The 57,671-nt window shown below is 72.8% G+C and carries 50 protein-coding genes (2 of these 50 running past the window's edge); 12 read left to right on the plus strand and 38 right to left on the minus strand.

Translation table 11 applies throughout. From position 1 onward, the window contains the following. From BJ982_RS37230 to cutA, 11 genes are all read right to left on the minus strand, one after another. On the minus strand, positions 1-474 hold the 5' portion of the coding sequence (locus BJ982_RS37230; RefSeq protein WP_184887974.1) for a hypothetical protein. The gene continues 201 nt to the left of window position 1, outside the view; only the first 474 of its 675 coding nucleotides appear in the window; it begins with the start codon at positions 472-474; its stop codon lies off the left edge, out of view. Between the two features lie 169 nt (positions 475-643). Beyond that, the gene (locus BJ982_RS37235) at positions 644-3,667 is read right to left on the minus strand and encodes a bacterial transcriptional activator domain-containing protein (RefSeq protein WP_184887976.1); all 3,024 of its coding nucleotides are present in this window, start codon (positions 3,665-3,667) and stop codon (positions 644-646) included. A 67-nt stretch (positions 3,668-3,734) separates the two neighbouring features. Next, the gene (locus tag BJ982_RS37240; protein WP_239122684.1) at positions 3,735-4,172 is read right to left on the minus strand and encodes a pilus assembly protein TadG-related protein; all 438 of its coding nucleotides are present in this window, start codon (positions 4,170-4,172) and stop codon (positions 3,735-3,737) included. After that, positions 4,169-4,534: a TadE/TadG family type IV pilus assembly protein gene (locus BJ982_RS37245; RefSeq protein WP_184887978.1), complete on the minus strand. Its 366-nt coding sequence runs from the start codon at positions 4,532-4,534 to the stop codon at positions 4,169-4,171. Before BJ982_RS37245 ends, BJ982_RS37240 begins: the two co-directional genes overlap by 4 nt. Before the next feature lie 47 nt (positions 4,535-4,581). After that, the gene (locus BJ982_RS37250) at positions 4,582-4,809 is read right to left on the minus strand and encodes a Flp family type IVb pilin (protein WP_184887980.1); all 228 of its coding nucleotides are present in this window, start codon (positions 4,807-4,809) and stop codon (positions 4,582-4,584) included. Further along, positions 4,810-5,733 carry a type II secretion system F family protein gene (locus BJ982_RS37255; protein WP_184887982.1) on the minus strand — a complete coding sequence of 308 codons (924 nt, stop codon included), beginning with the start codon at positions 5,731-5,733 and terminating at the stop codon, positions 4,810-4,812. Next, a complete protein-coding gene (locus BJ982_RS37260; protein WP_239122683.1) occupies positions 5,726-6,628 on the minus strand; it encodes a type II secretion system F family protein in 903 nt (300 codons plus the stop codon). Before BJ982_RS37260 ends, BJ982_RS37255 begins: the two co-directional genes overlap by 8 nt. Continuing rightward, positions 6,628-7,935 (minus strand): TadA family conjugal transfer-associated ATPase, encoded by a 1,308-nt coding sequence (locus BJ982_RS37265; RefSeq protein ID WP_239122682.1) that lies wholly within the window; start codon positions 7,933-7,935, stop codon positions 6,628-6,630. Before BJ982_RS37265 ends, BJ982_RS37260 begins: the two co-directional genes overlap by 1 nt. A gap of 31 nt (positions 7,936-7,966) precedes the next feature. Continuing rightward, on the minus strand, positions 7,967-8,785 hold the full coding sequence (locus BJ982_RS37270) for a CpaE/TadZ family protein (RefSeq protein ID WP_184887984.1): 819 nt from the start codon (positions 8,783-8,785) through the stop codon (positions 7,967-7,969). Position 8,786: 1 nt separating this feature from the next. Further along, on the minus strand, positions 8,787-9,488 hold the full coding sequence (locus BJ982_RS37275) for a hypothetical protein (RefSeq protein ID WP_184887986.1): 702 nt from the start codon (positions 9,486-9,488) through the stop codon (positions 8,787-8,789). A 376-nt stretch (positions 9,489-9,864) separates the two neighbouring features. Next, entirely contained in the window at positions 9,865-10,218 is a 354-nt protein-coding gene (cutA, locus tag BJ982_RS37280) for a divalent-cation tolerance protein CutA (protein WP_184887987.1), read from the minus strand. Between the two features lie 471 nt (positions 10,219-10,689). Between cutA and BJ982_RS37285 the strand changes: the two genes are divergently transcribed. Beyond that, positions 10,690-11,316: a COG4315 family predicted lipoprotein gene (locus tag BJ982_RS37285; RefSeq protein WP_184887989.1), complete on the plus strand. Its 627-nt coding sequence runs from the start codon at positions 10,690-10,692 to the stop codon at positions 11,314-11,316. Positions 11,317-11,418: 102 nt separating this feature from the next. Further along, the gene (locus BJ982_RS37290) at positions 11,419-16,053 is read left to right on the plus strand and encodes an FtsK/SpoIIIE domain-containing protein (protein WP_184887991.1); all 4,635 of its coding nucleotides are present in this window, start codon (positions 11,419-11,421) and stop codon (positions 16,051-16,053) included. A gap of 9 nt (positions 16,054-16,062) precedes the next feature. Here BJ982_RS37290 and BJ982_RS37295 read toward each other — a convergent pair whose 3' ends face one another. Both BJ982_RS37295 and BJ982_RS37300 read right to left on the minus strand, forming a co-directional pair. Beyond that, the gene (locus BJ982_RS37295) at positions 16,063-16,584 is read right to left on the minus strand and encodes a TadE/TadG family type IV pilus assembly protein (RefSeq protein WP_239122681.1); all 522 of its coding nucleotides are present in this window, start codon (positions 16,582-16,584) and stop codon (positions 16,063-16,065) included. Positions 16,585-16,594: 10 nt separating this feature from the next. Then, positions 16,595-16,867 carry a WXG100 family type VII secretion target gene (locus BJ982_RS37300; protein WP_184608074.1) on the minus strand — a complete coding sequence of 91 codons (273 nt, stop codon included), beginning with the start codon at positions 16,865-16,867 and terminating at the stop codon, positions 16,595-16,597. Positions 16,868-17,134: 267 nt separating this feature from the next. Here BJ982_RS37300 and BJ982_RS37305 point away from each other — a divergent pair, with 267 nt between their 5' ends. From BJ982_RS37305 to BJ982_RS37315, 3 genes are all read left to right on the plus strand, one after another. Next, entirely contained in the window at positions 17,135-18,877 is a 1,743-nt protein-coding gene (locus BJ982_RS37305) for an acetyl/propionyl/methylcrotonyl-CoA carboxylase subunit alpha (protein WP_184887993.1), read from the plus strand. Between the two features lie 104 nt (positions 18,878-18,981). Beyond that, a complete protein-coding gene (locus BJ982_RS37310; protein WP_184887995.1) occupies positions 18,982-20,373 on the plus strand; it encodes a hypothetical protein in 1,392 nt (463 codons plus the stop codon). Between the two features lie 310 nt (positions 20,374-20,683). Then, positions 20,684-21,919: a pentapeptide repeat-containing protein gene (locus BJ982_RS37315; protein WP_184887996.1), complete on the plus strand. Its 1,236-nt coding sequence runs from the start codon at positions 20,684-20,686 to the stop codon at positions 21,917-21,919. 15 nt (positions 21,920-21,934) lie between these two features. Here the strand turns inward: BJ982_RS37315 and BJ982_RS37320 are convergent, their stop codons facing one another. Beyond that, entirely contained in the window at positions 21,935-23,329 is a 1,395-nt protein-coding gene (locus BJ982_RS37320) for an NAD(P)H-quinone dehydrogenase (RefSeq protein ID WP_184887998.1), read from the minus strand. 220 nt (positions 23,330-23,549) lie between these two features. On the opposite strand from BJ982_RS37320, the gene BJ982_RS37325 reads away from it, so the two are divergent. Then, positions 23,550-24,002: a gamma-glutamylcyclotransferase family protein gene (locus BJ982_RS37325; RefSeq protein WP_184608078.1), complete on the plus strand. Its 453-nt coding sequence runs from the start codon at positions 23,550-23,552 to the stop codon at positions 24,000-24,002. A 79-nt stretch (positions 24,003-24,081) separates the two neighbouring features. Here BJ982_RS37325 and kynU read toward each other — a convergent pair whose 3' ends face one another. The 8 genes from kynU to BJ982_RS41070 form a co-directional block, all read right to left on the minus strand. Beyond that, positions 24,082-25,266 carry a kynureninase gene (kynU, locus tag BJ982_RS37330; protein WP_184888000.1) on the minus strand — a complete coding sequence of 395 codons (1,185 nt, stop codon included), beginning with the start codon at positions 25,264-25,266 and terminating at the stop codon, positions 24,082-24,084. A 116-nt stretch (positions 25,267-25,382) separates the two neighbouring features. Then, a complete protein-coding gene (locus BJ982_RS37335; protein WP_184888002.1) occupies positions 25,383-25,907 on the minus strand; it encodes an RDD family protein in 525 nt (174 codons plus the stop codon). A gap of 75 nt (positions 25,908-25,982) precedes the next feature. Further along, positions 25,983-27,134, minus strand: a complete 1,152-nt coding sequence (locus BJ982_RS37340; RefSeq protein WP_184888004.1) for an LLM class flavin-dependent oxidoreductase — start codon at positions 27,132-27,134, stop codon at positions 25,983-25,985. Between the two features lie 55 nt (positions 27,135-27,189). Beyond that, complete coding sequence (locus BJ982_RS37345) at positions 27,190-28,398, minus strand: SfnB family sulfur acquisition oxidoreductase (protein WP_203958846.1); 1,209 nt, start codon at positions 28,396-28,398, stop codon at positions 27,190-27,192. 75 nt (positions 28,399-28,473) lie between these two features. Next, positions 28,474-29,028, minus strand: coding sequence for an NADPH-dependent FMN reductase (gene ssuE, locus BJ982_RS37350; protein ID WP_184888006.1), 555 nt, complete (start codon positions 29,026-29,028; stop codon positions 28,474-28,476). 330 nt (positions 29,029-29,358) lie between these two features. Beyond that, positions 29,359-30,576 carry an acyl-CoA dehydrogenase family protein gene (locus BJ982_RS37355; protein WP_184888008.1) on the minus strand — a complete coding sequence of 406 codons (1,218 nt, stop codon included), beginning with the start codon at positions 30,574-30,576 and terminating at the stop codon, positions 29,359-29,361. Between the two features lie 50 nt (positions 30,577-30,626). Further along, positions 30,627-31,757 carry a dimethylsulfone monooxygenase SfnG gene (sfnG, locus tag BJ982_RS37360; protein WP_184888010.1) on the minus strand — a complete coding sequence of 377 codons (1,131 nt, stop codon included), beginning with the start codon at positions 31,755-31,757 and terminating at the stop codon, positions 30,627-30,629. A gap of 148 nt (positions 31,758-31,905) precedes the next feature. Continuing rightward, on the minus strand, positions 31,906-32,025 hold the full coding sequence (locus BJ982_RS41070; RefSeq protein WP_373869591.1) for a putative leader peptide: 120 nt from the start codon (positions 32,023-32,025) through the stop codon (positions 31,906-31,908). A gap of 195 nt (positions 32,026-32,220) precedes the next feature. Between BJ982_RS41070 and BJ982_RS37365 the strand changes: the two genes are divergently transcribed. From BJ982_RS37365 to BJ982_RS37375, 3 genes are all read left to right on the plus strand, one after another. Beyond that, entirely contained in the window at positions 32,221-33,138 is a 918-nt protein-coding gene (locus tag BJ982_RS37365) for a LysR family transcriptional regulator (RefSeq protein ID WP_184888012.1), read from the plus strand. A gap of 53 nt (positions 33,139-33,191) precedes the next feature. Then, on the plus strand, positions 33,192-33,995 hold the full coding sequence (locus tag BJ982_RS37370; RefSeq protein ID WP_184888014.1) for a purine-nucleoside phosphorylase: 804 nt from the start codon (positions 33,192-33,194) through the stop codon (positions 33,993-33,995). A gap of 77 nt (positions 33,996-34,072) precedes the next feature. Next, positions 34,073-35,704, plus strand: coding sequence for a phospho-sugar mutase (locus BJ982_RS37375; RefSeq protein ID WP_184888016.1), 1,632 nt, complete (start codon positions 34,073-34,075; stop codon positions 35,702-35,704). 25 nt (positions 35,705-35,729) lie between these two features. Here BJ982_RS37375 and BJ982_RS37380 read toward each other — a convergent pair whose 3' ends face one another. From BJ982_RS37380 to BJ982_RS37400, 5 genes are all read right to left on the minus strand, one after another. Further along, complete coding sequence (locus tag BJ982_RS37380; RefSeq protein ID WP_184888018.1) at positions 35,730-36,350, minus strand: PH domain-containing protein; 621 nt, start codon at positions 36,348-36,350, stop codon at positions 35,730-35,732. Between the two features lie 76 nt (positions 36,351-36,426). Further along, positions 36,427-37,506: an adenosine deaminase gene (locus BJ982_RS37385; protein ID WP_184888020.1), complete on the minus strand. Its 1,080-nt coding sequence runs from the start codon at positions 37,504-37,506 to the stop codon at positions 36,427-36,429. A gap of 96 nt (positions 37,507-37,602) precedes the next feature. Continuing rightward, entirely contained in the window at positions 37,603-37,956 is a 354-nt protein-coding gene (locus tag BJ982_RS37390; protein WP_184888022.1) for an AraC family ligand binding domain-containing protein, read from the minus strand. A gap of 41 nt (positions 37,957-37,997) precedes the next feature. Continuing rightward, positions 37,998-38,642: an AMIN-like domain-containing (lipo)protein gene (locus BJ982_RS37395; protein ID WP_184888024.1), complete on the minus strand. Its 645-nt coding sequence runs from the start codon at positions 38,640-38,642 to the stop codon at positions 37,998-38,000. A gap of 298 nt (positions 38,643-38,940) precedes the next feature. Then, complete coding sequence (locus BJ982_RS37400; protein WP_239122680.1) at positions 38,941-40,386, minus strand: MFS transporter; 1,446 nt, start codon at positions 40,384-40,386, stop codon at positions 38,941-38,943. An 86-nt stretch (positions 40,387-40,472) separates the two neighbouring features. On the opposite strand from BJ982_RS37400, the gene BJ982_RS37405 reads away from it, so the two are divergent. Further along, positions 40,473-40,859, plus strand: a complete 387-nt coding sequence (locus BJ982_RS37405) for a MarR family transcriptional regulator (protein ID WP_184888028.1) — start codon at positions 40,473-40,475, stop codon at positions 40,857-40,859. Positions 40,860-40,961: 102 nt separating this feature from the next. On the opposite strand, the gene BJ982_RS37410 is transcribed toward BJ982_RS37405, so the two are convergent. Both BJ982_RS37410 and rpoB read right to left on the minus strand, forming a co-directional pair. Next, positions 40,962-41,393 (minus strand): PPOX class F420-dependent oxidoreductase, encoded by a 432-nt coding sequence (locus BJ982_RS37410; protein ID WP_184608094.1) that lies wholly within the window; start codon positions 41,391-41,393, stop codon positions 40,962-40,964. Between the two features lie 118 nt (positions 41,394-41,511). Beyond that, a complete protein-coding gene (gene rpoB / locus BJ982_RS37415) occupies positions 41,512-44,988 on the minus strand; it encodes a DNA-directed RNA polymerase subunit beta (protein ID WP_221482443.1) in 3,477 nt (1,158 codons plus the stop codon). 403 nt (positions 44,989-45,391) lie between these two features. On the opposite strand from rpoB, the gene BJ982_RS37420 reads away from it, so the two are divergent. After that, entirely contained in the window at positions 45,392-46,744 is a 1,353-nt protein-coding gene (locus BJ982_RS37420; RefSeq protein WP_239123621.1) for an FAD-binding oxidoreductase, read from the plus strand. Between the two features lie 13 nt (positions 46,745-46,757). On the opposite strand, the gene BJ982_RS37425 is transcribed toward BJ982_RS37420, so the two are convergent. The 9 genes from BJ982_RS37425 to BJ982_RS37465 all read right to left on the minus strand — a co-directional run bounded on the left by BJ982_RS37425 (position 46,758) and on the right by BJ982_RS37465 (position 56,753). Then, entirely contained in the window at positions 46,758-48,035 is a 1,278-nt protein-coding gene (locus BJ982_RS37425) for a thymidine phosphorylase (RefSeq protein ID WP_184888032.1), read from the minus strand. Between the two features lie 50 nt (positions 48,036-48,085). Continuing rightward, complete coding sequence (locus tag BJ982_RS37430) at positions 48,086-48,490, minus strand: cytidine deaminase (RefSeq protein WP_275411768.1); 405 nt, start codon at positions 48,488-48,490, stop codon at positions 48,086-48,088. 43 nt (positions 48,491-48,533) lie between these two features. Next, positions 48,534-49,805 (minus strand): ABC transporter permease, encoded by a 1,272-nt coding sequence (locus tag BJ982_RS37435; protein ID WP_239123620.1) that lies wholly within the window; start codon positions 49,803-49,805, stop codon positions 48,534-48,536. Next, positions 49,802-50,929, minus strand: coding sequence for an ABC transporter permease (locus tag BJ982_RS37440; RefSeq protein WP_184888034.1), 1,128 nt, complete (start codon positions 50,927-50,929; stop codon positions 49,802-49,804). The genes BJ982_RS37435 and BJ982_RS37440 overlap by 4 nt, the downstream gene beginning before the upstream one ends. Then, entirely contained in the window at positions 50,926-52,578 is a 1,653-nt protein-coding gene (locus BJ982_RS37445; protein WP_221482444.1) for an ABC transporter ATP-binding protein, read from the minus strand. Before BJ982_RS37445 ends, BJ982_RS37440 begins: the two co-directional genes overlap by 4 nt. A 75-nt stretch (positions 52,579-52,653) precedes the next feature. After that, complete coding sequence (locus BJ982_RS37450) at positions 52,654-53,730, minus strand: BMP family lipoprotein (protein WP_203959414.1); 1,077 nt, start codon at positions 53,728-53,730, stop codon at positions 52,654-52,656. A gap of 215 nt (positions 53,731-53,945) precedes the next feature. Next, the gene (locus tag BJ982_RS37455) at positions 53,946-55,184 is read right to left on the minus strand and encodes an amidohydrolase (protein ID WP_184888036.1); all 1,239 of its coding nucleotides are present in this window, start codon (positions 55,182-55,184) and stop codon (positions 53,946-53,948) included. Then, positions 55,171-56,352 (minus strand): glutamate--cysteine ligase, encoded by a 1,182-nt coding sequence (locus tag BJ982_RS37460; protein ID WP_184888038.1) that lies wholly within the window; start codon positions 56,350-56,352, stop codon positions 55,171-55,173. The genes BJ982_RS37455 and BJ982_RS37460 overlap by 14 nt, the downstream gene beginning before the upstream one ends. 188 nt (positions 56,353-56,540) lie before the next feature. Beyond that, a complete protein-coding gene (locus BJ982_RS37465; RefSeq protein WP_239123617.1) occupies positions 56,541-56,753 on the minus strand; it encodes an SCO4848 family membrane protein in 213 nt (70 codons plus the stop codon). 111 nt (positions 56,754-56,864) lie between these two features. Between BJ982_RS37465 and BJ982_RS37470 the strand changes: the two genes are divergently transcribed. Further along, positions 56,865-57,671: the 5' portion of a D-alanyl-D-alanine carboxypeptidase family protein gene (locus BJ982_RS37470; RefSeq protein WP_184888042.1), read on the plus strand. It continues 336 nt past the right edge of the window; only the first 807 of its 1,143 coding nucleotides appear in the window; its start codon is at positions 56,865-56,867; its stop codon lies off the right edge, out of view.

Genomic DNA, 57,671 nt, shown 5'->3' on the forward strand with positions numbered 1-57,671 from the left:
GGCGTCAACCTCCGCGCCGCGGCCGACCACCGCGGGCACCCGCAGCGCGTACACCTTGGCCGTGCCCGTGACGGACTCGCGGCGCTCGCGGAACCCGCGCACCCAGGTGTAGGAGTCCCGAGCCGCCTGCTCCTCGACGCTGCCGAGATAGGCGGTGTCCTCGCCGCCGGCGACGGCCTTCCACGTGCCGACGTAGGCGTCGGTGAACGCCTTGACCACGCCCCGCTGCCCGGCGTCGAGCCCCGCGGGCCACTCGATCGACACGGTGAGGCCGGGGGCGGCCTCGACGGACTCGACCGACCCGGCGGACAGCGGCCGGGCCGCCCCGGGGGACGTGCCGTCCGGGCCCGCCGGAGAGGAGACGGCGCCGGGAGAGGACGCGGCGTCGCCGGCCGGGGTGAACGGGCGTTCCTCGGAGGCCGCGCAGCCCGTGACCAGCAGCGCGGCGGCGGCGAGCGCGGCCGGCATCCGCATGCCGACGAGGCTAGTCACGGTCCGGGCGGACCGACCACCGTTTCGCGTGGATCGGTATGGTTCGCCGGGAAACGCCGGTCCGGGGGCCACCGCCGCCATCACACCTGTCCGTCCGTTCGGTCTCGGGTCACGCGTCTCTGCCATACGTCCCGGGCACACCTCTCCGTGCTCACGCCGACGGCATGGAGTGCAACCGCCAGGACGGGAGCAGCTCGTCGATGAGCGCCTCGGTCTCCGGGGCCATCCCGCCGCCATAGGGATGCGAGGCCGCCCTGCGGTGCAGGCCGTCCACCACCGCGCGCAGCTTGAGAGGGTCATTGGTGGCGTGCGCGGCCCTGAGCAGGTCGCGCCAGAGCCCTTCGTCGTCGGCGGCCAGCAGCAGGCCCGCCCGCACCGCCGCCACCGCGCCCTCGGCGTCCCCGTGGGCCAGGCGCACCTCGCACAGCCGGTGCGCGGCGTCCGCCACGCTCGCGGTGACCTCGTACTCCAGCTCGTCGGCGGCCAGCCAGGCGTAGCGCCCGCGCGGCCTGCCGTTGAGCAGCGGCCCGCGCACCAGGCCGAGCGCCCGTTCCAGCAGCATGGCCCGCGCGCCGGGGTCGTTGTGGGAACGGCGCACCAGCTCGCGGAAGAGCTGCCAGTCCGTCCGCACCTCGGCCCCGAGCCTGAGCCTGCCGGTGTCGTCGGTCCTGAGGTTGGGCCTGCCCTGGGCGTCGGTGCCGAGCCAGTCGGCGACCCGGGCGATCGTGGCGTCCCTGACGACGGCCTGCACGCCGCGCGGCCACAGGATGCCGCCGAGCACCACCGGGTGGACGCCCTGCGGGTGGGCGGCGAGGTAGACGACCATCTCGGTGGCCAGCTCGGCCCTGCCCTCCTCCAGCGGCGGCACCGGGCCGATCTCGACGGGCCCGAGGATGCGGACGTTCACCGAGGGCGGGGTGGTGAGCTCCTGGGCCTCCTCCTCGCGCACCGGCTCGCCGTCGCGGCGCCCGGCCGTGCGGAACAGGTCGATCACCGCGTCGTAGTGGCGCCGGGGCAGGAGCTGCGCCGCCACCGTCACACCGAGCGCGTCGATCTTCGCCTTGCCGTCCTCGGTGATCTCCCATGTCCAGGTGGGGTGCGGGACGTCGCCCGCGATGACGTACCCGGCGGCCATGCGGGCGCCCGCGCGGCCGAGCCTGGCCAGGCGCTCGGCCTCGCCCGGGTCGGGGGCGATCGCCGACAGCAGGAAGTGGGGCGGCCAGACGGGGTCGGCGGCGCGGCCGTGCACCCGTCCGGTCAGCACCTCGCCGCCGGACGCGGTCGCCTCCTCGGCCCGGGACTCCAGGTCCGGGAGCGCCTCGGCCAGGCTGCCCACCGCGCGCACCCGGTCGGGGGCGATCATGGTGAGGTCGGCGCCGAAGCCGACGAGCGTGACGCGCATGCCGTCGGACCAGCGGTTGGTGGCCAGCTCGACGGCCAGCGCCGCGAGCGCGTCGCGGACGCGGTGCCCGGTGACGGCGATCACGCCGTGCGCGGCCTCCAGGTCGACCAGGACGCGGCCGGACTCGGTGACGCCGAGCGAGACCAGCCCCGGGTAGGGGGCCGGGACGTCGGCCAGGGCGTGCTCGTCGATCCCCCTGCCCTCGTGGGCGGGCAGCCGCCAGGTGCGCCCGCCGTCGTGGGACTCCCACGGCTCGGGCGCGTCCGGCTCCGGCGGGTGAATCCACAGGTCCAGGCCCCGGGCGGACAGGTGGACGGCGTAGATGGTGGGCGGGACGCGGCCCTGCTCGGCCAGCAGCTTGCCCAGCAGGCGCAGGCCGTTGTCCAGCATGCGGCTGCCCGGCGCGTCGGACCCGAGGCGCAGCGCGACCTCGGCGCTCGCGGCGTCCCCGCGCGGCCGGGGGAGGCGGTACCCGAAGGCGCGGTTCCAGAGCTGCTCGCGGCGGCGGCGCCCGAGCGCGGCCAGCAGCCCGGCGGCGGCCAGCGAGCCCCCCGCCAGGTAGTCGATCAGGTCCAGGCCCCCGCCGGTGTCCTGCGCCTCGGTCCGGTGCGGCCGGTCGGCCTGCGCCGGCCGGTCGGGGTTCTTGACGGACGGCACGGCCGTCTCCTTGGCCGCGGGCAGGTGGTAGGCCCGGTTGGGGGCCGGCACGGGCAGCCCCGTGACCTTCCTGCCCTGCTCGGCGGCGTCGCCCGTGCCCGGCCGTTCCGGCGAATCCTCGCGCCCGGCCGTACCGGTGTCGCGGCCCGTCGTGCCGGTGTCATGACCCGTCGTGCCGGTGTCGCGGCCGTCGTGCGCGCCGGTCGCGCCGGTCGCGCCGACCTGGTGGCGGCCCGCGTCCTGGACGATGAACTGCGTGCGGCCGTCGGCCTCCACCGGCTCGCCCGCGTTCCGCCTCAGCGTGGCCTCGCGGCTCTCGTCCGCCGGGACGACGTGGACGCCGCGCGCGTCGTCGGGCATGTCGAGCACCCAGCCGGGCCTGATCAGGTCGGCCATCTGCAACCGCGCGCCGTCCGGCTGCGTCGCGTGCTGGTTGAGCCGGTAGATCTCCGGGTAGCGCCGCCCGTCCCCCAGGCACTTGTCGGCGATCTCCCACAGGCTCTCGTGGTGGCGGCCGTGCGGGGGCTGCACGACGTACACCTTCTTCACCTGGCGCACCACGTCGAGCGTGGCCGTGGACGCCTCGGTGCTCTGGGAGCCTTCCGCCGCGGCGGTGGCGGGCGCGGCCAGGGCGGCGGCGACCACCGCGGGCCTGGCGGGCGGCGGGGCGTTGCCGAAGGCGGCGATGGGGACCGCGGCGGCCGACACCGTGAAGAGCATCAGCGCGGCCGAGACGAGCCGGTTGGCCAGCGCCTGCGGCCCGCCGGAGAACGGCACCCGGGCGGGCATGCCGATCCTGCGGATGCCCGCGTACACCTCCACGATCACGCAGACGACGAGCTGGACCCAGGTGAGCCAGACCAGCAGCACCAGGATCGCGATGGCCGTCCCCATGCCGATCTGCCGGGTGAGCAGGTCGCCGTTGAGCAGCTCGGGCGGCAGGGGCGGCCCGGCGAAGCGCAGGAGCGCGTACGGGACGCCGCCCATGAGCGCGGCCAGGGCGACGAGGGCCGCGAGCCCGGCGATGACGTCGCCGGGGGTCCTGCGCGGCCGGATGCGCGTGATCTGCGCCTGAGGTGTCCCTCTGGCCGGCGTGCGCGTGCGCGACGCGGTCATCCCAGTTCCCTCCTTCGTCTCCCCGAGCCTGCCTGCGCGCGGTGCGCGGATCCCGCCCGCGCGGCGGTCACGGCGGCTGGTCGCCGGCGTCGGGGCCCGCCGCCGCGGCGCCGGACATCTCGGACCCGGGGAACCCGAACGCGCCGAGGAACACCGCGCTCCAGCGGACGCCGACCGTGACGGCGACCTCGGCCTGCCCCGCGCCCATGGCGCACCGGGTGAGCCGGACGGCGGCGTCCCGGTGGGCGGCGACGAGCTCGCGGGCCTTCCCGCACACGACCCGTTCGTCGGCGAGCAGGCGCACGTTCCCGGTGGCCCGCAGGTGTTCGACGTCGATCTGGTCGGCGGCGGCGCGCGCCGCCTGCTCGGCGATGTCGGACGCCCGCAGGCGCGCGTTGATCGCGGCCCCGCCGTCGACCAGCAGCCCGGCCAGCAGGAACACGGTCACCGAGAAGATGACCGTGAACACCGACATCGAGCCCGTGTCGTCCGGCGGGACGGTCATCGCACCCTCCGGAAGAGTTCGAGCGGCACCACGGAGTCGCCGGTGGTGCGCTTGATCGCGCCGAACCCGAGGACGTCCAGCCGCAGCTCGCAGGCGACCTGCGCGCGGACGCTGCCGCCCTCGCGCCAGTCGCTGCCGGCGAGGCTGACGTCGGGACGGCACTGCCCGCGCAGCGCCGAGACCGCCGCCTCTCGCGCCGCGCGCTCCGCCGCGGGGAGCGTGCGCTGCACGGACGCGGCGCGCGCCGCGTCCCGCGCGGCCCCGTTGACCTCGCCCTGGGCCTCGACCACCCGCCCCGCCCCGACCAGGAAGGTCAGGAAGATCAGGAACAGGGGCGCGAGCATGACGGCCTCGACCGCCATCGATCCCCGATCGCGCGGGCGGCCCCGGATGAGACGGCGCCGCGCGGTCACGGCTTGCCGTCGCCTCCGCCGCCGAAGTTGGTCTGGATCTCGCTCTGCTTCTGGGTGACCAGGGTCTTGATCAGCGTGGCGAGGCCGAGGGCCACGCCCGCGATGATCGCCGTGATGATCACCCACTCGACCGCGGAGGCTCCGCGCGAGGGGGCGGTCCGCGCGCGGTGGATCCGCACGTGGAGCACGGCGACCAGGTATTCGAGCCATGGTGGTGTGAACATCTAGGACCCCAACATCTTCATCGCTGCCGGAAAGCTGAGAAAGATCACGAATCCCGCGCAGAGCAGGAGCTGGGCGACCAGCATCGACTGGGAGCGCTCGCCGGCCTGGCCCTCGACCTCGGCCAGCTCGCGCCGCCGCATCGTGGCCGCGCGGGCGGTGAGCGAGGCCCGGACCTTGGCGCCGTCGTCCGCCACGAGCCCGAGCGCCGCCGACAGGTCGCGCAGCTCGTCGACGTTGATCTCGTCGCCGAGCCGGCCGAGCGCCTGCCAGGGGGTGATGCCGACGATCCTGGCGTTGGCGAGCGCCTCGCGGATGCGGGCCATCGCCCAGTTGGACGAGCCGCCGTCGCCGACCGAGACGGCCATCAGCAGGGCCTCGGGCACTCCCCTGCCTCCGGCGAGGTTCATCGCCACCAGGTCGAGGAAGGCGCCGACGGCGTGCCGGAAGTCGCGCCTGCGCGCGGCGGCGTCCCGGCGGATCTGCAGGTCGGGCAGGAAGAAGAAGACGACCGCGATGATCAGCGCCGCCCACATCGGCACCTGGAGCGACACGCCCCACCCCATCAGGACGAGCCAGCCCAGCAGCACAGGGAAGGCGAGCAGCCCCGACACCGCGAGCAGCACCTTGGTCGCGAGGTAGCCCTCGAAGGACTTGCCCAGCAGGGTCAGGTCGGCGCGGACGGAGCGGACCTCCCAGCCGCGGGAGGCGTAGAAGCGGGCGAGCCGCACGCCGAGCTCGCGGCGGAAGGCGCTGACGTCCTCGTCGGGACTGATGAGCTGCAGCCGGAACGCGTCGCCGTCCTCGCGGACCGAGTCGAGCGCGAGCAGCCGGGCGACCAGGCCGGGGCGGGGCGGGAACAGGGCTCTGAACAGCAGGAACAGGCCCAGCCCCACCGCGCCGCCCGCGAGGACGTTCTCAAGCATGGACGCCTCCCGCGACGGTCTCGCGCTCCACGGGGGCGACGGTGCCGAGCAGGCGCGCGGGCTTGTCGAAGCGGGCCAGACGCCGCATCCAGGCGAAACCGGCGCCGAACAGCGCGGCCACGACGACCAGCACGGCCTGGCCGAGCAGCGAGTCGTACTCTTCGACGTAGGAGCGGTTGAAGATCACCAGCAGCGCGGCGAAGGCCAGCGCCGTGCCGACCACGATCTGCACGCTGCGGCGGGTGGACCTGCGCTCGGCCTCGACGCGGCGGCGCATGTCCAGCTCCTCGCGCGCCGAGACCGCGAGCGCGCCCAGCACCTCGCGCAGGCCGGGGCCGCGCAGTTTGGCGTTGAGGATCAGGGCGGCGACCACGAGGTCCGCCGAGGGGTCGTCCAGTTCGTCGGCGAACAGGCGCAGCGCGTCGGGCAAGGGCATGCGGGTGTGGAGGCGGTCGACCAGCGAGCGCAGGTGGGGCCGCAGGGTCGGGGCCGCCGCCCGGATCGAGGACGGGATCGCCTGCTCCAGGCCCGCGGCCCCCGCGATGGTGTCCCGCAGCGACTCGGTCCAGGCGGCCAGGGCCTCCAGCCGGGCCATGGCCGCGCGTTCCTCCGACGCGCCGCCGGTCAGGCCGCGCCAGGCCAGGACGAGCAGGACGGCGCCCGCCGCCATGACGGGCCAGCCGCTGACGACCAGCACCAGGCCGCCGGTGATGGTGGCGACCGCCGACCGCGTGGAGAGCCTGCGCAGCAGCTCGCGGCGGCGCGCGCCCCGGTCGGGGGTGGCGGGCTTCGGCCGCACGCCGTACAGGGCCAGGCCGAGCAGGAACAGGCCGCCGCCGGTCGCGGCCCCCGCCAGCAGGGCGAGCCAGTCGAGCAGGCCGGTGGGCATGGGCATCACGACCAGGCCCCCCTCGCCGGGTCGTAGCCGTGCGGGACGAGGTCCTCCAGGCAGGCGATCGGCGCGAGCGGCACGGCGGGGCCGTCCGGGCCCGGCGCGAAGACCTCGGAGGACAGCACCCGGCCGTCCACGCCCGCGACCTCGCGGACGCTGGCGACGTACCGGCGCAGGCGCCCGCCCTGGTGGTAGTCGTTGCGCTTCTCGATGAAGACGACGAAGTCGATGGCGCCCGCGATGAGCATGTGGGTGGCCTCGATGGGGAGGCGCTCCTCGGCCTGCAGAGCGTAGGTGGCGATGCGGTTGAAGACCTCCATGGAGGAGTTGGCGTGGATGGTCGACAGCGACCCGTCGTTGCCCTGGGTCATGGCGTTGAGCATCGTGACGATCTCGTCGCCCAGCACCTCGCCGACGATCACGCGGCTGGGGTTCATGCGCAGCGACCGGCGGACCAGCTCGGCCATGGTGATCTCGCCCTGCCCCTCGGAGTTGGGCAGGCGGTGCTCGAAGGCCACGACGTTCGGGTGCAGCTCGGGGAACTGGTCGAGGCCCAGTTCGAGGGCGCGCTCCACGGTGATCAGCCGCTCGTGGGGCGGGATCTCGTTGGCCAGCGCCCGCAGCAGGGTGGTCTTCCCCGCGTTCGTGGACCCGGCGATCATGATGTTCTTGCGCGCGGCCACGGCGGCGGACAGGAAGCGGCCCAGCTCGGGGGTGAGGGTGCCGTTGCCCACCAGGTCGCTGAGGAAGACCTTGCCGAGGCGGGCGCGGCGGATCGACACCGCGGGCCGCACGGTGACGTCCATGACGGCCGACAGGCGCGAGCCGTCGGGCAGCCGCAGGTCGAGCTGGGGGTTGGCGGTGTCGAAGGCGCGGCTGGACAGGCCGCTGTAGGCGGCGAGGATCTGGATCAGCTCGATCAGCTCCTCGTCGGAGTCGGCCACGGGGTCGTGCATGACCTCCTGGCCGTCGGCGTATCCGACGAAGACGCGGTCGCAGCCGTTGACGTCGATGTTCTCGACCTCGGGGTCGTCCAGCAGGGGCTGGAGCCTGCCGACGCCGAACAGGGCGGCGTGGATGCCCGCCGCGAGGGCCTCTTCCTCCTCGGCGGTCGGCGGGGTGCGCCCCGAGCCGATCTCGTTGCGGGCGTGCTCTTCGAGGACCTGCGAGATCAGGGCGCGGGCGAACTGGCGCTCGTCCTCGCCGGACATGGGGACGAGGCCGCTCGCCTGGTCCAGGCGGCGCTGGTGGGCGAGGCGGTCGCCGACCTCCTGACGGAACCGTTTCACCAGCGTGTGGTCGATGCTCACCCGCGCCTCCCCTTCGCCACTCCCGCGCCGCTCATCTCGACAGACCCCCCGAGCGGGGACGCGGCGGCTCGGCCGACACGCCGCGCGAGCGGGGCGGCTCGGCGGCGGGCGCGCGGCCCGGCGCGACGCGGGCGGCCAGGCGGCCGGCCAGCTCGCGGGCGGTGCGGATGAGCAGGGAGCGGTCCAGGCGTCCGCCCCACTGGCCGCGCAGCAGCTCGGCGCCCTTGGGGTCGTAGGCCAGGCCCGCGACGAAGGCGGCGTCGACGCCGGTGGCGGCGACGATGCGCCGCACCTCTTCGATGGAGGACCGGTACGAGCGGGGCTCGGCGATCACCACGACGCCGATCTCGCCGGTCATGAGCGCGAGCCGCTCGCGAAGGTGGGCCACGTGGTCGAGGCTGGGCCGGGTGAACAGCAGCGTCAGCTCGGCCTCGGCGATCAGCTCGTTGATCTGCGGGTGGGCGCCGAGCCTGCCGAGGTCGGCGAGGACGTCGGCCTGGGGCAGGGCGGCCAGGGCGCGGCCGAGCGGGCCCCACAGCCAGGTCAGGCCCGCGGCCTGCTCGCCGTGGGTCAGCCCGGTGAGGACGTCGAGGCCGCCCACGAGCTTCTGGGTGTGCTCGTGGACCTGCTCGGGGCGCAGGCCGCGCCGGGCGGTGGCGCCGAGGCTGAGCAGGCCCCGGGACGGGTTGAGCACGGTGCCGTCCATGCCGGGGAGGCGGTAGACCAGATCACCGCCGGAGGGGTCGCATTCGGCGAGCAGGACGGGCCGGGGCCACACCGCGCCGAGCGCGGTGGCGGCGGTGGTCACGCCCGGGGCTCCCTTGTCCGCGGCGAGGGCGATGAGCGCCACGTCACCCCGCTCCGGGCAGCTTGCCGACGGCGATCTCGCCGCCGGAGGCGTACATGGCGATCGTGGGCGAGACGGTGGCGTCGACGACGATGGAGACCAGGCCGGTGCTGCTGGTCTCGCTGCCGCCCACGGCGTCGACGAGCGCGCTCGGCGCGAGCACCTTGCCCTGGGCGCTCGCCTTGCCGGAGCCGGGGGCGTACAGCACCTGGACGTGGTCGCCGGCCTTGAGGTCCAGGGGCATCTGGCCCGCCTTGAGCGCCAGGCCGATGATCACCTTGCCGGGGCCGACCTGCTCGCTGGACCTGCTCACCATCTGCTCGGTGAGGAGCGTGCCCGGCAGGAGGGTGACGCGGGCGAAGGTGGTGGCGACCTCCTGGCGGTGGCGGTAGTCGACGTAGGCGATGCCGGTGTCGGCGATCTGCACCTCTTCCATCGCCGCGGGCGGGATCGGCTGCCCGGGGCCGACCTGCTGGGTGATGCGGATGGCGGAGACGCGGTCGCCGCTGCGCACGACCAGGAGGGTGGTGGCGAGGGCGCCGCCGAGGACGAGTAACAGGGCGAGGGCGGCGAGGGCGGGCTTGCGCTCGCGGGGCGGGACGGGGAGCTTGCGCGAGGCGGGGCCCGACAGCGCGCCCGGCGACCCGGGCCGCTCGGCGTTCACCGGGGCTCGGTTGTCGCGGTCGGGTTTCTCGCTGATCCTCATGGGTGGGGGGCTCCCGAATCAGGGACCAGGCCGACGGCCCCTGACCATGCGCTGATATCGATCGGCACAAGGCCGGTCGAGACGAACCGCATGACCACGGGGCGGAACAGCATGGTCACGGATATGTTAGGACAAGACTTCGGTCATCTACCGAAATTCTCGTACGATCGCGTGCCGCTTGCAGCAAGCTCCGGCTTGGAAACCGGACCCATGCTCATCCACTATGGATTAGCTGTCAATGGGAGGGTCAACAATCCCATCGGTCCCGGGACGCCGTCCACACCGAAATTTCCGCCGATATTCTCCTTTGTATCGACAGTAACGCCAGTAACATCTGTCACCTACGCCACCGGGGTGTTCCCCGCGGATCCGGATCTTAACCGTTCTTCGCCTGAACCCCATCCGAAGCGGACGAACCGGTTTCCTCGTCGATCCAGCGAAGGTAGGCGCCGAGCCCGCCGTCGATCGGCAGGGTGATGATCTCCGGCGTCTCGTAGGGGTGATCGCGGCGGATCAGCTCGGTGAGGGCGTCCGCGCGCTCCCGCGTGGTCTTGACCAGAAGCAGGAACTCCTCGGCGGTCTCGACCTCGCCCTTCCAGCGGTAGACGCTGGTGACGGGCCCGACGATCTGGGCGCAGGCGGCGAGCCGGGCGCCGACGGCCGAGCGCGCCAGTTCCGCCGCCTTGGCCCTGTCGTCGATGGCCACCTGGACCTGCACATATCCCGGCACCGGCACCCCTTCCCGTTAACCGGCCGTCCATCTTGCCCCGCCGGAGGCGTATGGCCTTGTCAGCTCTTGTCCGCACTTGTCCACATGTTCGTCCACAGTCCCGGCCGGGGATCATCGCCGGAGTTCCGCCAGAAATATGGAGAAAAATCCGGTTTAGGCCTGCTGACCCACCGCCGTCCACAGAGTTATCCACAGGCCACGTCGCATTTCTCCGCGCCTGTGGACGACGCGCCGTAACCGACCGGCAGGTGAACGGGAACCGGCGGCAGGGCCCGCCCCGGCCCGCCGGGACGTACGCCCGGCCACCAAGGTTAGCGCCGTTTCCTATCGGCCTAATGCCAGGAGAACACCGGAAACAAGCATGGATGTGCTGAAGCACGGATTGGCGGGAACGATAGCTACGTCTCCCCTCGACAGATGCATATGTCCGTCTCGGCACGCACGTGCGGAGCACGCGAGAAGGAGGGGGTCATGAACAGAATCCTGGCGTCGAGCGTCGGGCTGGCCACAACGGTCCTGCTGGTGAGCGCTTGCGGCGGCTCGGCCACGCCGAGCGCCAACTACAGCAGGGCCGCGGCCAACGCCACGGAATCTCCGACCCCGACGGGCACGGAAACCGGCTACCCCGGCACGTCTCCCACCGCCTCGCCGACGGGGACGGCCTCTCCCACCGGCTCGCCGACCGCCTCCCCCGGCGTGTCGCCGACCGAGTCCGCGAGCCCCATGCCGACGCCCGAGCACGCCAAGGTGCGGGTCGCCGACTCCAAGTACGGCAAGGTGCTGGTGGGCGCGAACGGCAGGGCCCTGTACGTCTTCGACAAGGACACCGACAACACCTCCAACTGCAACGACGCGTGCGCCACCGCCTGGCCTCCGCTGATCACCCGGGACAAGCCCCGCGCGGGCGAGGGAGTGAAGGAGAGCCTGCTCGGCACCACGACGCGCAAGCAGGGCGAGAAGCAGGTCACCTACAACAAGCACCCGCTGTACTACTTCAGCGGCGACAAGGCCGCCGGCGACTTCAACGGCCAGGGCAAGACCGGTTTCGGCGGCAAGTGGCATCTGATCGACCCCGAAGGCAAGAAGGTGGAGAAGTAGGAGAACGGGCACCCGCGGGTCTGGTTGGCGTAAACCTCCGGACCGGGCGGACTCCCGTCGCTACGTTGAAGCGCGGGACCCGGACCCGGAGGAGAACGCCGCATGCGGATCATGCTTACCGTGGTCTCGGAGCACGGCCACCGTGACGTGGTGGCCGAGGGCGACGAGGAGACCACGGTCGCGGGGCTCGCCGCCGCCCTGAAGGGCGTGCCGGACGAGACCCTGAGCAATGTCGTACGCCTGTCCCGGGCACGGGCGCCGTACGGCATGGCCGGGCGCCCGCGCGCGGCGGCGAAGGCCGGGCCCGGGGCCGAGGTGCCGTCCTTATGGGTGGACGGCAGGCGGCTGGACCCGGACGCGCCGGTCGTGGCCGCGCTGCGCGACGGCGACCTGGTGACGCTGGACCGGCGGACGGCAGGGGCCACGGTGCTGGCGGAGCCGGGCGGCGTGACCGAGGTCAGGGTCGTGGGCGGCCCGGCCGCCGGGTCGGTGCACAGGCTGGGCCTCGGCGTGCACGTCATCGGCTCGGGCCCGGCGTGCGCGGTGCCGGTGGACGATCCGGACATGCCCGCGGAGGCCGTGGAGATCCGGGTCACGCCGGACGAGGTGCTCGTGCGGTCGGTCACGCCGCCGGGCAGGGAACCGGCCGAGCGGCCGCGTGGCGCCCGGCGGGCACGGCGGGCGGGACGCGCCGCGTCCGAGCCCGTGGACCTCGGCGCGCCGGCCCACGAGATCATCGGCGCCATGGTCCGCGGGACCACCTACTCCGCCGCCCACATCGCGGGCGAGCAGGTCGGCGCGCCACGCCCCTGGCCGGAAGACACCCCACTGACCTGCGGGAACTCGGTGCTCGTGCTGCGGGCGACCGAGGCGCCCGACGCCCACCTCGACGCGCTGCCCGAGGGCGGCCTCGCCTACAACCGGCCACCGCGCCTGCGCCCCGCCGAGCGGCGCAGGAGGTTCGAGGTGCCCGCCGAGCCGACCCGGGGCGAGGGCATGCGGCTGCAACTGCTGGCCGCGTTCCTGCCCGCCGTGCTCGGCCTGGCCCTGGCCTGGGTGTTCCAGATGTGGTTCTACCTGCTGATCGCGCTCATGACCCCGATGATCATGATCGGGCAGTGGATCAGCGACCGCCGGCACGGGCGCAGGAAGTACCGGCAGGACCTCAAGGCGTACAAGGAGCGGCAGGCCGCGTTCAAGGCCGCCGTCGAGAAGGCCAGGGCCGTGAACGAGGTCGAACGCCGCGCCGCCTCCCCCGACCCCGCCGAGCTGCTGCTGACCGCGACCGGCCCCCGCGGGCGGCTGTGGGAGCGCAGGAGCCACGACCCCGACGCCCTGCGCCTGCGCGTCGGCCTCGCCGACCTGCCCGCCGAGATCGAGTTCGTGCCCGAGCGCGGCGCCTCCGCCGACCTGGCGATGCCCGAGCCGCCGATCTCCGGCGCCGTGCCGGTGTCGCTCGCCATGCGGCGGCTGGGCGTGGCCGGCGTGACGGGCCCGCGGGAGAGCGCGCTCGGCGTGGCCCGCTCGCTGGTCGGCGCCGCCGTCACCCTGCACAGCCCGCGCGACCTGGCCGTGGTCGTGATCTCCGCCAACGCCGACGGCGCCGCCCAGTGGAACTGGGCCCGCTGGCTACCGCACTGCGCCCCCCGGGACGCCGACGCCGTGGCGCTGGTCGGCGCCGACCCCGAGGCCGCGGCCCAGCGCGTCTCGGAGCTGGCCGCGCTGATCGCCACGCGCCTCGGCGACGACGACCCCCAGGGGATGCTCGGCGCGGTCAAGTCGTGGGGCCGCTCGTTCCAGCCCGGCGAGGAGCCGCTGTACGCCTCCTACGACGACCGGCCCTACGACGTGCTGGTGATCCTCGACGGCGCCCAGGTGCTGCGCGGCCTGCCCGGGATGCCGCAGGTCCTCCGGCAGGGCCCGCGCGCCGGGGTCTTCACCATCGCGATCGACGAGGACCAGCGGCTGCTCCCCGAGGAGTGCGCCACCGTGGTGGACTGCGGCGAGAGCGGGTTCGTGCGGCTGCGGGGCGGCGGCCTGGACGCCATCGGCGAGATCCTCGCCGACCGGGTCTCCGCCGCCTGGTGCGACCGCCTGGCGCGGTCCCTGGCCCCGCTGCGCGACGTGAGCAGGGACGACGCGACCGCCGTCCTGCCCGGCTCGGCGCGACTGCTGGACCTGCTGGCGCTGCCCGCCCCGACCGGCCGGGCGATCGCCTCCCGCTGGCGTTCCGGCGGCCGTACGACCAGGGTGCCGATCGGCGTCGGCCCGGAGGGCCCCTTCAGCGTGGACCTGCGTACCGACGGCCCGCACGCGCTGGTCGCGGGCACCACCGGCGCGGGCAAGTCCGAGCTGCTGCAGACCCTCATCTGCTCGCTCGCCGTGGCCAACCGGCCGGACGAGATGACGTTCGTGCTGATCGACTACAAGGGCGGCGCCGCGTTCAAGGAATGCGTGCGCCTGCCCCACACCGTCGGCATGGTCAGCGACCTCGACGAGCATCTCACCCAGCGGGCGCTGTCCTCGCTGGCCGCCGAGATCCGCCGCAGGGAGCGCCTGCTGCTCGCGGCCGGGGCCAAGGACATCGACGACTACCAGGAGCTCGACGGCCCCCGCGCGCCTCTGCCCCGCCTGCTGCTGATCATCGACGAGTTCGCCGCCATGGTGTCGGAGCTGCCCGACTTCGTGGACGGGCTCGTCGACATCGCCCGGCGCGGCCGGTCGCTCGGCATCCACCTGGTGCTCGCGACCCAACGCCCCGCCGGCGTCGTCACCGCCGACATCCAGGCCAACACCTCGCTGCGCATCGCCCTGCGGGTCACCGAGCCCGCCGAGTCCGCCGACGTCATCTCCGGCCCGGAGGCCGCCCACATCTCCAAGTCCACGCCCGGCCGCTGCTACGTCCGCTCGGGCGCCGCGCCCGCCCAGCCCGTCCAGACGGCCAGGATCGGCGGCAGGTCCGTGGAGGGCGGGCGGGCGAGCGCGGGCCCGAAGGTCGTGGAGGTCGGCTGGCGCGACCTCGGCCACCCGCTGCGCACGGCCCCCGAGCCCGTCACCGCCGGGCTGTCGGCCACCGCTCCGGCGAGCGACCTCGCCGTCCTGGTGGACGCGGTCGTGGACGCCGCGCGCGTCGCGGGCGTGCCCGGCCAGCCCAGCCCGTGGCTGCCGCCGCTGCCGGAGGCCATGCTGCTGGACGACCTGGACGGCCCGCCGGCCCCGGCCGGCCGCGAGGTGCCGCCGCTGCCGTTCGGCGTCACCGACCTGCCCGCCGCGCAGGACCGCAGGCCCCTCGCCCTCGACCTGCCGCACGGCGGCCACCTGCTCATCGCGGGCACGGCGCGCACGGGCAGGTCCACCGCGCTGCGCACGCTGGCGGCCTCCATCGCGCGGCTCGCCTCGCCGCAGGACGTCCACCTGCACGCCATCGACTGCGGGTCGGGGGCGCTGCTGCCGTTCGTGGCGCTCCCCCACTGCGGCGCGGTCGTCACCCGCGACCAGCTCGACCGGGTCGAGCGCCTGCTGACCCGCCTGCGCGCCGAGATCGGGCGCAGGCAGCAGGTGCTCGCCGAGGCCGGGTACGCCTCCCTGGCCGAGGCGCGGCGGGCCGCCGGGCCGCACTCGGCGCTGCGGATGCCGTGGCTGGTGCTCATGCTGGACCGCTGGGAGGGCTTCGCCGCCGCGTTCGAGGGCTACGACTACGGGCGGCTGCTGGAGTCGCTGATGCAGCTGCTGCGCGAGGGGCCCGCCGTCGGGCTGCGCGCCGTGGTCACCGCCGACAGGTCCGGGCTGCTCGGGCAGATCTCCACGCTCTTCGACGACCGCCTGATCATGCGGCTGGCCGACCCCGCCGACTACGGCCTCGCCGGCCTGCCGCCGCGCGCCCTGCCGACGGTCATGCCGCCGGGGCGCGCGCTGTCGGTCGGCGAGCAGGGCGTGATCGAGAACCAGATCGCGCTGCTCGACGAGGACCCGTCCGGGCCCGCCCAGGTCGCCGTCCTGCAGTCCCTGGCCAAGAAGTCGGCCGAGCGGTTCCCCGTGCCCGGGTCGCTGCTGCGGGTGGACGCGCTGCCGATGCGCGTCACCTCCGCCCAGGCGCTCGACCTCGCCCCCGGGTTCACGCCCCCGTCGCCGCTGTGGGCGCTGCTCGGCGCGGGCGGCGACTCGCTGGCGCCGCTCGGCGTCGACCTGCTGGCGCAGGGCCCGGCGGCGGTGGTGGCGGGCCCGTCCAGGTCCGGGCGGTCCTCCGCGCTGCTCACGGCCGCGCGCTCGCTGCTCGGCCGGCACACCCCGGTCGCCGTGGTGGCCCCGCGCCGCAGCCCGCTGCGCGACCTGGCCGGGCAGGACGGCGTCCTCGGGGTGATCTCCGCGGAGGGCGAGGACCTGCCCGCCGTGCTGGCCGGACACGACCGGTACGTCGTGCTGGTGGACGACGCCGAGCTGGTCTCGCCGGACTCCCCGCTCGGCATGGCCCTGGAGAGCACGCTGCGCAGCGGCAGGGACGGCGAGCACGGCCTGCTGGTCGCGGGCACCACGGGCGACCTCGCGACCGCCTACCGCGGCTTCGTGGCCGAGGCGCGCAAGTCCCGCACCGGGCTGCTGCTCGCGGTGCAGAGCCCCGCCGACGGCGACCTGTTCAACGTGCGCCTGCCGCGCGGCGCGGTGGGCGGGCCGCCCGGCCGGGGACTGCTGGTGATCTCGGGCACCGTCACCCCGATCCAGGCGGCCCTGGGCACGTGAGGCCGGCCGCTACCGGCAGCCGGGGCTGCCGTCGTCCGGGCGGAAGCACTCGATCGGGCCGCCGAACGTCGAAGTGATCGTGAACGTCATGCCGGGCAGCAGGGGGACGGCCGCCACCGCCTTGCCCTGGACCGTCACGCCGCGCTGGTCCGCCCTCTCCCAGGCCCGCACGGTCACCGAATCGAGCATCTTGGGGCCGACGTCGCGCACGATCGCCCGCGCCCGCGCCTCGGCGGCGCCACGCCACCCCGGCGAGCCCGTGCCGGCCGCCCTGGCGATCCTGGCGCCCTCGCGCGCGGCGGCGTCGGCGACCTGCCTGCCGTGGAAGACCAGCGCGAACTGCACGACCAGCAGGATGACGATCAGCACCACGGGCATGATCAGCGCCAGCTCGACCACCGAGGCGCCGCGGTCGCCGTCCCGGAACGGCGAGGCCCGGCGGTGGAAGGCCACCGGCCGGGCCGTGACGCGGGCTGTGACGCGGGCCGCGGACGGCGAGCCGGCCGCCGTCCCCGCCGCGCCGCGTCTCACGCTCGCCGCGCTATCGCGTCGCGGACTCGATGTTGCCGCGGTAGGTGTTGATGATGCGGGACGCCTCGGCCAGCTCCTCCGACATGCGCTGGAACGCCTGCCGGTAGTTCTGCCAGGCGCCGCCGAAGCGGGTGGCCCCGGGCCCCGTCCACGCCGTGCCGACCTTCGCGGCCTCGCGGTCGAGCGCCGCCATCGTCTGACGCACCTGCTCGGCCTGCTGCGTGAACTGTGCGGCCATGTTCTGCATTTCCGCGGGGTCGCCGCCGAGCAAGCTCTGGCTCATGCCGGTCTCCTTGAGGGTCGACTGCACACAGGGGGTGGCCAAACGCCCCTACCTTAGACGTCCAACCCCTAGGATGCACTGCTTATAGCGACTGGTTATCGCCTTCCCCGCCCGTGCGCCGGCACCAGGTTCCCCGAATCCCGGGGAGGGGGTAGGGGTCACCTGAGATCAGAGGACGCCTACACTCCGTGGAAGGCGCAACGCCCCCTTGGGAGGACAGAGCCCCCTTGGGGCCCCTTGCGAGGAACAGGAAAGGGACGACCTCGGGTGGAGAAGGTCCTGATCGCCAACCGTGGCGAGATAGCCGTGCGGATCGCCCGCGCATGCAAGGACGCCGGGCTGGGCAGCGTGGCGGTGTACGCGGAGCAAGACCTCGACGCGTTGCACGTCCGCATGACCGACGAGGCCTACGCCCTCGGCGGCCAGACCCCTGCGGAGACCTATCTCGACATCGGCAAGCTGCTGGACGTCGCGGCCCGGTCGGGCGCCGACGCCGTGCATCCGGGGTACGGGTTCCTGGCGGAGAACGCCGAGTTCGCCCAGGCCGTGATCGACGCCGGCCTCGTGTGGATCGGCCCGCCGCCCGAAGCGATCACCGCGCTCGGCGACAAGGTGGCCGCGCGGCACATCGCCCAGCGCGTGGGCGCGCCGCTCGTCGCCGGCACCCCCGACCCGGTGTCCGGGGTGGACGAGGTCATCGAGTTCGCCTCCGAGCACGGCCTGCCGATCGCGATCAAGGCGGCGTTCGGCGGCGGCGGGCGCGGCCTCAAGGTCGCCCGCACGCTCGAAGAGATCCCCGAGCTGTACGAGTCCGCGGTGCGCGAGGCGGTGACGGCCTTCGGGCGCGGCGAGTGCTTCGTCGAGCGCTACCTCGACCGGCCCCGCCACGTCGAGACCCAGTGCCTGGCCGACAGGCACGGCAACGTGGTCGTGGTCTCCACGCGCGACTGCTCGCTGCAGCGGCGCCACCAGAAGCTCGTCGAGGAGGCCCCGGCCCCGTACCTCTCCCCCGAGCAGCTCGACCTCCTCTACTCGTCCTCCAAGGCCATCCTCAAGGAGGCCGGCTACACCGGGGCGGGCACCTGCGAGTTCCTCGTCGGCCAGGACGGCACCATCTCCTTCCTGGAGGTCAACACCCGCCTGCAGGTCGAGCACCCGGTCAGCGAAGAGGTCACCGGCATCGACCTGGTGCGCGAGATGTTCCGCGTCGCCGACGGCGAGCCGATCGGCTACGGCGACCCCGAGGTGCGCGGCCACTCGATCGAGTTCCGGATCAACGCCGAGGACGCCGGCCGCAACTTCCTGCCGAGCCCCGGCACGCTGACCACCATGCGCGTCCCCGCCGGCCCCGGCGTCCGCCTGGACGCGGGGTACGAGCCGGGCATGACCGTGCCGCAGTCGTTCGACTCCCTGGTCGCCAAGTTGATCATCACCGGCCGCACCCGCGAGGAGGCGCTGGCGCGCTCGCGCCGTGCCCTGGCCGAGTTCGAGATCGAGGGCATGCCGACCGTCCTGCCGTTCCACCGCGCCGTCGTGATCGACCCGGCGTTCACCGGCGAGCCGTTCGGCGTGCACACCCGGTGGATCGAGACCGAGTTCACCGGCGTGATCGAGCCCTACTCCGGCGATGTCTCCGCCGATGAGCCTTCGGACCGCGAGCGCGTGGTCGTCGAGGTCGGCGGCAAGCGCCTGGAGGTCGTGCTGCCCGCCGCCACCGCCGCGGCCCGGCAGCCCGCGGCCAGGAAGCCGGCCCGCCGCGCGGGCGGCAGGGGCGCGGCGGCGGCGTCCGGGGGCGACACCCTGGTCAGCCCGATGCAGGGCACGATCGTGAAGGTGGCGGCGTCCGACGGCGACGTCGTGCAGGCCGGCGACGTCATCGTGGTGCTGGAGGCCATGAAGATGGAGCAGCCGCTCACCGCGCACAAGGCGGGCACCGTCGCCGGGCTCGACGCCGCCGTGGGGCAGACCGTCACGGCGGGCGCCGCGCTCTGCGAAATCAAGGACGTCTGACCCCACCGGACGCGCACGCCGCGTCGCGCAGCGGATACGGTTGCCAATCGAGGAACCTTTGACGACCCCCCATTCGTCCTGTAGGGCGAAGGAGGCATATAGCCGTGACCACTCATTCGGTGCGCCGCGCGGCGGCCACAGTCGTGGCCGCCCTGGTCGGCCTTTTCACGCTGCTCGCGCTGGCGCCCTCGGCGCTGGCCGCGGCCCCACCCGACCCGAACACGATCGTGGCGGGTTGGAAGGACAGCAAGGACCATCTGTACGTGGGGCCGGGCGTCACATTGAGCTCCGACCAGCTCTCCGGCATCCGTGACGCGCTGAAGGGCGCCGACAGCCAGATCTACGTCGCCGCCCTGGCCGACGGGTCGGTGACCAGCAACTCGGCCGCCGGCAACGTGATCAGCGCGCTCGGGCAGGCGCTGGCCCGCGAGGGCAAGAACCGCGTCACCGTGGCGATCCTGGACGGCAACTCGTTGTTCGCGGGGTCGTCCGCGATCCGCAGGACCGGCCTGGCCGGTGACCTCGCGGAGGCGGCCGTCGCCAACAACAAGGACGTCGTCTCCGGCATGGAGGACTTCGTCCACCGCGTCGACAAGGCCGTCAGCGGGGACACCCGCGGCGCCCTGAAGACCGGCAGCTCCGCGGGCGGCGGCGGTGGCGCCGGCGTCCTCATCGGCATCCTCGTGCTCGCCGTCGTGGGCGGCCTGGGCATCTTCCTGATCTCGCGCAAGAAGAAGCGCGACCGGGAGCGCCGCGAGGCCGCCGAGCTGGCCGCCGTCAAGCAGACCGTCGAGGAGGACGTCACCAAGTTCGGTGAGGAGATCACCGCGCTGGACCTCGACGTCAAGGTGGCGGGCACCCGCGCCGCCGACCAGGACGACTGGCGCCAGGCCCTCGACTCCTACGAGCGGGCCAAGGCCGAGCTGGCCGCGGTCAAGCGGGTGGACGAGCTGCGCGGCGTGACCACCGCTCTGGAGGAGGGGCGCTACGCCCTGGCCTGCGTTAACGCCCGTGTGAACAACCAGCCGGTCCCCGAGCGGCGCGCGCCGTGCTTCTTCAACCCGCAGCACGGCCCCTCGGCCCGCGACGTGCGCTGGGCGCCGCCCGGCGGCGCGCCCCGCGACGTCCCGGCCTGCGCCGACGACGCCCGGCGCGTCGAGCAGGGCTTCGACCCGCAGATGCGCGAGGTCATGATCGACGGCCAGCGCCGTCCCTACTGGGACGCGGGCCCCGCCTACGCCCCGTACGCCTCCGGCTACTACGGCGGTTTCGGCGGCGACCTCATGACCGGCATGCTCATCGGCACCGTCCTCGGCAGCTCGTTCGGCGGCTGGGGCATGCACGGCGGCTACGGCGCGGGCTACGACGCCGGCTACGCCCAGGGCGCCGAGTCCGGGGCCGGCGACTTCGGCGGCGGCGGCGACTGGGGCGGCGGAGGCGGTGACTTCGGCGGCGGTGACTTCGGCGGGGGCGACTTCGGCGGAGGCGACTGGTAGACCCCGGTCCCGGCTGCATCGAGAGATCTCACGGCCAACGTACGACCACGAGAGCCCCGGCGGACACCGTCCGCCGGGGCTCTCCGGCTTTCCCGGCCCGTCGCGACGTCCGCAGGCCCGACGTGACGCCCCCCGGCTCCCCCAACGCGAAGGCGGGCCGACCCCGGCGCGAAGGACAGCGGGGCGCGCCAGGCCGTGGGAGAGGCGGTCCCAAGGCGGCGTTCCGAGGCGAAAGCGATCTGCAAGGGACGTGCAACCCGCCGTATATGATCACCTGTCAGACTCGGCGTGATCGTCGAGGAGGCATGCGTTGCGTCGTTCCATCCCCCTGGTCCTGGTGTCGGGCGTCACCGGGCTGTTCCTGCTCACCGTGCCCGCGGAGCCCGCGTCGGCCACCGCCGCGGCGGGCACGGCCGCCGTACTGGGGGCGCCCTGCAAGCCCGGTTCGGGCGTGAAGCTGCGCGGCAAGGACTTCACCGAGGGCGCCGCGCTCCCAATGAACCTGCGGTGCGCCGACCTCACCGGTGCCAAGCTGGACGAGGTGGACCTCACCCAGAAGGATCTCACCGGGGCCCTGCTGAAGAACGCCTCGCTCAAGGAGGCGGACCTCACCCAGGCGCGGCTGGAGTACGCCGACCTGACCGGCGCGGACCTCTCCGACGCCGACCTCGGGCAGATGCACGCCAAGCAGGCCACCTTCCGCGGCGCGGTCATGACGGACGCCGAGGCGGGCCAGGCCGAGTTCCCCCACGCGGACCTCACCGGCGCGATCATGGCCAGGGCCGAGCTGACCCAGGCCGAGTTCACCGACGCCACGCTCATCGACGCCGACCTCAACGAGGCGACCCTCGGCCAGGTCCAGGCCAGGAACGCCGACTTCACCCGCGCCAAGATGCGGGAGGTCAAGCTCGGGCAGGCCAAGCTGCAGTTCGCCGTGTTCAAGGGGGCCAACCTCACCGAGGCGGAGTTCACCCAGGCCGAGCTGCGCGGGGCGGACCTGCACGGGGCCACGGTGCAGGGCGCGTCCTTCATCCAGGCCGACGACGTCAACCTGACCGGCGCGCTCGGCGAGCCGGAGAACGTCCCCGACGACGCGGTGGGCAGCACCTCCGACCTGCCGGAGGAGGACGTCGCCGCGGACTCGGGAGGCGACTCCGGCACGGCCGCGCCCGCCGCCGGGCGCGGGGGTCTCGGGCTGGTCCTGATGATCCTCAGCGGGCTCGGGCTGAGCCTCACGCTGATCCTCTGGGGGCTGTCGTACCGGCGCAGGGCCGACCGGGCCAACCGGTTCGCCGCGGCCCGGCGCACCGCAGAGGAGGACGTGATCCGGCTCGGCGAGGAGATCGACGCGCTGGACTTCGACTACAAGATCAACCACATGGACGGCGGCAGCGTCGACCAGGACTGGCGCCGGGCGCTGGACGCCTACGAGGCGGCCAAGGCGGCGCTGAACGGCGCCCAGGACATCCCGCAGCTCGGCGGGGTGGCCGCGGCGATCCACCACGGGCGCGAGGCGCTAGGCCGCGTGCGGTCGCGGCTCACCTGAGCCGGGTGCGGCGGGTCAGAGGACGGCCGAGGTGACCGGGAGCATGAGCCGCCGGGCCGCCTCGGTGATCGAGCCGGACAGCGAGGGATAGACGGCGAAGGTGTGCGCGAGCTGGTCCACGGTCAGGCGGTGCTGGACGGCGACCGACAGGGCCAGGATCAGCTCGGACGCGCGCGGCGCGACGACGACGCCGCCGAGGACGATGCCGGTGTGCGGCCGGCAGAACAGCTTCACGAAGCCGTCCTCGAAGCCCTGCATCTTGGCCCGCGCGTTGGTGGCCAGCGGCAGCTTGACGACGTTGGCCTCGACCTCGCCCTGCTCGATCTGCCGCTGGGACACGCCCACCGCGGCGATCTCGGGGTCGGTGAAGATCGTGGAGGCGACGGTCGCGAGGCGCAGCGGCTGGACGGCCTCGCCGAGCGCGTGCCAGACGGCGATGCGGCCCTGCATGGCGGCCACGGAGGCGAGCATGAGCACGCCGGTGCAGTCGCCGGCCGCGTAGACGCCGGGCGCGGAGGTGCGGGAGACCTTGTCGACCTGGACGAACCCGTGCCGGTCGAGGGTGACCCCGCACTCCTGCAGGCCGATGCCGGAGGTGTTGGGGACCATGCCGACGGTCATGAGGCAGTGGCTGCCCTCGGCCGTGCGGCCGTCCTCCAGCGTGACGACGACGCCGTGCGCGGTGCGCTTGACGGAGGCGGCGCGGGACCTGCCCATGACGTTCATGCCGCGGCGCCGGTAGACCTCTTCGAGGACCTCGGCGGCGTCGGCGTCCTCGTTGGGCATCATGCGGTCGCGGGACGAGACGAGGGTGACCTCCGAGCCGAGCGAGCGGTAGGCGCCGGCGAACTCGGCCCCGGTGACGCCGGAGCCGACGACGATCAGGTGCTCGGGCAGGTCCTTCAGGTCGTAGAGCTGGCGCCAGGTCAGCACGCGCTCGCCGTCGGGCTCGGCGCCCGGCAGCACGCGCGGCGTCGCGCCGGTGGCGACGATCACCACGTCCGCGTTGATCGTCTCGTCGCCCACCCGCACGACCTGCGGGTCGACCAGGCGGCCCGCGCCCTTGACGATGCGCACGCCCTCGGCGGTGAGCCGGGCGGCGATGTCGTGGGACTGGGCGAGGGCGAGGTCCTTGACGCGTTCGTTGACCTGGGGGAGATCGACGTGGACGCCGCCCACGTCGCCGTCCGCGCCGCCGGTGAAGTTGACCCCGAGCGAGGAGCCGTCCAGCAGGGCCTGCTTGCGGACCGAGGTGGCGATCATGGTCTTGGACGGCACGCAGTCGGTCAGGACGCACGCCCCGCCGGGGCCGTCCTGTTCGACCACGGTGACCTCGGCTCCGAGCTGTGCGGCGACCAGCGCGGCCTCGTAGCCGCCGGGCCCGCCACCTATGATCACAATCGTCGTCACATACCCCATTGTCCCGCATGGGGTGGGGTGCCCGGGGTCCAATGCCCGAGGGGAAGCGACGAACATCGGTAAAAACCCCGATACCCCGACGAAAACCCCTACCAATCCACGGCTTCCGGGGGCGCGCACCGGAAGAACCCGCGGCGTCCACCACACCCCGGCGCGTGTTGCGTGCGGCGCGCCGGATCACCGGGCGGATCTTGGATTACCCTTATATGCCGTGCCTGTTTACGCCGCCTATGGCAGCAACATGGATCCCAAGCAGATGGCTCAGCGCGCTCCGCACTCGCCCATGCGCGGGACCGGCTGGTTGCAGGGCTGGCGCCTGACCTTCGGCGGCGAGGACGTCGGCTGGGAGGGCGCGCTCGCCACCATCGCCGAAGATCCCTATGAGCACGTGTTCGTCGTCCTCTACGACGTGCCCGAATGGGACGAGGAGCCCCTCGACCAGTGGGAGGGCGCCGCCCTCGGGCTGTACCACAAGGTCAAGCTGCGCGTGGCCACCCTCGACGGCGAGATCCTGGCCTGGTTCCACGTCCTTGACGACTACGAGGGTGGCCTGCCCTCGGCCCGCTACCTGGGCATCCTCGCCGACGCCGCCGAGAAGGCCGGCGCCCCGGACGACTACGTCACCGACCTGCGCACCCGTCCCTGCACCTCGCTCGGCGGCTGATCCGCCCGCCGCGTCCCGGCCGGCAGGTCCGCCCGCCGGCCTCTGGGTCCGTCCCGGCGGCAGGTCCGCCCGCCGCGTCTCAGCCCGTCTCTGCCAGCAGGTCCGCCAGGGCGCGGGCGGCGCGCAGCGCGTCCCCGTAGGTCACGTACAGCGGGGCGAAGCCGAAGCGCAGGACGTCCGGCGGGCGGTAGTCGCCGATCACGTCGCGGGCCGTCAGCTCGGCGACCAGCGTCCTCGCGTCGTGGTGGCGCAGCGAGACCTGGTGGCCGCGCCACTCGCCGCGCGGCGTCACCACCTCGACCGCGTGCCCCAGCAGCTCGTCCACGCACTCCATGAAGAACCCGGTCAGCGCCAGGCCCTTGGCCCGCACGGCGGTCAGATCCAGGCCGTCCCAGACCTCCAGCGCCGCGTCCAGCGCCAGCAGCGACAGGATGTCGGGGGTCCCGGCGCGGGCCCGCGCGATGCCCGGCGCGGGGTCGTAGGACGGCTCCATCGCGAACGGGTCGCGGTGCCCGCCCCAGCCGGGCAGCGGCTGGCGGAACTCCGCCTGCAGGTGACGCGGCACGTAGATGAACGCGGGCGAGCCGGGGCCGCCGTTCAGGAACTTGTAGGTGCACCCGACGGCCACGTCCACGCCCAGGGCGTCCAGCTCGATCGGCAGCACGCCCACGCTGTGGCACAGGTCCCACACCGCACGCGCGCCCGCCGCGTGGATCTTCTCGGTGGCCGCGGCCATGTCGTGCAGCCTGCCGGTCTTGTAGTCCACCTGGTTGAGCAGCACCACCGCGGTCCGCTCGCTCAGCACGTCGTCGAGCTCGTCCACGACGGCCGGCACCACCATCGTCCCGGTGAGCTCGGCCGCCGACTCGGCCACGTACCCGTCGGTCGGGAAGGTCGTCGCGTCCACGACGATCTCGCGGCGCCCCGGCGCCAGCCGCACCGCGCCCACCAGCGCCTTGAACACGTTGACGCTGGTCGAGTCCGCCACGACCACCTGCCCGGGCGCCGCGCCCACCAGCGGGGCGATCTTCTCCCCCACCCGCTCCGGCGCGACCCACCAGCGCTCAGGCCACGACCTGATCAGCCGCCGCCCCCACTGCTTCCTGACGACCTCCTCGACCCGCCCCGCCACCTGCCGCGGCGGCGCCCCGAGCGAGTTCCCGTCCAGATAGACCACGGCGGGGTCCAGATCGAACTCGGCACGCAGATACCCCAGCGGATCCCCCGCGTCCAGCTTCGCCGCCCGCGCGTCCAGCTCCGTCATGTCCCGCACCCTCCGCTCAGGCTCAGCGGTCCCGGCGTTCCATGGTCTCCGGCTCATGGCCGGATCCCATGGCCTGGACCACGATCCGGATCCCACTTTCTCAGGCGCGCGGCTGATCACGCGCGGCGGGAGTCCTCGATGACGACGGTGTCCGCCAGAAGGTCGTGAAGGCACCTCTTGCCCGGGCCGAGAAGCCATAGCTGGTCGGCGAAGGCGAGCGCGAGTCCGATGTAGGGCACCAGCACCACCAATGAATAGGAAGCGGCCCGCACTCCGGCCTGCCGCGACGTCAACGCGCCGCCGTCGAGGGAGACGACCTTGATGTGGCACAGCCTCTTGCCGAGCGTCCGCCCCCAGCGGAGGTGCGTGCCCCAGAAGTAGAGCGCCGCGATGACCCCCACCATGAGGTCGATGAACCAGTACGGATCACGGAAGGGGTTGCCGAAGTAGACCTCCAGCGCCCCTCCGGAGGAGTCCGGATACGCCCCGGCGGCCGAGCCTCCGAACCACCTCGGCTCCAGCAGGGCGGCGAGGCAGAGGTTGACGAGGAAGAGCAGGACGCCGTCGATCAGCATCGCGAGGAGACGGTGTCGCCGGGCGGCCACGGCGGGGCCCGCCATGACTTCGAGGGGGAGCGTCACCGGGCGATTATGTCAGCCCACCGCGGGGTCCCCGGCGATGTGAGCGAGGCCCCGGTGCGGCTCACGCTCACGGGCTCATCGTGTGGCGCCGGTGGCGAAGGGGACTTCGAGGGGGGTGTCGGCCGGGGTCGTGGGGTGGGTCCAGTGGCCGGAGGCGGAGAGTATCGGGAGGACGCCTTCGCCGAACCAGTACGCCTCCTCGACGTGGGGGTGGCCGGAGAGGATGAACTCGTCGATGCCGAGGCGGTGGTATTCGAGGATGCGCTCGGCCACCTCGGCGTGGCTGCCCACCAGGGCCGTGCCCGCGCCGCCGCGGACCAGGCCGATGCCGGCCCAGAGGTTGGGCGAGACCTCCAGGTCGGTGGTGCCGCCGCCGTGCAGGGCGAGCATGCGGCGCTGCCCCTCGGACTCGCTGCGGGCCAGCCCGGCCTGGACGGCGCGGACGGCCTCCGGGGAGAAGCCGTCCAGCAGGCGGCGCGCCTCCGCCCACGCCTCGGCCGCGGTGTCCCGGGTGATCACGTGCAGCCGGATGCCGAAGCGCGGCGTGCGCCCGGCCGCGGCGGCGAGCCCGCGCATCCAGTCCAGCTTCCTCTCGACGGCGGCGGGCGGCTCGCCCCAGGTCAGGTAGACGTCGCTGTGCCGGGCCGCGACCTCGCCGGCGGCCGGGGACGAGCCGCCGAAGTAGATGGGCGGGACCGGGTCGGGCAGGCGGGCGAGCCGGGCCTCCTCGACCTGGATGTGCTCACCCTTCGCGGTCACCGTCTCCCCCTGCCACAGGGCACGGACGATGGAGAGGAACTCTCCGGTGCGCGCGTAGCGGGCGTCCTTGTCGAGCCAGTCGCCGTACGCGCGCTGCTCGTGGCTCTCGCCGCCGGTGACCACGTTCAGCAGGAGCCGTCCGGGGGCGTACCGCTGGAAGGTGGCGGCCATCTGGGCGGCCAGGGTCGGGGAGACGACGCCGGGGCGGAACGCGACGAGGAACCTCAGCCGCTCGGTCTCCCGGGCGATCATGGCGGTGGTGAGCCAGGCGTCCTCGCACCAGGACCCGGTGGGGGTCAGCGCGCCCTCGAAGCCGAGCTGCTCGGCGGCGCGGGCGATCTGGGTGAGGTAGCCGAGCGTCGCGGGCCGCTGCCCGCCCGCCGCCCCCGCCGGAAGGCCGTGACCGCCGCCGACGACGTGACGGCTGTCCCCGTAGGTGGGGAGGAACCAGTGGAAGACCAGACTCATGGAAGGCTCCAGGAGGAAGAGGACGGCGGACGGGGCGCGTCCCGGAAAGACGGGGTCAGAGGAGGCCGTGGCGGGGCGGGAGGGTGCCGTTGAGGACGTAGCGGCCGATGTGCTGCACCTTCCACCGCACGGGGTCGTGCAAGGTGTGGGTGCGAGCGTCGCGCCAGTAGCGGTGCAGGTTGAGTCCGTCCAGGGCCGCGCGCGTGCCGCCCACCTCGAACAGCGCGTCCGCCGTCTCGACGGCCGCGGCGGCGGTCTGCGCCTTCGCGGCGGCGACGGCGATCGACGCCTCGGCCGCGGTGGCGTCGGTGAGGTCGGCGGTGGCGTCGTCGATCGCGCGGGCCGCGGCGGCGAGCAGGGCGTCGCCCGCGCGCACCTTCAGCGCGAGCTCGCCGAAGCGCTGGATGAGCAGCGGCTCCTCCGCCGCGGTGTCCAGCCCGCTCTCGAACCACGGCCGGCTCTTGGTGCGGACGAACGCGACGGCCTCCTCCAGCGCGGACGCGGCGATGCCCGCGTCGATGGCGGCGTGCAGCAGTTGCGCCACCGCGCCGTGCAGCTGGGGCCCCTGGAAGGTCAGGTGGTGCGGGACGACGCGGTCGGCGGGCACGGCGACGTCCTCCAGGCGGACGGTGCCGCTGGCGGTCGTGCGCTGCCCCATGCCGTCCCAGTCGTCCACCACGGTCACGCCGGGGGCGTCGCGCGGGACGTAGGCGACGTGCAGGGCGTCGTCCTCGGCGCGGGCCAGGACGGGGATCCAGTGGGCGAACAGCGCGCCGGTCGAGTAGTGCTTGAGGCCGTTGAGCAGGTAGCCGCCGCCGACGGGGGTGAGCCGGGTGCGGATGTCCTGGACGTGCCTGGTGCCCGCCTCGGACTGGGCGTTGCCGAAGCGGCGCCCGTCCAGCACCTCGCGGAAGAAGAACCGCCGCTGCTCCGGGGTGCCCTGGCGGCGCAGCACGTTGACGTAGACGAAATGGCTCTGCGGGATCTGCGCCAGGCTCGCGTCGCCCGCGGCGAGCAGGCGCATGACCTCGGCGAGGACGTGCGCGGGGACGTCGGCCCCCCCGTGCGAGGCGGGGATCGTGACGCCGAGCAGCCCGCTGGCCGAGAGACGGTCCAGCTCGGCGTGGGGCAGCTCGCGCCGCGCGTCCCGTTCCGAGGCGCCGGCACGGAAGGCGGCGGACAGCTCGCGGGCGACGGCCAGGGCCTCGGCCTCGTCGATGATCACGTGGGCGGTGTCGGCGGCCCTCGGGGGCGGCACGGGCACGGTATGCCTCCTGGTGTACGGGTCTGGATGGCCGGGCGTCGAGCGGGGCGCGCTCGCCGGGCGGGCTCGGGAGGGTCAGCAGACGGGCGCGGCCAGCGCGGAGCGGCCGAGCGCGGCGGAGAACCGGTCGAGGACGTCGTCGAGCGCGAGCTGGGTGTCCGGCTCGACCACGACGCCGCCGCCCTCCATGACGGTGATGTGCCGGTCCAGCACGAACCAGCCCTGCACGATGTGCGCCGCGCCCATGGAGGACAGGACGGGGCGCAGCGCGTAGTCGATGGCGAGGACGTGGGCGGTCGTGCCGCCGGTGGCGAGCGGGAGCACGGTCTTGCCCGCGAGCGCGTACTGCGGCAGCAGGTCCAGCAGGCACTTGAGCAGCCCGGAGTACGCCGCCTTGTACACGGGGGTGCCGATCACGAGGCCGTCGGCCCGGTCGATGAGCCTGCGGACCTCGACGAGCGCCGGGTGGTCGAAGTCGGCGCCGAGCAGGGCCTGCGCGGGCAGCAGGCGAACGTCCAGGGGGATCACGCTGTGATCTCGCGCGGCGAGCCCGGCGGCGAGGTGACGCAACAGACGGGCCGTGCGCGAGACCGGGGACGGGCTCCCTGAGACGGAGAGGATGGTGGCCATGGAGGATCACCTCGGTGACGAGCGGAGCGGCGGGTGAGAGGAGGCGGGGGCGAGGTACGAGGTGGTGCGCCGGACCGGTATGCCGTGCGCGCGGCGTACCGGTCCGGCGTGCGGACGGTCGGTCGGGGACCGGGAGGCGCACGCAGGCGGCGTGTCCCCGGAGGCTCGGAGCCGGACGGTCGTGGAAGGCCCGGAGGCCGGAGGTGGACGGTGACGGACGGCTCCGAGGCCCGTGACCCGGAGGTGGACCGGGATGGACGGCTCCGGGGACCGGATGCAGGGAGGCGGACGGTGGTGGACGGACTCTGGGTCCGGCGGGGCGGGGTGGGGTCAGGAGTACCAGGTCGGTTCGGGGAGGTCTCCGGTGAGGATGTGGCGGCCGATTTCGCGGCGCTTGTAGGCGACGGGGTCGTGCAGCGTGTGGGTGCGGACGTTGCGCCAGAACCGGTCGAGGCCCTGGCCGGTGGTGGTGGCCCGCGCCCCGGTGACCTCGAAGATGCGGCTGGTGACCTCCAGGGCGACCTCGGTGCTGACGGCCTTGGCGGCGGCGACCCTGACCTCGAACCTGCCGCGGTCGGCCGGGGTGACCGCGTCGGGGTCGTCGTGCAGCGGCTGGCCTTCCTCCGCCACCCGGTCGGCCAGGGCCTCGGCGGCCCACAGCTTGGCCGTGAGGTCGCCGTAGGCGTCGATGACGTACGGCTCGTCGGTCGCCTTCTCGTAGCCGCCGTGCAGCCAGGCGCGCGACCGGGTGCGCGTGTAGGCGGCGGCGGTCTCCAGGGCGCCGGCGGCGATGCCGAGGTAGAAGTTGACGAAGACGAGCTGGATGGTCGGCACGTTGAGCGTGTTGTAGACGCGGGGCCGGAACTCCTTGTCGACGTATCCCGCGGCGCCGGCCCAGGGCGCGCGCACCCCGTCGAGGGTGACGCTGCCGCTCTCGGTGAGGCGCTGGCCGATGTTGTCCCAGTCGTCGTTGAAGGTCAGCCCGGGGCTGCCGGAGGGGACGATGGCGAAGACGTGCTTGTCGGTGCCGTCGAGCACGCCTTCCAGGACGGTGACGTCGGAGACCTTGCCGCCGGTGGAGAAGGACTTGTGCCCGCTGAACACCAGCGTGTCGCCCTCGTCGCGGACGACCACGTCGTCGTCGCGGGGGTTGACGGCGCCGCCGAAGAACCACCGGCCGCGCGCGGCCTCGGCCTCGACCTGCTCCCACTGCTCGCGGGTGCCGACGAGGCGGGCGGCCCAGTTCCACAGGTAGTGATAGCCGAGCAACTGGCCGATCGAGCCGTCGGCCTTGGCGACCTCGCGGACCACCTTGTAGGCGGTGGGCCACTTCTGGCCGCCACCACCGTGCTCGGCGGGCCCGAGCAGGGTGACCAGGCCGGAGTCCTTGAGCAGGCGGATCTCGTCGTGCGGGGTGGCTCCGGCGCGGTCGCGGGCGGCGGCGTCGACGGCGAGGACGGCGGCCACCTCGGTCGCGCGCTTGATCCAGCCCTGGGGGTCGGTGGGGCCGGGGAGTGCCTTCCAGTCCGCGGGTGCGGCGATGCTCATGCGCGTCTCCTCGGATGTGAGGGGGTGTGAGAGGAATGGGGATGGGTGGGTCACACACGCGCCGGCGCGGAGGCGCTTGTCTCCTCGGGAAGCTGTGATTCCAGTTCGCGGACGAGCGGGAGGACCCGCTTGCCGAACTGCTCGACCTCCTCCAGGTAGTGAAGGAAGCCGAGCAGGAACAGGTCGACCCCGAGGCGCTTGTAGGCGACGATCCGCTCGGCGATCCGCTCGGGCGTGCCGATGAGACCGGTGCGGAAGCCGTCGTTGTACTGGACCAGGTCTTCGAAGGTGGAGTCCTGCCACATGCCCTTGCCGTCGGCCGTGGACCGGCCCGCCTGCCGGACGGCGGCGCCGAAGCCGCGCACGGCCTCGGTGTCGGCCTTGGCCACGATCTCGCGCAGGACCTCGCGGGCCTCCGCCTCGGTGTCCCTGGCGATCAGGAAGCCGTTCAGCCCGAACCGGACGCGGCGGCCGGCCGCCGCGGCGGAGGCGCGCACGTCGCGGAGCTGCTCGGTGACGCCGTCGAAGTCCTTGCCGTTGCTGAAGTACCAGTCGGAGACCCGGCCGGCCATGGCGCGGGCCGCGGTGGAGTTGCCGCCCTGGAAGATCTCCGGGTGGGGACGGCCCGGGACGGCGAGCGGCTTGGGCTTGAGCGTGAAGTCGCGGACGCGGTAGAAGTCGCCGGCAAGCTCGGCGTGGTCCTCGGTCCAGATGGCGCGCAGCGCGCGGATGAACTCCTCCGAGCGCCGGTACCGCTCGTCGTGCTCCAGCCAGGGCTCGCCGAGCGCGGTGAACTCGGCCTTGAACCAGCCGCTGACGACGTTCACCGCGAAACGCCCGCCGGACAGGTGGTCGGCGGTGGCGCCGAGCTTGGCCAGCACGCCGGGGTGCCACAGCCCGGGGTGGACGGCGGCGATGACCTTGAGCCGCTGGGTGGCGAGCAGCAGGGCCAGGCTGAAGCCGGTCGACTCGTGCTGGTACTCGGCGCCGTAGCCGGCCATGTAGCGGACCTGGCTGAGCGCGTAGTCGAACCCGCTGTTCTCGGCGAGGACGGCCAGCTCGCGGTTGTAGTCGTACCCCCAGTCGGTGCGCTGTTCGATCGTGCTCGTGACCAGGCCACCGCTGACGTTCGGGACCCAGTAGGCGAAGCGCAGGGGTTCTGGGGCCGGCTGGACGGACATGGTTGACTCCCGGACGGGTGAAGGAGGCATGAAGAAGCCGTGGAGCGGCCATGGAACGGCCATGGAGCGGCACGGCGAAGGGGCGGGGCGCGGACGGGCCGCCGGCGCACGGGGTGTTCGCGGCGGGGGTCGCCGGGTGCGGGTGGGGTCAGGCCGAGACGGTGCGGCTCGGCGTTCCGCGCCGGGCGCGGGGCCGACAGAGGGCGCTGGAGACGCGGACGAGGTCGACGTGGCGGCGGCAGGTGAGCTGTCGGGGACCCTTCTTCATCGCGCCATCTCCTCGCGGCACCTCGGACGATCGGTCGGTCCGGGCGGCCCGCCTCGCGCGGGGCCCGTACGTCCCTGTCGATCTATTTGCAACTTTACCGATAGGATAGCTTGGTAGTCGATTAGGTATCCGCGAAGCGGTGATAGGGCGACCCTTCCACCGGGCCGCGGGTGATCGGCGGGAAGGGACGGGCCCGTGCGCATCGAGCAGCTTGAGTACATCGCCGCCGTCACCCGCCTCGGGTCGCTGCGCCGCGCGGCCGAGGCGCTCCACCTGTCACAGCCGGCGCTGAGCGAGACCGTCCGCAACCTGGAGCGCGAGCTCGGCGTGGACATCCTGGACCGCAGGCGGTCCGGCGCGAAGATCAGCGACGAGGGGCGCGAGCTGCTGCCGCACATCATCGGCGTGCTGGACGCCGTGGACCGGCTGCGCCGCGCGGCCGGCGAGCAGCACCACAGCAGCCGCATGGTCCGCCTCGGCACGGTGAACGCGGCCACCGTCCCGCTGCTGGTGCCGGTCGTCCGCGAGTTCCGCGCCTCCTACCCGCGCACGCAGGTGGAGGTCGTCCAGGCCCAGCAGGCCGACATCCACCGGGGCCTGCTGGAGGGCGGCCTGGACCTGGGACTGGTCAACTACCTCGCGGGCGACGACCTGCCGCCGGGCTTCCACACGACCGAGCTGCTGCGCGGCCGCCCGGTGGCGTGCGTGCGGACCGGCAGCCCTCTCGCGGCGCTGCCCGCGCTCACCCCGGACGACCTGCTGACCGAGCCGCTGATCGCCATGCGGTCCGGGTACGTCATGCACCGGTACCTGCACCGCCTCCTGGAGGGCCGGAACCCGGCGTTCTCCTACTCCATGGACGGGGCCGAGATGGGCAAGCTGATGGTCGCCGAAGGGCTCGGCGTCACGGTCCTGCCCGACTTCAGCGTCCTGGACGACCCGCTGGAGAGGTGCGGGGCGATCACCTCCCGGCCCATCGAGGGGGACGACACCGAGGTCCTGCTGGTGCTCCAGCGTCCCCTGGCCGGGTCGGCGCCGCGCGCCGCCCGCGACCTGCACGCGCTCTTCGTGGCCACCGCCACGGCCCGTACGGCGCGCGCGGCCGCCCCCTGACCGCGCGCGGGTCCCGTGCGGATCGACGCTATCGCCCGGTAGCCTCGGTGAACGTGAGCAATGACGCGTATGCCCTCGCCGCGGAGGCCGCGGTCGCGCTGAAGGAGCTGACCGGGGTCGACTCCTTCGACGTGGCCCTCGTCATGGGGTCGGGCTGGGTCCCGGCCGCCGACGCGATCGGGACGACGATCTCCGAGCACCGGGTGACCGAGCTGCCCGGCTTCAGCGCGCCGTCCGTCGCCGGCCATTCCGGGGTGATCCGCGCCGTGGACACCGAGTCCGGGCGCAAGGCCCTCATCTTCCTGGGCCGCACCCATCTGTACGAGGGCAGGGGCGTGGCGCCGGTCGTGCACGGGGTGCGCACCGCGATCGCGGCCGGGGCCGGGACGGTCGTGCTCACCAACGCCGCCGGAGGTCTGCGGCCGGAGGTGCAGAACGTCGGCGACCCCGTGCTGATCAGCGACCACATCAACCTCACGGGCGCCAACCCCATCACCGGGGCGACGTTCGTGGACCTGACCGAGGTCTACTCGCCGCGGCTGCGCGAGCTGGCCCGCGAGGCCGATCCGTCGCTGGCGGAGGGGGTGTACGTCGCGTTCCGCGGCCCGACGTACGAGACGCCGGCCGAGATCCGCATGCTGCGCGCGCTCGGCGGTGACCTGGTCGGCATGTCCACCGTGCTGGAGGCCATCGCGGCGCGGGAGGGCGGCGCCGAGGTGCTCGGCGTCTCGCTGGTGACGAACCCGGGCGCCGGGCTGGCCGGGACGCCGCTCGACCACCAGGACGTGCTGGCGGTGGGCCGGGCGACCGCGGCCCGCATGGGCGTGCTGCTCGCCAAGGTCGTCGGCAAGCTCTGAGGCCGTGCCACCGAGGCGTGCCACGCCTCGGGCCGGCCTATTGCGACATACGCACATTCATGCGAGTAAGGGCGGCGATGACTGATCTCGTGCGGCGGGCCGAGGAGTGGCTGGCGCAGGACCCGGACCCCGAGACGCGCGAGGAGCTGCGCCGCCTCCTCGACGCCGGCGACACGGCCGGGCTCCAGGACCGTTTCGGGGCCAAGCTGGAGTTCGGCACCGCCGGGCTGCGCGGCGAGCTCGGCGCCGGGCCCAACCGCATGAACCGCGTGACCGTGATGCGCGCCGCCGCCGGGCTGGCCGCACGGCTCGGCCCCGGCCGGCACGTCGTCATCGGGTACGACGCCCGGCACAACTCCGACGTCTTCGCCCGCGACTCCGCGGCGGTGCTGACCGGGGCCGGGCTGCGGGTCTCGCTGATGGACGAGCACCGGCCGACCCCGGTCCTCGCCTTCGCCGTACGGCACCTGGGCGCGGACGCCGGGATCATGGTGACCGCGTCGCACAATCCGCCCCGGGACAACGGCTACAAGGTGTACTGGGGCGACGGGGCGCAGATCGTGCCGCCGCTCGACGAGGAGATCTCGGCCGTCATCGACGCGGTCGGCCCGGTCGACGCGCTGCCGCTGGGCGGCGCGTGGGAGACGCTGGCCGACGCGGCGATCGTCGAGCCGTACCTGGCCGCCGTCACCGCCCTGCCGCTGGGCGAGGCCCGTGACCTGAGCGTCGCCTACACGCCCATGCACGGCGTGGGCGGCGCACTGCTGCGCCGGGCGTTCGGCGCCGCCGGGTTCGCGAAGCCGTCCGTCGTCAGGGCGCAGTTCACCCCGGACCCGGACTTTCCCACGGTCGCGTTCCCGAACCCGGAGGAGCCCGGCGCGATGGACCTCGCGCTGAAACTGGCGGGCGAGACCGGGGCCGACCTGATCATCGCCAACGACCCCGACGCCGACCGCTGCGCCGTGGGCGTGCCGCTGCCCGGCGGCGGGTACCGCATGCTGACCGGCGACGAGGTGGGCGGCCTGCTCGGCGAGTACGTCATCACGCGCACCTCCGGCCCGGGACGGCTGGTCGCCGCCTCGATCGTGTCGTCGTCCCTGCTCGGGAAGATCGCCGAGGCGCACGGGGTGCGGCACGCCGAGACGCTCACCGGCTTCAAGTGGATCGTCAGGGCCGGGGACGGGCTGGTCTACGGGTACGAGGAGGCGCTCGGGTACACGGTCGGCGGCGACCGGGGGCTGCCGGTGCGGGACAAGGACGGCATCGGGGCCGCGCTCACGATCGCCGCGCTGGCGGCCGAGGCGCGGCGCGACGGGCTGACGCTGCTGGACCTGCTGGACCGGCAGGCGCGGGCGTACGGGCTGCACGCGACCGCGCAGCTCTCGGTGCGCGTGGACGATCTGTCGCTCATCGCCGGCGCCATGGCGCGGCTGCGGTCCGCCCCGCCGGCGCGGCTCGGCGACCACGCGGTGGTGTCCGCCGACGACCTCGCCGCGGGCGTCGACGGCCTGCCGCCCACGGACGGGCTGCGCTACCGCCTGTCCGGCGGCGCGCGCGTGGTGATCCGCCCCTCGGGCACCGAGCCGAAGCTGAAGTGCTACCTGGAAGTGGTGCTGCCGGCCGGGGACGAGGTGGCCGCCGCCCGCGCCCGCGCGGAGGACGCCCTGTCCTCGCTGCGCACGGCGGTCGCGGCGGCTCTGGCGCTCTGACCGTTTCGCGGACCGGGGCGGCCGGTCAGGTGACGATGAGGGCGGCGATGACGAAGACGAAGGCGGCGGCGAGCGCGGACAGGGCCGACGGCGACCACGTCATGGTGAGAGGACGGCGCTCGCCGGGGTCGCGGGACTTCTTCTCGGCCGTGTCGGTGAGCTGCTGGGCCACCCAGTCGGCGTGGGTGCGGCCCGCCATGGCCGTCAGCGCGGCCTGCTCGGCCTTGGAGACCTGCGGCCGGCTCGTCGGGTAGCGCCCCTGCTTGGCCGGGGTGGCGACCGTCCCGCGCCGCACGGCCTTGGCCCGCTCGCGCGCCGACGCCTGCGGCGTCCAGCAGCGGACGCTGCTGTCGCCGGACTCGATGGTGATCGCGTGCGAGACCTGGACGCCGTCCACGGCCTTCCACGGCACGAAGACGTTGCGCAGCGGGTTGCGCACGAGGATGCCGTCCTCGCGGGGGACGATGGCCGGGCGCAGGCAGCCGACGAAGACGGCCGCGGTGAGCACCGCGAGGACCGCGCCCGCCACCATGGCCGACGGGATGCGGCCGTTGAGGATCAGATCGGCGCCGTTGAACGCGGCGAAGGCCATCCACACCCAGCCGAGAACCCAGGCCGTCTTGGAACGGAAAATCTGAGGCTTCACCGCTCGCTCACCGTCACCCTCCCGCTTCGCCGTGCGGTCACCACGGTAACGCCTGCGGCGTGATGCTCAAGCCCGCTCACGCCTGCCATTTGAGCTGCGCGAAGCCGGGCTTGATGACCCCATTGATCAGCGCGAGACGCTCGTCGAACGGGATGAAGGCGGACTTCATGGCGTTGACCGTGAACCACTGCAGGTCATCCCACCCGTACCCGAAGGTCTCGACCAGCCGGGCGAACTCCCGGGACACGCTGGTGTCGCTCATCAGCCGGTTGTCGGTGTTGACGGTGACGCGGAAGTAGAGGCGGCGCAGCAGGCCGATCGGGTGCTCGGCGAGCGAGGTCGCCGCGCCCGTCTGCAGGTTGGACGTCGGGCACATCTCCAGCGGGATGCGCTTGTCGCGGACGTAGGCGGCCAGGCGGCCGAGCTTGGCGGCGCCGTCCTCGGCGACCTGGATGTCGTCGATGATGCGCACGCCGTGCCCGAGGCGGTCGGCGCCGCACCACTGGATGGCCTGCCAGATCGACGGCAGGCCGAAGCCCTCGCCGGCGTGGATGGTGAAGTGCGCGTTCTCGCGCTGGAGGTACTCGAAGGCGTCCAGGTGGCGGGTGGGAGGGTAGCCCGCCTCGGCGCCGGCGATGTCGAAGCCGACCACGCCGACGTCGCGGTACCGCACGGCCAGCTCGGCGATCTCCATGGACCTGGCCTGGTGGCGCATGGCGGTGAGCAGCGCGCCCACGCGGATGCCCCGGCCCTCCGAGCCCTGCCGGAACCCTTCGAGCACGGCCTCGACGACCTGGTCCAGGCTGAGCCCGCGGGAGGTGTGCAGCTCGGGGGCGTACCGCACCTCGGCGTAGACGACGCCGTCGTCCGCGAGGTCCTCGGCGCACTCGGCGGCGACGCGCACGAGGGCGTCGCGGGTCTGCATCACGCCGACGGTGTGGGCGAAGGTCTCCAGGTAGCGCTCCAGCGACCCGGAGTCGGACGCCTCGCGGAACCACGCGCGCAGCTCCTCGACGTCGCCGGTCGGGAGGCCGTCGTAGCCGGTCTCCCGCGCGAGCTCGACGACGGTGCGCGGCCGGACGCCGCCGTCGAGGTGGTCGTGCAGCAGGACCTTGGGCGCCTGGCGGATCTCGTCGAGCGTTGGCTGGTGGGTCATCGCAACATCCTAAGCAGTGCCCCGGGTGAGGGCCGCGGCCCGCTTTCTCACGGCACGGCGTCGCCCCCGGGCCGTGGCGGACGGGGACGCGGCGGGTCAGGCGTCGCGGCCCGCCGTCTCGGGCGAGAAGGCGGGCAGGCACACCGCGATGTACTCGGCGCCGTCCGGCCCGGCCGCGTAGCGGATCTTCTCGCCCGGGTGGCTGACGAACGCCTCGCCCGCGCCGACCTCGGTCACGCCTTCCTCGTGCTCGACGACGACCACGCCGCGCAGCACGAGGGTGTACTCGGCGAACTCCGGGGTCTGGGCGGGTTCCTCCCAGCCGGCGGGGGCCACCATGCGGGCGATGGACACCTCGGCGTCGCCGCTGTTGACGCGGCCGACGTACTCGTCGATGACCTTGCCGCCGGGCACCGGGACGCGGGTCGCCCCCGCTATTTTGCGCACCACGCGGCCAGTCTAGACCGCGACCGCGGCCGGGCACCGCCGTGCTAGTGGGCGATGTCGATGACCAGGCGGTACGGCGCCGCCTGCTCGTCCACCCTGAAGGCCGCGCGGTGGCGCAGCACCAGGCCGATGGTGACGGCGCCCTCGAAGTCGCCGGTCCGCACGACGCTCTGGAGGTTCGGCAGGCCGGCGCGCAGGACCCGCTCCCACGTCGGCTTGCCGTCCTCGGTGTGCGCCCCGGCGGGGCTGATGGAGACCTGGAGGTAGGCGCCGCCCTTGACGGGGACGGGGTCACCCGAGCCGTCCTGCAACAGTTGGGCGACCCAGCGGACGCGGTAGCCGGTGGGGGCGCCCCGCAGGTCGATGACCGCCCGGTCGTACCCCTCGTGCCCGGCGTAGCGGACGCCCGTGACGAGGGGCGGGCTCGCGGGGCTGCGCTTGACCTGGACGGGCTCGCCGCGGGTGGGCGGTGGCTGGTCGGGCGTGGCGGCCGTGTGGCTGCGCGACGGGGTGACCGGCACCTCAGTGGGGGTCACGGCGGGGGTCGCCGGGGCGCCGGACGCGGGGGCGGAAGGGGTGACGGAGACGGTCGCGGTGACCGTGGCGCCGGGGGGCGGGCCTGCGTCGTTCCCGCACGCCGCTAGGAGCGCGAGCGGGGCGATGGCGATGGCGGCGGCGGTCCTTCTCATGGCCTCGACCTCCTGGGATCGTCGGTCCGTGGAACGGTCCCGCCTGGTGTGGCCGGGCCCGGATTCCACCGGTGCCGCGACCGCGGGCGGTCCCGTGCGCTGGTCCCCGGGGGCGCGGCCGGTTCCCGCTGCGTGATTTCTTTGATGCCGAGAATGCCTCAGGCGTTCGGCCGGAAACGTGAGATCCCGAAAATGTGTCCGATGTGCCCGGTAACAAGGGTGGAGCCCCCGGCGCGCGCGGCGCCGGGGGCTCGTCGGTGGCCCTGGACAGGGCGGTCGGTGATCGCGGTGAACGCGGTCAGATGGTCTCCAGCACCTTCGCGTCCTCGGCCGCGGAGACGGTCTCCGTCGCGCCCGAGGTCCGGGTGCGGATGAGGCCGGTGAGGGCGATGCCGAGCCCGACGAGGGCGATGACGGCGCAGACGACGAAGGAGGACCGGACGGCCGACATGGTGACCGCGCCCCCGTCGGCGGTCGCCACGGCGGTCACGACGGCCAGCACGAGCGCGCCGCCGACCTGGCCGGAGGTGTTGAGCAGCCCGGAGGCCAGCCCCTGCTCGTCGTCCGGCACCCCGGCCGTCGCCTGGATGTTCAGCGACGGGAAGGTGAGCGCGAAGGCGACGCCCAGCAGCACCATGCCGGGGATGACCATCGTCGCCAGGCTGGGGTGGTCGCCCGCGCGGAGGAAGACGACGTACCCTCCGGCCAGCGCGAGCGAGCCGATGGCGATCAGCCGGGCGGTGCCGAACCGGTCGGCGAGGTCGCCCATCTTGCTGGAGGTGACGGCGACGAGAAGGCCGGCGGGGAGGAACGCCAGCGCGGTCTGCAGGGCCGACCATCCGAGCAGGTTCTGGAAGTACTGCATCGCGACGAACTGGAAGCCGACGTAGGACCCGAAGAGGATCACGAGCCCCAGGTTCGCGCGCACCAGCGGGCCGGACCTGAGGATGCCGAACCTGACCAGCGGGTGCTTGACGCGCAGTTCCGCGGCGATGAACAGCGCGAGCAGGACCACGGCTCCCGCGACGCCGCCGAGGGTGCGGGCCGACGTCCATCCGGCCTCGGGCGCCTGGACGACGGTGAACACGAACAGCAGCATCGAGCCGGTGATGGTGGTCGCGCCGACGAGGTCGTAGCCGCCGGTGGCGCGCTCCTCCCCCGAGTGCCGGGGCAGCAGCTTGAAGCCCGCCACGAGCGCGATGATCGCGACCGGCACCGGCATGAGGAACGTCCAGCGCCAGCCGAGCTCGGTGAGGAAGCCGGACAGGACGAGGCCGAGCGAGAACCCGCTCGCGCCGCAGGCGGTGAAGATGCTCAGCGCCCGGTTGCGCGCCGGCCCTTCGTGGAAGGTGGTGGTGATGATGGACAGCGCGGCCGGCGCGGTGAACGCGGCGCTGATGCCCTTGACGAACCGCGCGGCGATCAGGAGCGCCCCGTTGTCCACGATGCCGCCGAGCAGCGAGGCCACGGCGAAGACCGCGAGCGCGATGAGGAACACGCGGCGGCGTCCGAGCAGGTCGGCGGTGCGCCCGCCGAGCAGCAGCAGCCCGCCGTACCCCAGGACGTAGCCGCTGACCACCCACTGCAGGGACGAAGTGCTGAGGCCGAGGTCGGCCTGGATCGACGGAAGGGCCACTCCGACCATAGAGACATCGAGGGCGTCGAGGAAGACGACGGCGCACAGCACGGTCAGCGCCCCCCAGAGGCGCGCATCCCATCGTTGGCTTGGTGAGGAGGGGATCATGAGCAAGGACACTACATGCACATGCATTCAATGCACAAGCATTTAATTCGCGTGCATCTATTGAGTGTGCATGCTATAGTCCGGACATGGACGACACCGATGTCGTGGGCTCCTGGCGCGAGCTGCTCGCCCGCCACGCGACGACCTGGTGCGCGCTGGACCGTGAGCTGCACGACAAGCACGATCTCGGCGTCAGCGACTTCGAGGTCCTCGACCGGATGTCGGAGTCCGAGCACGGCAAGTACCGCGTCCAGGAACTGGCCGACGCCGTCCACCTCAGCCAGAGCGCGCTGTCACGCCTGATCTCCCGGCTGGAGAAGGCCGGGCTGGTGTGCCGCAACATGTGCCCCGACGACCGGCGCGGGGTCTTCGTCCAGATCACCGAGGACGGCCGCCGCCGCCACGCCGAGGCGCTCCCCACCCATCGCGCCGTCCTCAGCCAGAGACTCGCCAAGGACCCCGCCGCCCTCTGAACGTCCCTGGCCCGTACGGCTTGGGCGCACGTCCCGCGCGGGCGACGTCCGTGATCCCTCACGCCACGCCGCCCGCGGGTGCGGAACCTCTGCCTGGCGCCGTCAGCGCAGTTTGCGGCCGTAGACGCGCTCGACCGTCATCGTCATCAGCACCCGGCGGTCGGACACCATCACCGACCGGTACTCCTCCCAGTCCGGGTGCTCCCCCGCGGCGCTGCGGTAGTAGCCCACCAGGGCCTCGACCTCGGGGCCGTGCGGGTCGGTCCCCGGCCCGACGAGGGTCGCGGTGCCCTCGGCGGTGGCCCACGACCCGCCGTCCGGGCCGGTGACCTCCAGCGAGACCCGGGGGTCCCTGCGCAGGTTCGCCGTCTTGGCGCGTCCCTCCGTCATCGAGACGTAGACGACGCCCGCCTCCCGGTCGTAGTACGGCGTGACCGGAGAAAGCTGGGGGCGGCCGTCCTTCTTGATCGTCGCGAGCACGCCCAGCCTGCTCTCGGCGAGCAGCGCGTGCGGGTCGAATGCGGTGGCGGTCATGTCCACGGTCAACCGCCGCCCCGGCGCCGGCTATTCCGCACGCCGCGCGCCCCCCTGAACCGCGGCGGACCCCGGCGGGGCCGCGCTCTGGCGGCCGCGCCGGGGTCCGCGGCGTCGCTCACACGTCGTCGATGGTCAGCGCGCCTTCGTTGGGACGGCGGGTGAGGTCGATGCCGAGCTCCTCCGCGGCGCGGAAGACGTCCTCGTCGGTGTCGCGCATCTCGATGGACATGCCGTCGCTGGAGAGCACCTCGACGTTGAGGCACAGCGACTGCATCTCCTTGATGAGCACCTTGAAGGACTCAGGGATACCCGGCTCGGGGATGTTCTCGCCCTTGACGATCGCCTCGTAGACCTTCACCCGGCCGAGGACGTCGTCGGACTTGATGGTCAGCAGCTCCTGCAGGGCGTAGGCGGCGCCGTAGGCCTCCAGCGCCCACACCTCCATCTCACCGAAACGCTGGCCGCCGAACTGGGCCTTACCGCCCAGCGGCTGCTGAGTGATCATGGAGTACGGACCGGTCGACCGCGCGTGCAGCTTGTCGTCCACCAGGTGGTTGAGCTTGAGGATGTACATGTACCCGACCGCGATGGGGTGGTCGAACGGCTCGCCGGTACGCCCGTCGAACAGCCGGGCCTTGCCGTCCGACCGCACCATGCGGTCGCCGTCCCGGTTGGGGATGGTGTGGTCGAACAGGCCGACGATCTCCTGCTCCTCTGCGCCGTCGAAGACGGGGGTGGCCACGTTGGTGCGCGGCTCGACCTGGCCGAAGCCCTTGTCGCGCAGCCGCTCGGCCCAGGCCTCCTGGATGCCGGTGATGTCCCAGCCGCGGGCGGCGATCCACCCCAGGTGGGTCTCCAGCACCTGGCCGACGTTCATCCGGCCGGGCACGCCCAGCGGGTTGAGGATGATGTCCACCGGCGTGCCGTCCTCCAGGAACGGCATGTCCTCCACCGGAAGGATCTTGGAGATCACGCCCTTGTTGCCGTGCCGGCCCGCCAGCTTGTCCCCATCGGTGATCTTCCGCTTCTGCGCCACGTACACGCGCACCAGCTCGTTGACCCCCGGCGGCAGCTCGTCGCCGTCCTCCCGGGAGAACACCCGGACCCCGATGACCTTGCCCATCTCCCCGTGCGGCACCTTCAGCGAGGTGTCACGCACCTCACGCGCCTTCTCCCCGAAGATCGCCCGCAGCAGCCGCTCCTCCGGCGTCAGCTCCGTCTCACCCTTCGGCGTGACCTTGCCCACCAGAATGTCCCCCGGCGTCACCTCGGCGCCGATGCGGATGATGCCCCGCTCGTCGAGATCGGCCAGCACCTCCTCCGACACGTTGGGGATGTCACGGGTGATCTCCTCGGGACCCAGCTTGGTGTCCCGCGCGTCGACCTCGTGCTCCTCGATGTGGATCGAGGACAGCACATCGTCCTGCACCAGACGCTGCGACAGGATGATCGCGTCCTCGTAGTTGTGCCCCTCCCACGGCATGAACGCCACCAGGAGGTTCTTGCCCAACGCCATCTCACCGTCGTCGGTGGAGGGACCGTCGGCGATGACCTGCCCGCGTTCGACCCGGGCCCCTTCGTCCACGATGGGCTTCTGGTTGAAGGACGTGCCCTGGTTGGAGTGCTTGAACTTGGCCAGGCGGTAGGTGATCCGGGTGGCGTCGTCGTTGTGCACGGTGACGTAGTCGGCCGAGACCTCCTCCACCACGCCCGCCTTCTCGGCGGTGATCACGTCACCCGAGTCGGTCGCGGCGCGGTACTCCATGCCCGTGCCGACCAGCGGCGCCTCCGCGCGCAGCAGCGGCACCGACTGGCGCTGCATGTTCGCGCCCATCAGCGCGCGGTTGGCGTCGTCGTGCTCCAGGAACGGGATCATCGCGGTGGCGACCGACACCATCTGGCGTGGCGACACGTCGATGTAGTCGACCTCGCCGGCGCGGACCAGTTCGGTCTCGCCGCCCTTGATGCGGACCAGGACGCGCGACTCGGTGAAGGTGCCGTCCGGGGCGAGCACGGTGTTGGCCTGCGCGATGACGTGCCTGTCCTCCTCGTCGGCGGTCAGGTAGTCGACCTCTTCGGTCACCCGGCCGTCCACGACCTTGCGGTACGGCGTCTCGACGAAGCCGAACGAGTTCACCCGGGCGTAGCAGGCGAGGTAGCCGATGAGGCCGATGTTCGGGCCTTCCGGCGTCTCGATCGGGCACATGCGGCCGTAGTGGGACGGGTGCACGTCCCGCACCTCCACGCCGGCACGCTCACGCGACAGACCGCCCGGGCCCAGCGCGGACAGACGCCGCCTGTTCGTGAGACCGGCCAGCGGGTTGACCTGGTCCATGAACTGCGACATCTGGGAGGTGCCGAAGAACTCCTTCATCGACGCCACGACCGGGCGGATGTTGATCAGGCTCTGCGGCGTGATCGCCTCGACGTCCTGGGTGGTCATGCGCTCGCGCACCACCCGCTCCATGCGGGCCAGACCCAGACGCACCTGGTTCTGGATCAGCTCGCCCACCGTGCGCACGCGGCGGTTGCCGAGATGATCGATGTCGTCGGTCTCGACGATCAGCGTTCTCCCGCCGCCCGGCATCTCGGCCTCGCCCGCGTGGAGGCGGACGATGTACTCGATCGCGGTGACGATGTCGTCCTCGGTGAGCGTGCCCTGGGTGATGTCGGCGTCGACGCCGAGCTTTTTGTTGATCTTGTACCGGCCGACCTTGGCCAGGTCGTACCGCTTGGGGTTGAAGTACAGGTTCTCCAGCAGCGTCTGCGCCGACTCCTTGGTCGGCGGCTCGCCCGGACGCAGCTTGCGGTAGATGTCCAGCAGCGCGTCGTCCTGACCGGAGGTGTGATCCTTCTCCAGCGTCGCCCGCATCGACTCGTACCGACCGAACCGCTCAAGGATCTGCTCGCTGGTCCAGCCCAGCGCCTTCAACAGCACCGTCACGGCCTGCTTGCGCTTACGGTCCACGCGGACGCCGACGCTGTCGCGCTTGTCGATCTCGAACTCCAGCCACGCTCCCCTGGACGGGATCACGCGGCAGCCGAAGAGGTCCTTGCCCGACACCTTCTCCACGGTGCGTTCGAAGTAGACGCCGGGCGAGCGGACGAGCTGGGAGACGACGACACGCTCGGTGCCGTTGATGATGAAGGTGCCCTTGGGCGTCATGAGCGGGAAGTCGCCCATGAACACCGTCTGGCTCTTGATCTCGCCGGTGGTGTTATTGATGAACTCCGCCGTGACGAACATCGGGGCGGAGAAGGTCATGTCCTTGTCTTTGCACTCATCGACCGAGTACTTGGGCGGCTCGAACCGGTGATCACGGAACGACAAGGACATCGTCCCGGAGAAGTCCTCAATCGGACTGATCTCCTCGAAGATCTCTTCGAGACCGGACTGGGCCGGAACGTCCTTGCGCCCGGCCTGGCGAGCCGCCTCCACCCGCGACCGCCATTTCTCATTGCCCACCAGCCAGTCGAACGACTCGGTCTGCAGAGCGAGAAGATCGGGAACTTCCAGCGGCTCCTGAATGCGCGCGAAAGAAACGCGGCGGGGACCGGCGGGTACGGCGAAGGCATTGCGCGAGGCTGCCAACAGATGTCCTTCCGAAGGCGCGGACCGGCTGCGCGTGCCGAGGGACCTCGCGATGTGAGCAAGCATCACAAGTCGTCAAAGGGGCAGCGCGAGAGGTCAATATAGCCCGGAAGGCAAAAGGACGTCAACACGTTACCATGAGAGTCAATCTCCTGGTCGCCATCAGGATGACAGACGACCACGGAACAGTCAAGGGCATCGGCCCCCCGTCCAGAACGGCGAGAACGGCGAGACCCCGGTCGCTCCGCGCCGTCCAGCGGGCCGGCCCGAGCGTAGACGCCCAGCCGCTCGCCCGGCGCCTAGTCATCTCCTAGTCGGTCCCAAACCGTCCGCAACCGCGCCGCGAGAGCCTGCGGAGTGAACGGCGCCGAGGACGGCGCCCGCAGCGAGCAGGAGAACAAGCGTGACATCCATCGGCACCGACCTTCGTCGCTCCGTACGCGGCCGGATCCTCGTCCCCGGCGACGACGCCTTCGAGACCGCCCGGCTGCCCTGGAACCGCGCGGTCGACCAGCGGGTCGTGGCGGTCGCGGAGATCGAGGACGCGGCCGACGCCGCGGCCGTCGTCCGGTACGCCGGGCGGGCCGGGCTCGGCGTCGCCGCGCAGGCGACCGGGCACGGCGCGACCGCGCGCCTCGACGGGACGATCCTGGTCCGCACCGGCCGGCTGCGCGGAGTCGAGGTGAATCCGGCGCGGCCGACCGCCCGCGTGGAGGCGGGCGTCCAGTGGGGCGAGCTGCTGGCCGTGACCGCCGAACACGGCCTGACCGGGCTTCCCGGCAGCTCTCCCGTCGTCGGCGTCACCGGCTACACCCTCGGCGGCGGGATGAGCTGGTTCGGCCGCCGCCACGGCCTGGCCGCCGACGCCGTGCGCGCCGTCGAGGTCGTCGACGCCGCCGGCGTCCCGGCACGGGTGACCGCGGAGTCGGACCCCGACCTGTTCTGGGCCCTGCGCGGCGGAGGCGGCGACTTCGCGCTGGTGACGGCGATGGAGCTCGACCTGCATCCCGTGCCCGCGCTGTACGGCGGGCGGGTGCTGTGGCCCGCGGACCGCGCCCCGGAGGTCCTGGCCGCGTTCCGCGAGGTGACCGCCACGGCTCCGGAGGAGCTGACGGTCTGGTTCACCATGCTCGCCTTCCCCCCGTTCCCCGAGATCCCCGAGCCGCTCCGCGGCCGCACCGCCGTCGCGATCGACACCACCTTCCTCGGCGGCGAAGAGGAGGCGCGGGACCTGCTCCGGCCCTTCGCGCGCATCCCGGGGGCGCTTCTGGACACCCGGGCGGCCATGGCCGTGGACACGATCGGCGACATCTGCGCCGAGCCGACCCAGCCGGTTCCCAGCACGCAGCGGGGCGAAGTGCTGACCGGCCTCGGCGACGACGTCGCCGGCGACCTGCTCGACGCGGTGGGCGCGGTCGCGCCGCTGGCCTCGGTGCAGATCCGCCACCTCGGCGGCGCGCTGAGCCGTCCGGCGCCCGGCTCCGGCGCGTGCGGCCACGTCGCCGAGCCGTACCTGCTGGGGATGGTCGGCCCCGTCCCCACCCCCGAGGCCGCGCAGGCGGTCGGCCTGCGCCAGGCGGAGATCGCCCACGCGCTGACGCCGCACACCACCGGCCGCAAGCCGTTCAACTACCTGGGAAAGGAAGAGACGGCCGCCTCGGCGTTCCCCGGCGACGTACTGGAACGGCTCCGCGGCATCAAGCGCGACCGCGACCCGTCGGGGGTGTTCCGCGCCGGTCAGCCTGTGCTGCCCTAGGGCGGCGCCGGGTTCAGGCGGTGATCCGGTCGATCACCAACGGGAGCAGGGTGGGGTCGGCTCCCGTCCCGACCTCGTAGGCGCCTTCCAGCGCCTCCAGGGCGCGGGAGAAACGGCCCGGCTCGTCGGCGTGCAGGGTGAGGAGCGGCCGGCCCTCCTGGACGGTGTCGCCGGGCTTGGCGTGCAGGGTCACGCCGGCCCCGGGGGAGACCGCGTCCTCCTTGCGGGCGCGCCCGGCCCCGAGGCGCCACGCCGCGAGCCCGACCGCGTAGGCGTCCAGCCGGGACAGCACCCCGGACGCGGGCGCGGCGACCTCCAGGGTCTCGGCGGCCACGGGCAGCGGCGCACCGGGGTCGCCGCCCTGGGCGCGGATCATGCGCCGCCAGGAGTCCATCGCCGAGCCGTCCTTCAGGGCGGTCTCGGGGTCCTTGCCGGACACCCCGGCGGCGGCGAGCATCTCGCGGGCGAGCCGCACGGTCAGCTCCACCACGTCGGACGGCCCGCCGCCCGCCAGCACCTCGACCGACTCGGCCACCTCCAGGGCGTTGCCGACGGCCAGGCCGAGGGGGCGGTCCATGGCGGTGAGCAGGGCGACGGTGGCGACCCCGTGGTCGGTGCCGAGCTCGACCATCGTGCGCGCCAGCTCGCGGGCCGTGGTGGTGTCCTTCATGAACGCGCCGGAGCCGACCTTGACGTCCAGCACGAGCGCGCCCGTGCCCTCGGCGATCTTCTTGGACATGATGGACGACGCGATGAGCGGGATCGACTCCACGGTGCCGGTGACGTCACGCAACGCGTACAGCTTCTTGTCGGCTGGGGCGAGGCCGTCCCCGGCCGCGCACACCACCGCGCCGGCCTCGCGCAGCACGGCGAGCATCTCGTCGTTGGACAGGGACGCCCGCCAGCCGGGGATGGACTCCAGCTTGTCGAGCGTGCCGCCGGTGTGGCCGAGGCCGCGGCCGGAGAGCTGCGGGACGTAGGCCCCGCAGGCGGCGACGAGCGGCGCCAGCGGCAGGGTGATCTTGTCGCCGACGCCGCCGGTGGAGTGCTTGTCGGTGGTCGGGAGATCCAGCCCGGACCAGTCCATGCGCGAGCCCGAGCGGATCATGGCCTCGGTCCACCGGCCGATCTCGCCGCGCTCCATGCCGCGCAGCAGGATCGCCATGGCCAGGGCGGACATCTGCTCGTCCGCGACCTCGCCCCGGGTGTAGGCGTCGACCACCCAGGCGATCTGCTCGGCGGACAGCGCGCGGCCGTCCCGTTTGGTGCGGATGACGTCGATCGCGTCCATGAACTCCATGCTCTCCGAAATATCCCGTGGTCGCGCCGACGCGCGGACGGTCAGGCTCCCCGGGACAGGTCATCGGGGCCGAAGGCGAGCGGCAGGATCCGCGCCATCGTCCAGGGCCCCTCGGGGGTGTCCACGAGCAGCTCGGGGCCGCCGTGCTCGAACAGCAGCTGCCGGCAGCGCCCGCACGGCATGAGCGGCTCGCCGTGGCCGTCCACACAGGCGAAGGCGACGAGACGGCCCCCGCCCGAGGCGTGCAGCGCGGAGACGAGGCCGCACTCGGCGCACAGGCCGAGGCCGTAGGAGGCGTTCTCGACGTTGCAGCCGGTGACCACGCGGCCGTCGTCCACCAGCGCGGCGGCGCCGACGGGGAACTTGGAGTACGGCGCGTACGCGTGCGTCATCGCCTCGGCCGCGTGGCGGCGCAGCGCCTCCCAGTCGACCTCTTCAGGACTCACCTCTGGACCCCTTCCCGCGGGAACGCCTGTCACGGACCTACCCTCACGTGGCCTGCCCCTTGCGGTACGGCAGCCCGTCGGCGGCCGGCATGCGCAGCCGCTGGGAGGCCAGCGACAGCACCAGCAGCGTGGTCAGGTGGGGGGTGAACGAGGTGAACTGCTCGGGCACGGTGCTGGTGCGGGCGAAGAGCACGAACACCGCGACCGCGAAGACGCCCGTCACCAGCGCGGCGCGGTTCCTGTGCTGCCCGGCGAGCTGGTAGACGGCGAAGGCGGCAAGCAGCATCGCCACCACCAGCAGCAGGGCGTGCACCGAGGTGCCGCCCTGGCGCAGTTGCAGCGCGTCGGTGTACCCGAACAGCAGGGCGCCGCCGGCCAGGCCGCCCGGCCGCCAGTTGCCGAAGATCATCGCGGCGAGGCCGATGAACCCCCGGCCGCCGGTCTGGCCCTGGCGGTAGATGCCCGCGGCGACGATGGACAGGTAGGCGCCGCCGAGCCCGGCGAGCGCGCCGGAGGCGACGACCGCGACGTACTTGTAGAAGTACACGTTGACGCCGAGCGACTCGGCCGCGACGGGGCGCTCGCCGCAGGACCGCAGGCGCAGGCCGAAGGCCGTGCGCCACAGCAGGTAGAAGCTGAGCGGCACCAGCAGCACCGCCACGATCGTGAAGAGGGAGACGCCCTGGGTCAGACCGCGCACGACGCCGGCGACGTCGGACACCAGGAAGGTGTGCCCGCTCTCCAGCTCCCGCAGCCAGCCCTCGATGCCCCCGATGCCGACGTTCCCGGGCGGCGCGACGCGCGGGGACTGGGTCTCGCCGCCGCCCGGCATGTCGACGAAGACGAGCTTCGACAGGTAGGGGGTGATGCCCTCGCCGAGGATGTTGATCGCGACGCCGGAGATGATGTGGTCGACGCCGAACGTCACGGTCGCCAGGGCGTGCAGCAGGCCGCCGAGGGCCCCGCCGATCGCGCCCGCGAGCACTCCGGCCCAGGGATTGTGGAACGTGAGCGCGCCCCAGGCGCCGAACCAGGTGCCGAGGATCATCATGCCTTCGAGGCCGATGTTCACCACGCCCGCGCGCTCGGACCACAGCCCGCCGAGCGCGGCGAGCCCGATGGGCACGGCCCAGGCGAGGGCCGTCCCGATCGTGCCGCCGGAGGTGATGTCGTTCGCGCCGGTGACCACGCGCGCGATCGACAGCATGAACAGCAGGGCGATGGCGCCGAGCACGAGGAGCCGCCAGTCCACGCGGAACCGCCGGGGAACGGCTGAGGACGCGGCGGGCGTGGGGGGCGCTTGGGTGACGGTCACGCCGCCGCTCCTTCCACGGGCGTGGCGAGCCGGCGGCTCACCCGGCGTTGCTCGGCCGTCGCGCGGTAACGGTGGACGAGCTCGTAGGCGATGACCACCGACAGGACGATCGCGCCCTGCATGATGATCACGATCTCCGGGGGAATGTCGTTGATGCCGAGGATCTCGCCGGCGTTGTTCAGGAAGCTCCACAGCAGCGCGCCGATGGCGATGCCGATCGGGTTGTTGCGGCCGAGCAGGGCGATGGAGATGCCGATGAAGCCGAGCCCCGGCGGGAAGTCCAGGCTGTAGGTGTAGGCCTCGCCGAGGAGCTGCGGCATGCCGACCAGGCCGGCGACCGCGCCGGACAGGACCATGGTCAGCACGACCATCCTTCTGACCCGCACTCCGCTGGCCACCGCCGCCGTCTCCGAGCGTCCCGTGGCGCGCAGGTCGAACCCGAAACGCGTCCGGTTGAGCAGGACGTGGTAGCCGACGCCGAGCAGCGCCGCGACGATCAGGAAGCCGTAGACCTTGCTGGGGGTGCCCGGGATCAGCGACATCCCGGGGACCTGGCCGGACGGCGGGATCGGCTTGGTGCCGATGTTGTTGCTGCTGAGCTGCACCGCGAGCCGGTCGGTGGTGAGCAGCCAGGCGCCGAGGCCGGTCGCGACCGCGTTCAGCATGATCGTGGAGATGACCTCGCTGACGCCGCGGGTCGCCTTCAGCACGGCCGCGATGGACGCCCACAGGCCGCCGACCGCCACCGCGACCAGGACGATGACGGCGACGTGCAGCGGCCCGGGCAGCGAGATCGCGCCGCCGACCGCCGCCGCGAGCAGGGCGGCCAGGCGGTACTGGCCGTCCACGCCGATGTTGAACAGGTTCATGCGGAACCCGATCGCGACGGCGAGCGCGGAGATGTAGTAGGTGGTCGCCGTGTTGAGGATCAGCACCTCCGTGCGCGGCGCGGCGCCGTACTCCACCAGCAGCAGCAGCGTCCGCAGCGGATCGCTGCCGTTCAGCAGCAGGACGATCGACGTCATCGCGCCGGCGAACACGACGGCGAGCAGGGGGGCCGCGACGGCGAGCAGGCCGCCGAGCCTGACCCTGCCGAGCAGGCGGTCGGTGAACGACGAGCTCATGCTTCCTCCCCGGGCTCGCGGCCCGGCCGTCCGGGCGCGGGGACGTCCTGGGCGGGCGCCGCGGACGCGTCGCCGGCCCCGGTGTCAGGCCCCGCGCCGGTCATGGCGGAGCCGAGACGCTCGGGCGTCACCTCCGCCGGGTCGACGTCGGCGACCATGCGGCCGCGCAGGATCACCTTGAGGGAGTCGGACAGGCCGATCAGCTCGTCCAGGTCCGCCGAGATCAGCAGGACGGCGAGGCCCGCGGCGCGGGCGGCGCGCAGGTGGTCCCAGATGGCGGCCTGCGCGCCGACGTCCACGCCGCGCGTCGGGTGGGAGGCGATGAGGACGGCGGGCTCGCCGCTCATCTCCCGTCCGACGATCAGCTTCTGCTGGTTGCCGCCGGACAGGGCCGCCGCCACGACGTCGATGCCGGGGGTGCGGACGTCGTACTCGCGGACGATGCGCTCGGTGTCGGCGCGGGCGCCGGACCTGTCGATCCAGAAGCCCTTGGCGTTGGGCCTGCGGGTCTGGTGGCCGAGGACGCGGTTCTCCCAGAGCGGGGCGTCCAGCAGCAGGCCGTGGCGCTGGCGGTCCTCGGGGATGTAGCCGATGCCGCCCTCGCGCCTGCGCAGCGTGGACCAGGAGGAGACGTCGCGCCCGCCCAGGTCGACGACGCCCTGCGCGGGCCGCATGCCCATGATGGCCTCGACGAGCTCGGCCTGCCCGTTGCCCTCCACGCCGGCGATGCCGAGCACCTCGCCCTTGTGGATCTCGAAGGACACGTCGTCCACGACCGGGCGCCCGTCGGCGGCGCGGACGGTGAGGCCGCGCACGGCGAGCGCGACCTGGTCGGTCACCGTGGACTCGCGGGTCTCCGGGCTCGGCAGCTCGCTGCCCACCATGAGCTCGGCGAGCTTGCGCGCCGTGACCTCCTTGGGGTCCACGCCGGCGACGGTCGTGCCGCGCCTGATCACGGTGATGGCGTCGGCGACCGACAGCACCTCGTCCAGCTTGTGGGAGATGAAGATGATGGTCAGGCCCTCGCGGACCAGCCCGCGCAGGTTGTCGAAGAGCTCCTCGACCTCCTGGGGCACCAGGACGGCGGTCGGCTCGTCCAGGATGAGGATGCGCGCCCCCCGGTAGAGGACCTTCAGGATCTCCACCCGCTGCCGCGCGCCCACGCCCAGGTCCTCGACCGGGGAGTCGGGGCTGACGCCGAGCCCGTAGGCGTCGGAGATCTCCTTGATCCTGCGGCGGGCGGCGGCGAAGTCGAGGCCGATCCCGAACCTGCGCGGCTCGCTGCCGAGGATGATGTTCTCAAGGACGGTCAGGTTGTCGGCGAGCATGAAGTGCTGGTGCACCATGCCGATGCCGGCGGCGATGGCGTCGCCGGGGGTGCGGAAGTTGACGGGCCTGCCGTCCACGCGGATCACGCCCTCGTCCGGCCGTTGCATGCCGTAGAGGATCTTCATGAGCGTGGACTTGCCCGCGCCGTTCTCGCCGACGATGGCGTGCACGTGGCCGCGGCGCACGCTCAGGCTGATGTCGTGGTTGGCGACCACGCCGGGGAAGCGTTTGGTGATGCCCTCAAGCTCGACGGCGGGGCTGGTGGCGGACTCGGTGGCGGGCACCGAAGGTGTCGAGGTGCTGATTACGGCCTCCTCCAAGCGGACGGCCTCGGCGCGGGCGTACCGGACAGCGGCCGAGGGGGCCCGCGACGGCGGGCCCCCTCGGCGCGGCGGTCACTCGCTGGGGACCTTGATCTCGCCGTTGATGATCTTGTCCTTGTACTTGTCGAGGTCGAGCTTGATGTCGTCGACCTTGCCGCCGGTGACGGAGAAGTCCACTCCCCCGGCCTTGAGGTCGTACACCGTCTGGCCGGCCTTGACCGTGCCGTCGGCGAAGCTCTTGAGGAAGTCGAACACCGCGACGTCGACCTTCTTGAGCATGGAGGTGAGGATGACGTCCTGCACGCCCGGGTCCGCCGTCTTGGCCTGGTCGGAGTCGACGCCGATCGCGAACGCCTTGGCGGCCTTGGCCGCCTCGAAGACGCCGCCCCCGGAACCGCCCGCCGCCTGGTAGACGATGTCGGCGCCGGCGTCGAACATACCCTGCGCGGCGGCCTTGCCCTTGGCGGGGTCGTTGAAGCCGCCGAAGTCCGGCGGCTGGGTGAGGTATTTGACGTCGATCTTGATGTCCGGCTTGACGGACTGCGCGCCCTTGGTGAAGCCGATCTCGAACTTCTTGATCAGCGGCACCTGGACACCGCCGACGAAGCCGATGTGCTCCTTCTTGGTCTTCATCGCCGCCGCCGCGCCCACGAGGAAGGACCCCTCGTTCTCGGCGAACACCAGGTTGGAGATGTTCGGGCCCGCCGCGGCGTCGTCGACGATCGCGAACTTGGTGTCAGGGAACTCGGCGGCGACCTTCTTGATGGCCTCGGAGTAGGCGAAGCCGACCGCGATGACCGGGTTGTACCCGCTCTGGGCGAGCAGGCGCAGGCGCTGCTCCTTCTGCGCGCCGGTCTCGCCCCCCTTGGCCTCCAGCTCCTTGGTCTCGGCGAGCTTGAGCTCGGTCTTGGCCTTCTCCAGGCCGGCCGCGGCGGCGTCGTTGAAGGACTGGTCGCCCCGGCCGCCGATGTCGTACGCGAGACCCACCTTGGCACCGGTGGCCGCGGGCGCGGAGGACCCGCCCGACGCGGCGGGCGCGGCCGTGTCGGTTCCCGTGCCGGTGTCGCTGCCACCGCACGCGGCCGCGGCCATGAGCATGGCCCCGGCCGCCACCGTGGCGGCCAACTTGCTTGCGTGATCGCGGAGCAAGATGACTCCTTCCGTGTCTTCGCCGTCCGTGTGCACGCGCGAAGGAACGCACGGCAACCCTGCACGGAAGATAGTTGTTAGCCCGGTGTTGGCCAAACCGCAGCGTGGGTCCGAAATAGGTCCGTTATGCAGCTCACTCCACCCTGTGACCTGCGAAACCTTGCGTTCTCACGCCGGGGACGCCAGGCCAGGGGCCCCCGGCGGAGCGGCCGGGCTCAGGCGGTGACGGGCTGCACGGCCTCGTCGGCCGGGGCGCGGCAGCCGTCCCACAGGGCCGTGAGCGCGGTGGCGGACAGCACGCCGACCCCGGCCGCGATGCACGTCTCGTCCACGTCGAAGGTGCCCTGGTGAATGTCGACCATGCTGGTGTCGCCGGGGGTGCGCACGCCGAGCCGGGCGTAGGCGCCGGGGACCGACTCCAGGTACCAGCCGAAGTCCTCGCCGCCGAGGGACTGCGGGGTGGGGACGGCCGCGTCCGGGCCGAGCACCCGTCCGGCGGCGTCGCGCAGCATCTGGACGCTGGCCGCCTCGTTGATGGTCGGGGGGACGCCGCGCACGTAGTTCATCTCGGCCTCGACGCCGTAGGCGATGGCCACCGAGTCGAGCAGCGACTTGAACAGGTCGGGGGCCTCGTGCCACGCCTGCTCGTCCAGGCAGCGGATCGTGCCCTCGGCCACGCCGTCGTCGGGGATGGCGTTGGCCACCGAGCCGGCCTGGACGCGTCCCCACACCAGCGACAGCGACGAGCGCGGGTCCACGCGCCTGCTGAGCGCGGCGGGAAGCTCGGTCACGATCTTGGCGAGGGCGAAGACGAGGTCGGCGGTGAGGTGGGGGCGCGCGGTGTGGCCGCCGGGGCCCGCGACGCGGACGGCGACCTTGTCGCAGGCGCCGGTGATCGGGCCGACGCGCAGGCCGAGCTGCCCGACCTCCAGCCGGGGGTCGCAGTGCAGGCCGAAGATGCGGTCGACACCGTTGATGCCCCCGGCCTCCAGCACGCGCAGCGCGCCGCCGGGCATGACCTCCTCGGCGGGCTGGAAGATCAGGCGGACCCGGCCGGGCAGCAGGCCGGCCCGCGCCTGCCTGGCCAGGAACAGCCCGGCGCCGAGCACGATGGCGGTGTGGACGTCGTGACCGCAGGCGTGGCAGACCCCGTTGACGGTCGAACGGTAGGGGACGTCCTTCTCGTCCGGCAGAGGAAGCGCGTCGATGTCGGCGCGCAGGGCGACGGTGGGGCCGTCACCGCTGCCGATGTCGCAGATCAGGCCCGTGCCGCGGGGCAGGGGGACCGGGTCGAGCCCGGCCTCGGTGAGCCGGGCGGCGATGCGCCCGGTGGTGCGGTGCTCGACGAACCCGAGTTCGGGGTGCGCGTGAAGGTCGCGCCGGAAATCGATGAGAGGGCGCTCGTGCACCCTCAGGAAAGCGTCGAGTTCCCCCCGTAGATCATGTGCCGGCATGGCCGATCGCCCCGTTCGACGTCCTCAGATTGGCGGTGACGAAGCGGTCGTCCCTGAGCTCGGCGATCGTGGCGTCCACGATGTCGTCGAGGGAGCCGCCTCCGTTGAATATCGCGCGCTGGCGCTCGCAGGAGTTCCCCGTTTCCAGCACCTCCGACACGACGGCGAGTTCGTCGGCGCAGCCCAGCCGCTCGGACATGGGAGCCAGCTCGCGGGTGAGCTCGTACAGCATGTCGCGCACGGGCGCGGTGGTCCCGTTGTCGTCGGTGATCACCGTGGCGTCCAGGCCGTAGCGCGTGGCACGCCACTTGTTGTCGCGCACGACCCAGGGAGCGGGGTGGGGCAGGCGATACCCTCGGTCGAGCTGCTGATCGAACTGCTGGATCAGACACTGCGACAACGCCGTCACCATCCCGACCTCTCTGAGGGTCGGTATGCCGTCGAACATTCGTATCTCAATCGTGCCGAAGTCGGGATGTGGCCGGATATCCCACCACACCTCTTTGATGCTTTTTATGGTCCCCGCTCGTTTGAGCGTGTCCATGTACTCCTCGAACTCGGCCCAGTCCGCAAGCATCTGCGGCGGCCCTGCGGTGGGCAGCGCGCCGAATACTATGGCCCGGCTGGAGGCGAGCCCTGTGTCCTGGCCGCCCCAGTACGGGCTGGAGGCCGTCAGCGCGAGGAAATGCGGCAGGTAGGCCGCGAGCGCGTTGACGATGGGGATGACTTTATCCCTTTCCCGCACCCCGACGTGCACATGTACGCCAAATGTTTGGATCCTCCACGCCAGCCACTGCATCTCTTCGACGAGTTCGGTATAGCGCTGAACGGGCGCGTACACCGCGTCGCGCCAGTCACTGATGGCGTGGGTGCCGGTGCAGGCGAGCGCCATGCCGCGCGGCTCGACGACCTCGCGGAGCCGGTCGATCGTGCGCCGCAGGTCCTCGACGGCCTCCGAGGCGGTGTGGCACACGTCCGTGATCACTTCGAGCTGCGACTGCATCAGCTCGTGCATGACCTTGGGACGCGCGGTCTCGCTCAGCTCGGGGACGGCTTCGAGGACCCGGAGCGCGTCCTGGCGCAGGTGCCGGGTCCGCGTGTCGACAAGCTGGAGCTCCCATTCGACGCCCAGTGTCGGGCCGCGCGAGGGGTTGAACTCGATCGTCACCGCACGCCTCCAAGGCCATGGTCCCAGGCCGAGTTTCCGTCAGACGACGTAATCGGCCAACCCGTAGGGTCACCCCAGCACTCCGTCACTTACGCCCCTCCACCTGACCACCAAAGCGGAGATCGTTCGCAAGAACGCATGGTCAACCGCAAAACGGTCGTTCAACGTCTCTGCCCGCACAGGGCGGCTTATATGCCGCGTTCACGTCCGGCGGCGCGCCAGGCTCGCCAGCCGAGGACCGCGACCACGAGGGCCAGGATCAGGTTGACGCCGATGAGGATGCCGTGCACCACGTAGAAGCCCGTGGGGTGGCCGTCCGCGAGGTTGAAGCCGAGGTTGATCCACTCGACGACCATGAAAGCGGCCAGGACCAGGAGAAACGCGGCGACGCGTCGGGTCATCTTCACCTCCTTCATCCTACCGCCGACGGTTCCTGACCAGCACCTTCGCGATCTTTGTCGTGTCTTGCCCCGCGAGAAAACCGACAAAGCTACGCTGAATTCCCTATGGGGATGAAGCACGTAGCAGCAGCCACTGCGCTCATCGGGGGACTGGCGTTCGTCGCCCCCGGTACGGCCGGCGCGGCGTCGGAAGCGTCCGGGACGCGGACGTCCGACGACGGCGCGCCCATCGGCGGCGCGCTGCTGGGCCGGCGTGATGTGATCGTCGGCGCGGGGGCCAAGCCGCCGCCGAAGAGCGAGGCCGCCTCCTTCGTGGTCGCCGACGCCGACACCGGCCAGGTGCTCGCGGCCAAGGACCCGCACGGCCGCCACGCGCCCGCCAGCACCCTGAAGATCCTCACGGCCGTCACCCTCATCCCCCGGCTCAACAAGAACAAGCTCGTCAAGCCCAGTGCCGACGCGTGCAACGTCGAGGGCAGCGCCGTCGGGCTGACCCAGCACAAGATCTACAAGGTCCACGACCTGCTGCGCGCGCTCATGATGGTCTCCGGCAACGACGCGGCCGTGGCGCTGGCCGAGGCGAACGGCGGCCTCCCGCGCACGCTGGCCGACATGAACGCCGAGGCCAAGCGGCTGCAGGCGCTCGACACCGTGGCCAAGACCCCGAACGGGCTCGACGCGCCCGGCCAGAGCAGCTCCGCCTACGACCTGGCGCTGATCGCCCGCGCGGGCCTCGCCGGCGCCGACTTCCGCGAGTACGTGGGCACCAGGATCGCCAAGTTCCCCGCCCCGGCGGGCAAGCACTACGAGATCGCCAACCACAACAGGCTGCTGGGCCGCTACCCGGGCATGATCGGCGTCAAGAACGGCTACACCACCAAGGCGCTCGGCAGCTTCGTCGGGGCGGCCCGGCGCGAC

It is taken from the genome of Sphaerisporangium siamense (assembly GCF_014205275.1).
GTDB lineage: Bacteria > Actinomycetota > Actinomycetes > Streptosporangiales > Streptosporangiaceae > Sphaerisporangium > Sphaerisporangium siamense.

Excerpts from the sequence above, each read along its gene's own strand:
- BJ982_RS41070 (WP_373869591.1), bottom strand. The coding sequence starts at position 32,025 with ATGAAGAAGGGTCCCCGACAGCTCACCTGCCGCCGCCACGTCGACCTC.
- BJ982_RS37425 (WP_184888032.1), bottom strand. The coding sequence starts at position 48,035 with ATGGACGCGATCGACGTCATCCGCACCAAACGGGACGGCCGCGCGCTG.
- BJ982_RS37440 (WP_184888034.1), bottom strand. The coding sequence starts at position 50,929 with ATGAGCTCGTCGTTCACCGACCGCCTGCTCGGCAGGGTCAGGCTCGGC.
- ssuE (WP_184888006.1), bottom strand. The coding sequence starts at position 29,028 with ATGGCCACCATCCTCTCCGTCTCAGGGAGCCCGTCCCCGGTCTCGCGC.
- BJ982_RS37255 (WP_184887982.1), bottom strand. The coding sequence starts at position 5,733 with ATGCTTGAGAACGTCCTCGCGGGCGGCGCGGTGGGGCTGGGCCTGTTC.
- BJ982_RS37455 (WP_184888036.1), bottom strand. The coding sequence starts at position 55,184 with ATGCCGGCACATGATCTACGGGGGGAACTCGACGCTTTCCTGAGGGTG.
- BJ982_RS37410 (WP_184608094.1), bottom strand. The coding sequence starts at position 41,393 with ATGACCGCCACCGCATTCGACCCGCACGCGCTGCTCGCCGAGAGCAGG.
- BJ982_RS37340 (WP_184888004.1), bottom strand. The coding sequence starts at position 27,134 with ATGAGTCTGGTCTTCCACTGGTTCCTCCCCACCTACGGGGACAGCCGT.
- BJ982_RS37375 (WP_184888016.1), top strand. The coding sequence starts at position 34,073 with ATGACTGATCTCGTGCGGCGGGCCGAGGAGTGGCTGGCGCAGGACCCG.
- kynU (WP_184888000.1), bottom strand. The coding sequence starts at position 25,266 with ATGACGGAGCTGGACGCGCGGGCGGCGAAGCTGGACGCGGGGGATCCG.
- BJ982_RS37290 (WP_184887991.1), top strand. The coding sequence starts at position 11,419 with ATGCGGATCATGCTTACCGTGGTCTCGGAGCACGGCCACCGTGACGTG.
- BJ982_RS37395 (WP_184888024.1), bottom strand. The coding sequence starts at position 38,642 with ATGAGAAGGACCGCCGCCGCCATCGCCATCGCCCCGCTCGCGCTCCTA.
- BJ982_RS37385 (WP_184888020.1), bottom strand. The coding sequence starts at position 37,506 with ATGACCCACCAGCCAACGCTCGACGAGATCCGCCAGGCGCCCAAGGTC.
- BJ982_RS37245 (WP_184887978.1), bottom strand. The coding sequence starts at position 4,534 with ATGGCGGTCGAGGCCGTCATGCTCGCGCCCCTGTTCCTGATCTTCCTG.
- BJ982_RS37355 (WP_184888008.1), bottom strand. The coding sequence starts at position 30,576 with ATGAGCATCGCCGCACCCGCGGACTGGAAGGCACTCCCCGGCCCCACC.
- BJ982_RS37300 (WP_184608074.1), bottom strand. The coding sequence starts at position 16,867 with ATGAGCCAGAGCTTGCTCGGCGGCGACCCCGCGGAAATGCAGAACATG.
- BJ982_RS37235 (WP_184887976.1), bottom strand. The coding sequence starts at position 3,667 with ATGACCGCGTCGCGCACGCGCACGCCGGCCAGAGGGACACCTCAGGCG.
- BJ982_RS37260 (WP_239122683.1), bottom strand. The coding sequence starts at position 6,628 with ATGCCCATGCCCACCGGCCTGCTCGACTGGCTCGCCCTGCTGGCGGGG.
- BJ982_RS37400 (WP_239122680.1), bottom strand. The coding sequence starts at position 40,386 with ATGATCCCCTCCTCACCAAGCCAACGATGGGATGCGCGCCTCTGGGGG.
- BJ982_RS37275 (WP_184887986.1), bottom strand. The coding sequence starts at position 9,488 with ATGAGGATCAGCGAGAAACCCGACCGCGACAACCGAGCCCCGGTGAAC.
- sfnG (WP_184888010.1), bottom strand. The coding sequence starts at position 31,757 with ATGTCCGTCCAGCCGGCCCCAGAACCCCTGCGCTTCGCCTACTGGGTC.
- BJ982_RS37250 (WP_184887980.1), bottom strand. The coding sequence starts at position 4,809 with ATGTTCACACCACCATGGCTCGAATACCTGGTCGCCGTGCTCCACGTG.
- BJ982_RS37240 (WP_239122684.1), bottom strand. The coding sequence starts at position 4,172 with ATGACCGTCCCGCCGGACGACACGGGCTCGATGTCGGTGTTCACGGTC.
- BJ982_RS37285 (WP_184887989.1), top strand. The coding sequence starts at position 10,690 with ATGAACAGAATCCTGGCGTCGAGCGTCGGGCTGGCCACAACGGTCCTG.
- BJ982_RS37405 (WP_184888028.1), top strand. The coding sequence starts at position 40,473 with ATGGACGACACCGATGTCGTGGGCTCCTGGCGCGAGCTGCTCGCCCGC.
- BJ982_RS37465 (WP_239123617.1), bottom strand. The coding sequence starts at position 56,753 with ATGACCCGACGCGTCGCCGCGTTTCTCCTGGTCCTGGCCGCTTTCATG.